Source organism: Aeromonas dhakensis (assembly GCF_000820305.1).
Lineage (GTDB): Bacteria > Pseudomonadota > Gammaproteobacteria > Enterobacterales > Aeromonadaceae > Aeromonas > Aeromonas dhakensis.
This window is the reverse complement of the sequence record NZ_CDBH01000045.1, coordinates 225,517-283,187: the sequence shown is the minus strand read 5'-3', so window position 1 is coordinate 283,187 and position 57,671 is coordinate 225,517. Positions and strand designations below refer to the sequence as shown.

The 57,671-nt window shown below is 61.4% G+C and carries 45 protein-coding genes and 1 other RNA gene (2 of these 46 only partly in view); 19 read left to right on the top strand and 27 right to left on the bottom strand.

Annotation, left to right across the window (positions count from 1 at the left end; genetic code table 11):
- Positions 1–318, bottom strand: partial view of a class I SAM-dependent methyltransferase gene (locus tag BN1143_RS12665; protein WP_042050879.1) — the 5' end (the start) only. The gene continues 432 nt to the left of window position 1, outside the view; only the first 318 of its 750 coding nucleotides appear in the window; its start codon is at positions 316–318; the stop codon falls past the left edge of the window.
- 471 nt (positions 319–789) lie between these two features.
- On the opposite strand from BN1143_RS12665, the gene BN1143_RS12660 reads away from it, so the two are divergent.
- Both BN1143_RS12660 and BN1143_RS12655 read left to right on the top strand, forming a co-directional pair.
- Positions 790–2,331, top strand: a complete 1,542-nt coding sequence (locus tag BN1143_RS12660) for an arylsulfatase (protein WP_082038543.1) — start codon at positions 790–792, stop codon at positions 2,329–2,331.
- A gap of 112 nt (positions 2,332–2,443) precedes the next feature.
- Positions 2,444–3,742 (top strand): anaerobic sulfatase maturase, encoded by a 1,299-nt coding sequence (locus BN1143_RS12655; protein ID WP_024941364.1) that lies wholly within the window; start codon positions 2,444–2,446, stop codon positions 3,740–3,742.
- A gap of 180 nt (positions 3,743–3,922) precedes the next feature.
- On the opposite strand, the gene gcvP is transcribed toward BN1143_RS12655, so the two are convergent.
- The 6 genes from gcvP to BN1143_RS12625 all read right to left on the bottom strand — a co-directional run bounded on the left by gcvP (position 3,923) and on the right by BN1143_RS12625 (position 12,433).
- A complete protein-coding gene (gene gcvP, locus BN1143_RS12650; protein WP_042050876.1) occupies positions 3,923–6,799 on the bottom strand; it encodes an aminomethyl-transferring glycine dehydrogenase in 2,877 nt (958 codons plus the stop codon).
- Positions 6,800–7,052: 253 nt separating this feature from the next.
- A complete protein-coding gene (gene gcvH / locus BN1143_RS12645; protein WP_010634317.1) occupies positions 7,053–7,442 on the bottom strand; it encodes a glycine cleavage system protein GcvH in 390 nt (129 codons plus the stop codon).
- Between the two features lie 107 nt (positions 7,443–7,549).
- Positions 7,550–8,647, bottom strand: a complete 1,098-nt coding sequence (gene gcvT, locus BN1143_RS12640; RefSeq protein WP_017786684.1) for a glycine cleavage system aminomethyltransferase GcvT — start codon at positions 8,645–8,647, stop codon at positions 7,550–7,552.
- Positions 8,648–9,126: 479 nt separating this feature from the next.
- Positions 9,127–10,374, bottom strand: a complete 1,248-nt coding sequence (locus BN1143_RS12635) for an FAD-dependent 2-octaprenylphenol hydroxylase (protein WP_042050875.1) — start codon at positions 10,372–10,374, stop codon at positions 9,127–9,129.
- A gap of 88 nt (positions 10,375–10,462) precedes the next feature.
- A complete protein-coding gene (gene ubiH, locus BN1143_RS12630; protein WP_042050874.1) occupies positions 10,463–11,680 on the bottom strand; it encodes a 2-octaprenyl-6-methoxyphenyl hydroxylase in 1,218 nt (405 codons plus the stop codon).
- 183 nt (positions 11,681–11,863) lie between these two features.
- Positions 11,864–12,433, bottom strand: coding sequence for a UPF0149 family protein (locus BN1143_RS12625; protein ID WP_005299696.1), 570 nt, complete (start codon positions 12,431–12,433; stop codon positions 11,864–11,866).
- Between the two features lie 173 nt (positions 12,434–12,606).
- On the opposite strand from BN1143_RS12625, the gene zapA reads away from it, so the two are divergent.
- Complete coding sequence (gene zapA, locus BN1143_RS12620) at positions 12,607–12,939, top strand: cell division protein ZapA (protein ID WP_005299694.1); 333 nt, start codon at positions 12,607–12,609, stop codon at positions 12,937–12,939.
- Between the two features lie 16 nt (positions 12,940–12,955).
- Positions 12,956–13,138: non-coding RNA, 6S RNA (gene ssrS, locus BN1143_RS22005), on the top strand.
- 149 nt (positions 13,139–13,287) lie between these two features.
- Here the strand turns inward: ssrS and emrD are convergent.
- From emrD to BN1143_RS12605, 3 genes are all read right to left on the bottom strand, one after another.
- Positions 13,288–14,487 carry a multidrug efflux MFS transporter EmrD gene (gene emrD / locus BN1143_RS12615; RefSeq protein ID WP_042050872.1) on the bottom strand — a complete coding sequence of 400 codons (1,200 nt, stop codon included), beginning with the start codon at positions 14,485–14,487 and terminating at the stop codon, positions 13,288–13,290.
- A gap of 249 nt (positions 14,488–14,736) precedes the next feature.
- On the bottom strand, positions 14,737–15,399 hold the full coding sequence (locus tag BN1143_RS12610; RefSeq protein WP_005299690.1) for a glutathione S-transferase family protein: 663 nt from the start codon (positions 15,397–15,399) through the stop codon (positions 14,737–14,739).
- 186 nt (positions 15,400–15,585) lie between these two features.
- On the bottom strand, positions 15,586–16,041 hold the full coding sequence (locus BN1143_RS12605) for a hypothetical protein (RefSeq protein ID WP_042050870.1): 456 nt from the start codon (positions 16,039–16,041) through the stop codon (positions 15,586–15,588).
- 202 nt (positions 16,042–16,243) lie between these two features.
- On the opposite strand from BN1143_RS12605, the gene suhB reads away from it, so the two are divergent.
- A complete protein-coding gene (gene suhB / locus BN1143_RS12600) occupies positions 16,244–17,047 on the top strand; it encodes an inositol-1-monophosphatase (RefSeq protein WP_005299686.1) in 804 nt (267 codons plus the stop codon).
- A gap of 355 nt (positions 17,048–17,402) precedes the next feature.
- Here the strand turns inward: suhB and BN1143_RS12595 are convergent, their stop codons facing one another.
- Positions 17,403–19,034 (bottom strand): methyl-accepting chemotaxis protein, encoded by a 1,632-nt coding sequence (locus BN1143_RS12595; protein WP_042050869.1) that lies wholly within the window; start codon positions 19,032–19,034, stop codon positions 17,403–17,405.
- Between the two features lie 377 nt (positions 19,035–19,411).
- Here BN1143_RS12595 and BN1143_RS12590 point away from each other — a divergent pair, with 377 nt between their 5' ends.
- The 5 genes from BN1143_RS12590 (at position 19,412) to BN1143_RS12570 (ending at position 23,758) form a co-directional block, all read left to right on the top strand.
- Positions 19,412–20,344, top strand: a complete 933-nt coding sequence (locus BN1143_RS12590) for a ZIP family metal transporter (protein ID WP_042050990.1) — start codon at positions 19,412–19,414, stop codon at positions 20,342–20,344.
- A gap of 94 nt (positions 20,345–20,438) precedes the next feature.
- Complete coding sequence (locus tag BN1143_RS12585) at positions 20,439–21,197, top strand: substrate-binding periplasmic protein (RefSeq protein WP_042050868.1); 759 nt, start codon at positions 20,439–20,441, stop codon at positions 21,195–21,197.
- 107 nt (positions 21,198–21,304) lie between these two features.
- Positions 21,305–21,997 carry a 5'-methylthioadenosine/S-adenosylhomocysteine nucleosidase gene (gene mtnN, locus BN1143_RS12580; RefSeq protein WP_042050866.1) on the top strand — a complete coding sequence of 231 codons (693 nt, stop codon included), beginning with the start codon at positions 21,305–21,307 and terminating at the stop codon, positions 21,995–21,997.
- Entirely contained in the window at positions 21,994–22,944 is a 951-nt protein-coding gene (locus BN1143_RS12575) for a cobalamin biosynthesis protein (protein WP_042050864.1), read from the top strand. Before mtnN ends, BN1143_RS12575 begins: the two co-directional genes overlap by 4 nt.
- Positions 22,937–23,758, top strand: a complete 822-nt coding sequence (locus tag BN1143_RS12570) for a cobalamin-binding protein (RefSeq protein ID WP_042050863.1) — start codon at positions 22,937–22,939, stop codon at positions 23,756–23,758. The genes BN1143_RS12575 and BN1143_RS12570 overlap by 8 nt, the downstream gene beginning before the upstream one ends.
- 87 nt (positions 23,759–23,845) lie before the next feature.
- Here BN1143_RS12570 and BN1143_RS12565 read toward each other — a convergent pair whose 3' ends face one another.
- The 7 genes from BN1143_RS12565 to flaA all read right to left on the bottom strand — a co-directional run bounded on the left by BN1143_RS12565 (position 23,846) and on the right by flaA (position 31,000).
- Entirely contained in the window at positions 23,846–25,933 is a 2,088-nt protein-coding gene (locus tag BN1143_RS12565) for a motility associated factor glycosyltransferase family protein (protein ID WP_042050861.1), read from the bottom strand.
- 7 nt (positions 25,934–25,940) lie between these two features.
- Positions 25,941–26,240 (bottom strand): hypothetical protein, encoded by a 300-nt coding sequence (locus tag BN1143_RS12560; protein WP_010634330.1) that lies wholly within the window; start codon positions 26,238–26,240, stop codon positions 25,941–25,943.
- On the bottom strand, positions 26,237–26,659 hold the full coding sequence (gene fliS / locus BN1143_RS12555; RefSeq protein ID WP_010634331.1) for a flagellar export chaperone FliS: 423 nt from the start codon (positions 26,657–26,659) through the stop codon (positions 26,237–26,239). The genes BN1143_RS12560 and fliS overlap by 4 nt, the downstream gene beginning before the upstream one ends.
- A 25-nt stretch (positions 26,660–26,684) precedes the next feature.
- Positions 26,685–28,094: a flagellar filament capping protein FliD gene (fliD, locus tag BN1143_RS12550; protein WP_042050859.1), complete on the bottom strand. Its 1,410-nt coding sequence runs from the start codon at positions 28,092–28,094 to the stop codon at positions 26,685–26,687.
- Positions 28,095–28,121: 27 nt separating this feature from the next.
- The gene (locus tag BN1143_RS12545; RefSeq protein WP_042050857.1) at positions 28,122–28,565 is read right to left on the bottom strand and encodes a flagellar protein FlaG; all 444 of its coding nucleotides are present in this window, start codon (positions 28,563–28,565) and stop codon (positions 28,122–28,124) included.
- Positions 28,566–28,603: 38 nt separating this feature from the next.
- On the bottom strand, positions 28,604–29,509 hold the full coding sequence (flaB, locus tag BN1143_RS12540) for a flagellin B (RefSeq protein ID WP_017786669.1): 906 nt from the start codon (positions 29,507–29,509) through the stop codon (positions 28,604–28,606).
- Positions 29,510–30,088: 579 nt separating this feature from the next.
- Complete coding sequence (gene flaA, locus BN1143_RS12535) at positions 30,089–31,000, bottom strand: flagellin A (protein ID WP_017784486.1); 912 nt, start codon at positions 30,998–31,000, stop codon at positions 30,089–30,091.
- Between the two features lie 415 nt (positions 31,001–31,415).
- Between flaA and BN1143_RS12530 the strand changes: the two genes are divergently transcribed.
- Both BN1143_RS12530 and BN1143_RS12525 read left to right on the top strand, forming a co-directional pair.
- Positions 31,416–32,048 carry a trimeric intracellular cation channel family protein gene (locus BN1143_RS12530; RefSeq protein WP_017779902.1) on the top strand — a complete coding sequence of 211 codons (633 nt, stop codon included), beginning with the start codon at positions 31,416–31,418 and terminating at the stop codon, positions 32,046–32,048.
- A gap of 136 nt (positions 32,049–32,184) precedes the next feature.
- The gene (locus BN1143_RS12525; protein WP_010634335.1) at positions 32,185–32,541 is read left to right on the top strand and encodes a hypothetical protein; all 357 of its coding nucleotides are present in this window, start codon (positions 32,185–32,187) and stop codon (positions 32,539–32,541) included.
- Between the two features lie 73 nt (positions 32,542–32,614).
- Here the strand turns inward: BN1143_RS12525 and thiI are convergent, their stop codons facing one another.
- Entirely contained in the window at positions 32,615–34,063 is a 1,449-nt protein-coding gene (gene thiI / locus BN1143_RS12520; RefSeq protein ID WP_005299656.1) for a tRNA uracil 4-sulfurtransferase ThiI, read from the bottom strand.
- Positions 34,064–34,241: 178 nt separating this feature from the next.
- Here thiI and BN1143_RS12515 point away from each other — a divergent pair, with 178 nt between their 5' ends.
- On the top strand, positions 34,242–35,201 hold the full coding sequence (locus tag BN1143_RS12515; RefSeq protein WP_042050854.1) for a hypothetical protein: 960 nt from the start codon (positions 34,242–34,244) through the stop codon (positions 35,199–35,201).
- Positions 35,202–35,305: 104 nt separating this feature from the next.
- On the opposite strand, the gene pbpC is transcribed toward BN1143_RS12515, so the two are convergent.
- The 3 genes from pbpC to BN1143_RS12500 form a co-directional block, all read right to left on the bottom strand.
- Complete coding sequence (gene pbpC, locus BN1143_RS12510; protein WP_082038540.1) at positions 35,306–37,621, bottom strand: penicillin-binding protein 1C; 2,316 nt, start codon at positions 37,619–37,621, stop codon at positions 35,306–35,308.
- Between the two features lie 10 nt (positions 37,622–37,631).
- The gene (locus tag BN1143_RS12505; protein WP_042050852.1) at positions 37,632–42,521 is read right to left on the bottom strand and encodes an alpha-2-macroglobulin family protein; all 4,890 of its coding nucleotides are present in this window, start codon (positions 42,519–42,521) and stop codon (positions 37,632–37,634) included.
- A 164-nt stretch (positions 42,522–42,685) separates the two neighbouring features.
- Positions 42,686–44,374, bottom strand: a complete 1,689-nt coding sequence (locus BN1143_RS12500) for an FAD-dependent oxidoreductase (RefSeq protein WP_042050851.1) — start codon at positions 44,372–44,374, stop codon at positions 42,686–42,688.
- A 134-nt stretch (positions 44,375–44,508) separates the two neighbouring features.
- Between BN1143_RS12500 and BN1143_RS12495 the strand changes: the two genes are divergently transcribed.
- From BN1143_RS12495 to BN1143_RS12485, 3 genes are all read left to right on the top strand, one after another.
- Entirely contained in the window at positions 44,509–47,448 is a 2,940-nt protein-coding gene (locus BN1143_RS12495; protein WP_042050850.1) for a sensor domain-containing phosphodiesterase, read from the top strand.
- 65 nt (positions 47,449–47,513) lie between these two features.
- Positions 47,514–48,332, top strand: coding sequence for a pyruvate formate lyase 1-activating protein (gene pflA / locus BN1143_RS12490; protein ID WP_017765948.1), 819 nt, complete (start codon positions 47,514–47,516; stop codon positions 48,330–48,332).
- A gap of 86 nt (positions 48,333–48,418) precedes the next feature.
- Complete coding sequence (locus BN1143_RS12485) at positions 48,419–49,060, top strand: energy-coupling factor ABC transporter permease (RefSeq protein WP_042050848.1); 642 nt, start codon at positions 48,419–48,421, stop codon at positions 49,058–49,060.
- Between the two features lie 52 nt (positions 49,061–49,112).
- On the opposite strand, the gene BN1143_RS12480 is transcribed toward BN1143_RS12485, so the two are convergent.
- The 4 genes from BN1143_RS12480 to BN1143_RS12465 all read right to left on the bottom strand — a co-directional run bounded on the left by BN1143_RS12480 (position 49,113) and on the right by BN1143_RS12465 (position 52,297).
- Positions 49,113–49,805 carry an ABC transporter permease gene (locus BN1143_RS12480; protein ID WP_005299639.1) on the bottom strand — a complete coding sequence of 231 codons (693 nt, stop codon included), beginning with the start codon at positions 49,803–49,805 and terminating at the stop codon, positions 49,113–49,115.
- Between the two features lie 3 nt (positions 49,806–49,808).
- On the bottom strand, positions 49,809–50,549 hold the full coding sequence (locus BN1143_RS12475; protein ID WP_017779372.1) for an ABC transporter permease: 741 nt from the start codon (positions 50,547–50,549) through the stop codon (positions 49,809–49,811).
- A 139-nt stretch (positions 50,550–50,688) separates the two neighbouring features.
- Positions 50,689–51,462 carry an ABC transporter substrate-binding protein gene (locus tag BN1143_RS12470; protein ID WP_017765964.1) on the bottom strand — a complete coding sequence of 258 codons (774 nt, stop codon included), beginning with the start codon at positions 51,460–51,462 and terminating at the stop codon, positions 50,689–50,691.
- Positions 51,463–51,526: 64 nt separating this feature from the next.
- On the bottom strand, positions 51,527–52,297 hold the full coding sequence (locus tag BN1143_RS12465; RefSeq protein WP_005299631.1) for an ABC transporter ATP-binding protein: 771 nt from the start codon (positions 52,295–52,297) through the stop codon (positions 51,527–51,529).
- Positions 52,298–52,829: 532 nt separating this feature from the next.
- On the opposite strand from BN1143_RS12465, the gene BN1143_RS12460 reads away from it, so the two are divergent.
- Positions 52,830–53,732, top strand: a complete 903-nt coding sequence (locus tag BN1143_RS12460; protein WP_010634358.1) for a LysO family transporter — start codon at positions 52,830–52,832, stop codon at positions 53,730–53,732.
- Between the two features lie 114 nt (positions 53,733–53,846).
- Here the strand turns inward: BN1143_RS12460 and iadA are convergent, their stop codons facing one another.
- Positions 53,847–54,977, bottom strand: coding sequence for a beta-aspartyl-peptidase (iadA, locus tag BN1143_RS12455; protein ID WP_042050846.1), 1,131 nt, complete (start codon positions 54,975–54,977; stop codon positions 53,847–53,849).
- 176 nt (positions 54,978–55,153) lie between these two features.
- Here iadA and BN1143_RS12450 point away from each other — a divergent pair, with 176 nt between their 5' ends.
- Entirely contained in the window at positions 55,154–55,768 is a 615-nt protein-coding gene (locus BN1143_RS12450) for an acyl carrier protein phosphodiesterase (RefSeq protein ID WP_042050845.1), read from the top strand.
- Between the two features lie 845 nt (positions 55,769–56,613).
- Positions 56,614–57,671: the 5' portion of a hypothetical protein gene (locus BN1143_RS12445; protein WP_042050987.1), read on the top strand. It continues 1,225 nt past the right edge of the window; 1,058 of the gene's 2,283 nt are visible here — the first part of the coding sequence; its start codon is at positions 56,614–56,616; its stop codon lies off the right edge, out of view.

The following is a 57,671-nucleotide window of genomic DNA, read 5'->3' as shown; positions in this document are numbered from 1 at the left end:
CGTGATGAGATCCACACAGCCATCCGGCAGACCGGTGATCTCAGCCCGGCCGTCAGACCAGCCGACATTGGCAACCCCGGCCAGCAACTGCTGCGCCGCCTCGCGCATCTCCTGATTCGGCTCCACTGCCCAGACCCGCTCCACCCGGGGGGCCAGCAGCGCCGTCAGAATGCCGGTGCCCGCTCCTATGTCGGCCACCTGGCTAGCGGGTCCCATGGCCAGTTCATCGGCCAGAAAGTCCAGCATGGCCGGCGGGTAGCCGGGGCGGTATTTCACATAAGCCTCAACGCGAGCTGAAAATCGTTCGGTATTGTCCATTCCTCTCTCCTGCCATGTCGCCACCTGATGGCGCTGCAGCTTGCCTTGCCAGCGCCCCATACCGATGTACCTCGTGGTCATCCGGTTGCCGCGGGCACAGACCCACGCGCCCCCCTCCTTCTGAGCAGGCGGCACATCATCTATCTGACCAGATTGACCTCTCATGGCGCCGGAATAAAGAGGCGCCTCACCCTTTTCCTGTCACGCCTGCCACGCACAACTCGATCACGCAGGTCTGCTCGGCGACATGAGATCGCCATCACACTCTGCACACGGCGCAACTGACATTCAGGTTATTAGTCGGCAGTTAAGTAATAAGCTGGGGCTTGCCGCGTCATTCTTCGCATGAGGCCCCCGGGCTCAACGGGCCGTCGTGTCATGAATGCTCAAGTCGTTCGGCCAACGAGGTTTTTTTCTGAGCCTACACGGAGCGAAAAGATGCAACTAGGGAAAATATCGGCGGCGGTGAGCATGCTCCTCTCTGCCGGCGTCATGGCAAAAACAGACAAACCGAACATAGTGGTCATCTTCGGTGACGACATCGGCTGGCAGAACGTCAGCGCCTATGGCATGGGCACCATGGGTTACACCACCCCCAACATCGACCGGATCGCCAAGGAGGGGATCAAGTTCACCGATCACTACGCCCAACCGAGTTCGACAGCGGGCCGCGCCGCCTTCCTGACCGGCCAGTACCCCATTCGTTCCGGCATGACGACGGTGGCCATGCCAGGTGGCGCCCTGGGCCTGAAGAAAGAGTCCCCATCTCTGGCCGAAGTGCTCAAAGCAGTCGGCTACAAAACCGGCCAGTTCGGCAAGAACCACCTGGGGGATCACAACTTTGCCCTGCCGACCGTCCACGGCTTCGACGAATTCTTCGGCAACCTCTATCACCTCAATACCCAGGAAGAACACGAGCAACGGGATTACCAGAATTTTGCCAAGCAGTATTCAGGCTCGCTCGAGGCGTACAGCAAGAAGTTCGGTACCCGCGGCGTCCTGCACTGCTATGCCACCGAGACCGAAGACAAGACGGTTGACCCGCGTTTCGGCGAAGTCGGCAAACAGAAGTGCACCGATACCGGCCCGCTGGGTCAGGAGCGGATGAAGGAGTTCGACCGCGCCGAGATGATCCCGGCCGCCCTCAAGTTCATCGACGGCTCGATCAAGGAAGACAAGCCCTTCTTCACCTGGGTCAACACCAGCCGCATGCACCTCTATACCCGTCTCAACGACAAGTGGCGCTACGCAGCCGAGCAGTACACCAGCGAATACGACTACCATGGCAGCGGCATGATGCAGCACGACAGCGACATCGGCTATCTGCTCGACGAGCTGGAAAAACGGGGGCTGAAAGAGAACACCATCGTCATCTATACCACCGACAACGGTCCGGAACACTCCTCCTGGCCTTATGGCGCCACCACGCCGTTCCGCGGCGAGAAGATGACCACCTATGAGGGGGGCGTCCGGGTGCCCATGATGGCGCGCTGGCCGGCCCAGATCCCGGCGGGTGGCGTGCTCAACGGCATCCAGGGTCACCAGGATCTCTTCACCACCCTGGCGGCGGCAGCGGGTGTCCCCGACGTCAACAAGAAGATGATGGACGAGAAGAAGCAGTACATAGATGGCGTCAACAACCTCGCCTACTGGGAAGGCAAGAGCAAGGAGTCGGCTCGCGACTCCATCTTCTACTACTTCGAGGACAAGCTCTCTGCGGTGCGAGTCGGCCCCTGGAAGTTCCACTTCGCGGTGGCCGAAAACTACTATGACAACCTCACCCCGCTCTCCAAGCCCAAGCTCTACAACCTGAGAGCCGATCCGTTCGAGAGTTACGACTCCGTCGATGCCAACGGCCACTTGTTGCAGAAGATGTCCTGGATGCTGGCACCGGTCAGCGAGATGGTCGGCGAGCACGTCAACACCCTGGTCAAGTATCCGCCGGTTCAGGGGAGTACCACCTTCGACATGGCCAAGGTCATTCAGGAAGCCATGCAGAAAACTCAGCAGTAAACCACGCGGCGGAGGGTTATCCCTCCGCCATCTTCTTCATGCGGCAGAGCTGGGCACCTCGTCAGACATCCACCCCGTATCGACCTCGCCCGCCGCCACCAGCAGAGTAACGATGAACAAGATCCGGACCCGTGACACGACGCACCTGGACGTCACCCCGCTCAAAACCGCCAGCCGTGACAGCAGCGGCGCCTATGCCCGCCGCTTCCACGTCATGGCCAAACCGGGGGGCTCCAAGTGCAACATTGATTGCCAATATTGCTTCTACCTGCACAAGGAAGATCTGCTCCATCAACCGAGACAACCCAGGATGGATGAAGAGACGCTGGATACCTTCATCCGCAGCTACATAGAGGGGCAAGATGGCGACGAGATCGTCTTCTCCTGGCAGGGCGGTGAACCGACTCTGCTCGGCATCGACTACTTTCGCCGGATAGTGGCGCTACAGCAACAGCATTGCCCGCCCGGGGTCAGCATCCGCAACGACCTGCAGACCAACGGCATCCTGCTCAATGACGAGTGGTGCCGGTTTCTCAAGGAGCACGGCTTTCTGGTCGGTCTCTCCATCGACGGGCCCCGCGCACTGCACGACAAATACCGGGTGACCCGCAGCGGCAAACCCACCTTCGATCTGGTGATGGCGGCGGCCGCGCTGCTGCGCCAGCATCAGGTTCCCTTCAATGCCCTGACCGTCATCAACCGGCACAATGCAAAATATCCCCTCGAGGTGTATCGCTTTCTGACCCGGGAGCTGGGGGCCAGCTACATCCAGTTCACCCCCTGCGTCGAGGCCAGCGACTTCAAGCGCACGGCCCCGCAATTCTGGAACGACAGCATGCTGCCCCTGGTCGGCAGTGAGCTGAGCAAACCTGGCCACCCCATGTCGATCGTCACGGACTGGTCGGTGGATCCCGATGACTGGGGCACCTTTCTGGCAACCGTGTTCGAGGAGTGGGTCAACAACGACCTGGGGCGCGTGCTGGTCAATCTGTTCGAAACCGCCGTGGCCCAGACCATGGGATACCCCTCCCAGCTCTGCGTTACCGCCGAGTTTTGCGGCAAGGCCCTGGCCATCGAGCACGATGGCAGCGTCTTCTCCTGCGATCACTTCGTCTATCCGGAGTACCGGCTGGGGGATATCAAACAACGCCCCTTGAGCCACATGGCCTTCTCCACCCGCCAGGAGGCCTTTGGCATGTCCAAGCGGGACAGCCTGCCCGAATATTGCCGCCAGTGCCCCTACCTGACGCTCTGCTGGGGCGAATGCCCCAAGAATCGCCTGATCAGGGCCCCGGATGGCGAGCTTGGCCTGAACTACCTCTGCCCCGGGATCAAGCACTTCTTCGACTACGCCGCCCCCATACTGGCAGGCATAGCCCAGGTGTTGACGACGCAGCAGCAGGGCAGATAAGCCGGCAGGTCCCGGTTCCGGGTCTGCCAAATGCCCATAAAAAAATCCGAAACCCGCCAACGGGTTTCGGATTTTGACACCTTGATAGCTCTGCTCAGCCCTATTGCCCGACCAGGCCCTGCCGATGCAGGGCCTTTTTTACCAGGTCATTGTTTACCAGGTCACGCTGAGCACCTGCGCTTACTTGGCGTAGTCCTCGGTCGGGATGCAGGAGCAGAACAAGTTGCGATCGCCGTAGACATCGTCGATGCGGTTGACCGACGGCCACAGCTTGGCGGCGCGCACGGCGTCCGACGGGAAGACCGCCTCGGCGCGGCTGTAGCCACGATTCCACTCAGCGTCCATCACGTCATCCTGGGTATGCGGGGCATGCACCAGCGGGTTGTCGGCGAGGCTCCAGTGGCCGTCCTGCACCTTGGCGATCTCGGCACGGATGGCGGTCATCGCCTCCACGAAGCGGTCCAGCTCGCGCTTGGATTCCGACTCGGTCGGCTCGACCATCAGGGTACCCGCAACCGGGAAGCTCATGGTCGGCGCGTGGAAACCGTAGTCCATCAACCGCTTGGCCACGTCCATCTCGCTGATGCCAGAGGCTTCTTTGAGCGGGCGGATATCCAGGATGCACTCGTGAGCCACCCGACCGTTGCGACCGGAGTAGAGCACGGGGAAGGATTCACCCAGCTTCTTGGCCAGGTAGTTGGCGTTGAGAATGGCCACCTGGGTGGATTTCTTCAGCCCCTCGTCCCCCAGCATGGCGATATACATCCAGCTGATGGGCAGGATGCTGGCCGAGCCGAACGGTGCCGCCGACACGGCGCCGTTGTTGCGGCTCTCCTTGTCGGTCTTGACCACGGCATGACCGGCCACGAACGGTGCCAGGTGTTTCTTCACGCCGATGGGGCCCATGCCCGGGCCGCCACCGCCGTGAGGAATGGCGAAGGTCTTGTGCAGATTCAAGTGAGAGACATCCGCCCCGATAAAGCCCGGCGCCGTCAACCCAACTTGCGCATTCATGTTGGCGCCGTCCAGATAGACCTGACCACCGTGCTGGTGAACGATGTCGCACACCTCCTTGATGGTCTCCTCGTACACCCCGTGGGTGGAGGGATAGGTCACCATCAGACAGGAGAGCTGATCCCCCGCCTCGGCGGCCTTGGCGCGCAGGTCGTCCAGATCCACGTTGCCCGACTTGTCACAGGCGGTCACGATGACCCGCAGGCCTGCCATCTGGGCGGAGGCCGGGTTGGTACCGTGCGCGGACGCTGGAATGAGGCAGATGTCGCGATGCCCCTCGCCGCGGGACTCGTGGTACTTCTTGATGGCGAGCAGACCGGCGTATTCGCCCTGGGCGCCGGAGTTGGGCTGCATGCAGACCGCATCGTAACCGGTCACCTTCACCAGCCAGTTTTCGAGGTCGGCCAGCAGCAGCTGATAACCCTTGGCCTGGGCCAGCGGGGCGAACGGGTGCAGCTTGCCAAACTCGGGCCAGGTCACCGGGATCATCTCGGCGGTAGCGTTGAGCTTCATGGTGCAGGAGCCCAGGGAAATCATGGCATAGTTGAGGGCCAGATCTTTGGCTTCGAGACGGTGGATGTAGCGCAGCATCTCGGTCTCGGAGTGGTACTTGTTGAACACCTCGTGGGTCAGCACGGCGTCGATGCGCAGCAGATCCTGCGGGATGGCGTGATGGGTCTGGGCCGCCTTGTCGAGGGCCTCGATGTCCAGACCGTGCCCTGTGCCCAGGAACAGTTCAAACAGCTCGGCCACATCGCCACGTGTGGTGGTCTCGGAGAGGGAGACACCCACCGCACCGTCCAGATCCGCGCGCAGGTTGATGCCGAGCCCCTCGGCCTTGGCGATCAGCGCAGCCTTGTCGGCGGTCTGTACGGTCAGGGTATCGAACCAGCTGGCATGCTTGAGGGCCACGCCCTTGGCCTTCAGACCGAGCGCCAGAATGGTGGTCAGACGGTGCACGCGGAAAGCGATGGTTTTCAGTCCCACCGGGCCGTGGTAGACGGCGTAGAAGCTCGCCATGTTGGCCAGCAGCACCTGGGCGGTACAGATGTTGGAGTTGGCCTTCTCGCGGCGGATATGCTGCTCGCGGGTCTGCATCGCCATGCGCAGGGCGGCCTTGCCGCGGGCATCCTTGGAGACGCCGATGATGCGGCCCGGCATGGAGCGTTTGTAGGCATCACGGGTGGCGAAGAAGGCGGCGTGGGGGCCACCGTAGCCCATGGGCACGCCGAAGCGCTGGGCCGAACCCAGCACCACGTCGGCACCCAGCTCACCCGGAGATTTGAGCAACAGCAGGGAGAGCAGGTCGGCACTGACGCAGGCCAGCCCTTTCTGGGCCTGCACCGCGGCGATAAGCGCCCGCAGATCTTTCACTTCCCCCGTGGTGGTGGGGTACTGGAACAGGGCACCGAACACCTCTTCGGCGCAGGCCTGCTCGGCCGGGCCGACTGCCACGTCAAAGCCGAAGTGGACCGCCCGCTCCTTGACCACGTCGATCACCTGCGGGTGCACGTCGTCGGCCACGAAGAAGAGGTGGGATTTGGACTTGGCCATCCGCTTGGCCAGCGCCATCGCCTCGGCGGCGGCGGTCGCCTCATCCAGCAGGGAGGCACTGGCCAGATCCATGCCGGTAAGATCCAGGGTCAGCTGCTGGAAGTTGAGCAGGGCTTCGAGACGGCCCTGTGCCAGCTCCGGCTGGTACGGGGTGTAGGCGGTGTACCAGCCCGGATTTTCCAGCACGTTGCGCAGGATGACGTGGGGCACGTGGGTGTCGTGATAACCCATGCCGATGTAGCTCTTGGCCACCTTGTTCTGGGCGGCATAGCCCTTGAGCTTGGCCAGCGCTTCCACTTCGGTCATGGAGGCACCGATGCCGAGCGGGCCCGGCCGGCGAATGGCGGCGGGGACCGTCTGCTCAATCAGATCGTCCAGGCTCTCGGCGCCCACCACGGCCAGCAGGGCGCGCAGATCTTCCTCACCCGGCCCGATGTGACGGCGGATGAAATCGGTTTTTTGCTCGAGTTCAAACAGTGACTGGGTCATTTCCCTATTCCTGATAAAAAGTCCTGATAACTAAGTGCCTGACAGCCGGCCTCGGCCGGCTTCACTCATGTTCGGGTGGCAGGGTGGCCCCTGCCGGCACCGGGTGTCGCTCATAGCGACAGGGGATCGTCTTGTGGCTGCCCGGTTTGCCGCGGGCAAACCGGGACGGACGACTTCACCCTCACCGGCCGGCCTCCTGGCCGACGGGCATGCATACAAACGGGCCCTGCGCGATTGGCAGGGCCCGGGGGCATTACTCTTCGTCCACCACGTTCTGGTAGCCTTCGGCATCCAGCAGGTTGGCGAGCTCGCCCGCGTCATCCAGCTTGATGCGGAACAGCCAGCCGGCACCGTAGGGGTCGGAGTTGACCAGCTCGGGGCTGCCTTCCAGCTCTTCGTTGACGGCCAGGATCTCGCCGCTCACCGGGCTGTAGATGTCAGAGGCAGCCTTGACCGACTCGGCCACGGCGCAGTCATCACCGGCACCGACCTGCTTGCCCACTTCCGGCAGATCGACGAACACCATGTCACCCAGCAGCTCCTGGGCGTGCTCGGTGATACCGACCACGGCCTCGCCGTTGGCTTCGACACGGATCCACTCGTGGGAGGTGGCATATTTCAGTTCGCTCGGGATATGGCTCATTTGTGCTTCCTTTATTCACTTGGATCACTTGTCCCCGGCGCGTTCGACAGGCGTTACCGGGGCAAGGGGGTCTGGCGAAGGGTAGCCCCTTCGCCGCAATGGGGTCGTTACACCAGCTTCTGGCCGTTGCGCACGAAAGCCGGCTTGGTCACTTTCACGGTGACCAGCTTCTTGCGGATCTCCACCGAGGCCTGCTCGCCGATATCACGGGGCACCCGCGCCAGGGCAATACTGTAGCCCAGAGTGGGCGAGAAAGAGCCGGAGGTGATCACACCTTCCCGCTCTTCTCCACCGGCGGTGGTGAAAGTGACCGGCATGCCGCTGCGCAGCACGCCCTTCTCTTCCATCACCAGGCCCACCAGTTTGGGCTGGCTGCCGGCGGCTTTCTGGGCTTCCAGCGCGGCGCGGCCGATGAACTGGCGATCGCTCGGTTCCCAGGCGATGGTCCAGGCCATGTTGGCGGCCAGCGGAGAGACGGTTTCGTCCATGTCCTGGCCGTAGAGGTTCATGCCAGCCTCGAGGCGCAGGGTGTCACGGGCACCCAAGCCACAGGGGGCCACGCCGTTGTCCAGCAGCGCCTGCCACAGATCGCACGCCTGCTCTTGCGGCACCACGATCTCGTAGCCGTCTTCACCTGTGTAGCCGGTGGTGGCGATGAAGAGCTCGCCCGCCTGCACGCCGAAGAAGGGCTTCATGCCTTCCACTGCGGCATTTTGTTCGGCGCTGAACACCTTGGCCGCCTTGGCCTTGGCGTTGGGCCCCTGCACAGCGATCATGGCGAGCTCTGGGCGCTCGGTCACGGTCACCCCGAAGTCCTGGGCGTGGTGGCGGATCCAGGCCAGATCCTTCTCGCGGGTGGCGGAGTTGACCACCAGGCGGTAGAAGGTCTCGCCAAGGTAATAGGTGATGAGGTCGTCGATGACGCCGCCTTCCGGAGTCAGCATGCCGCTGTAGAGGGCCTTGCCAAAGAGGGTGAGCTTGGCCACGTCGTTGGCCAGCAGGTGTTGCAGGAAGGCTTTGACCCGCTCGCCGGTCAAATCGACGATGGTCATGTGGGAGACGTCGAACATGCCGGCATCGGTGCGCACCTGATGGTGCTCTTCCAGCTGTGAGCCGTAGTTGATGGGCATTTCCCAACCGTGAAAGTCCACCATCTTGGCGCCGGCTTCCAGGTGCTTGGGATGCAGTACTGTAGTCTGGATCATCGCTGTGTTTCCTTAAGCGTTCGCGACAACACTCACGATCCGCCCCGCCCGGCCGCCCTCCGGCGGTTCACCGGGGTCGCAGCAAGAGCAGAGAGTGCCTGAGTCTGTGCTCGTTCCGGCCCGCAAGGCCGGAGTGATTCCTTGAACGCAGCGGATTATATGCCAAGCGGACGCGCATGCCGCTCAAAAAAAACTAATCCACCGCCAGTCAACAGACTCCAGACACTAAGGTAAAAACAGTGATAAAAACAGACCAAACTCGGTAATGACGATATTAAATTTCGATTTTTACCGTTTCGTCACAATTTGGAGAAAAACGTTTCGCCGTCCGCCCAGATTAAAGGCTGATGCCCAAACCGGGTCATCAGCCTCCTCACATTAGTTTTGTTGTGAAAACACCCGAGTATTATTAGATTTTTTCACCCTTGGCCAGCGCGGGCAGCTCCCCCTCCAGCCCCATGGCGGCCCGGATCACCCTCTTACTTCGGCCGGGTCGGCAAATTGTTCCCCTTGGCCAAGGCCGGCAACTCACCCTCTAACCCCATGGCGGCCCGGATCACGCTTTGCTTGAGCGGCGTCAGCAGATCGAAGGCGCACAGCCCGGCCCCACGCACCAGCTTCTTGAGCGGGTTGCTGCCGGCAAACAGCCGCTTGAGCCCCTCCATCGCCGCCAGCATGCTGGCTGCCTCGCTCTTGCGCCAGCGCTCGTAGCCGCGCAGATTGGCGAGCAGACCGATATCCTTGCCCGCCGCCTGATTGCGCAGGATCTGCTCGGCCAGGGCGGCGGCGTCCAGCAGCCCCAGGTTGACCCCCTGCCCCGCCAGCGGGTGTATGGTGTGGGCGGCATCCCCTACCAACACCAGCCGCTCGCGAGCAAAGTCGCGGGCATAGCGGGCGGTGAGCGGGATGGCGCTGCGCGCCCCTTCCACCTGGCACAGGCCGAGGCGGCCGTCGAACGCGGTGGTGAGCTGGCGGTTGAACTGCTCGTCATCGCACTGACAGAGTGCCTCGGCACGAGCGGCCGGCAGCGACCAGACGATGGAGCAGAGATCCGGTTGCCACAGGGGCAGGAAGGCGAGCGGCCCCTCGGGGGTGAAGATCTGACGCGCCACCGCCTCGTGGGGCTCGGCACAACGTACCGTCGCCACCAGGGCGTGATGGCCGTAATCCCAGCTGGTGAGCGGAATGTCGGCCTGCCGACGGACCCAGGAGTGGGCGCCATCGGCCGCCACCACCAGTTTGGCCGACAGCGCGCGGCCATCTTCCAGCAGCAGCAGGGAGCCTGCCTCACCGCTTTGCAGGCTGCTCGCCCGGGCCGGGCTCAGCAGCTGGATGTTGTTGGCCCCTTTACTGTCATCGAGAATCGCCTCCAGCAGCGCCAGCTGGATGACCCGGTTCTCGACGATGTGGCCGAGCTCGGGCTGACGCAGGCTGGCGGCATCGAAGGCGATCCGGCCAAAGCTGTCCTGCTCCCACACCTCCATCTGCACGTAGGGCTGCAGGCGGCGGGCCTCAATGCCGCGCCAGGCGCCCACCTGCTGCAGGATGCGCTGGCTGGCCAGACTCAGGGCGCTGACCCGGTTGTCCGGCGCCTCGTCAAGCACGGGGTCAGGCAACTGGCCCTCGACTACGGCCACCTTGAGCGCACTCCCCTTGAGCGCAGCGGCGAGCCCCAGGCCCACCATGCCGCCCCCCACAATCACCACATCCACGTTTTGCATCTGCATCGTTTTATATCCTTTCAGGGCTGATCGCCGGGATCAGCGAGGGGGCGCCCGCAGGCAGACCCCTTCAATACGCAAGCTGTGACCCGTATCAGGGGCGGCACAGGTCGGCAACAAAGCCCAGGGTGCGGGAGGCCAGCGGCGCCTTGAGGCAGTCCAGCCGCCCCATCAGGGAGAGCGCCAGGTTGCGGCCCGCCACCAGCGGGTCGTGATCATTGGAGAAGAGCTGGGCCAGCGAGGAGGTAAGCCAGACCGTCTGCGCCTGATCCCCCTTGCGCTGCTGCCAGTAACCGTTTAGCACCTTGAAGCTGCCGATATCCTCCCCCGCCGCCAGGGCCTGACCGACGGCGCGGGTGAGCAGGTCCAGATCGCGCATGCCGAGGTTGAAGCCCTGGCCGGCGATGGGGTGCAGCAGATGGGCGGCGTTGCCCACCAGCACGGTGCGCTGGGCCAGCGGGTAGTCAGCCACCGTCAGCACCAGCGGATAGACGTGGCGCTGGCCGGTTTGCAGGAAGCGACCGAGGCGCCAGCCGAAAGCCTGCTGCAGGCGGGCCAGAAAGGCGGCGTCATCGAGCGCCATCAAGGCCGGCGCCTCAGCCCGCGCCACGCTCCAGACCAGGGAGGAGAGCCCCCCCTGCATCGGCAGCAGCGCCAGCGGCCCCCCTTGGGTGAAACGCTCGAATGCCTGACCGGCCGGATCCTCGGCCGTCTTGACGGTGGCGATGATGGCGCTCTGGCCGTAGTCGTGACGGCTCACCGCCAGCTTGCACTGCTGGCGCACGAAGGAGTTGCCGCCATCGGCCGCCACCAGCAGACGGGTCTGATAACGCTCGCCGTCCGCCAGGGTCAGGTTCACCCCCTCCGTCAGCGGCTCCACCCGTTCGAGCTGAGCCGGGCACAGCATGCGGATCTGCGGGCAGGCGGCGATCGCCTGTTGCAACTCGATGCCCGCCGCCGACAGCTCGATCACCTGGCCGAGGGCAGACAGGCCATACTCGGCAGCCGTCAATCCGGCCTGGCCGAAGTGGCCCCGATCCGACACATGAATGCGGGTGATGGGGCTGCAATGGGGGGCAAAGCGGGGCCAGAGCCCGTGCCGGGCCAGCGCCTCGCAAGTGCCGGCGGAGAGCGCGATGGCGCGGGCATCGAAGCCGGGGTGTGCATTGAGCTCGGGGGCGCTCGCCTCCAGCAGCAGGATCTGCAGGGGCTTGGGCCCTGGCAGGGCCGCGAGGGAGAGCGCCAGCACGGCGCCGCTCATTCCACCACCGACGATGGCCACATCGACGTGGTTCAGATCAGATTGAGACATGAGATCAGGGGAAAAGCTGAAAACGTGGGGTCATGCTAACACAAAGCGTGGGGTCGGGATGCGAAGCCACGGGCAAAAAAGCGCAGTCCCTGTCGTTACTTGCCTCATCACGGCCAGCCGGCGCGGGCAACATCCAGATGTAAAAAGAGCGCCACCAGGCGCTCTTTTTCAAGCTTGCTCGACTCAGTGCAGGGTCGGCGGGGTGCTCGGAGCATCCGGCCGCTTGCCAAACTCTTCAAACGCCATCATGACCCCGAGGCGCACGTGTTCGTAGAGCACCAGGAAGGAGGCTTCGTTCTCTTCATCTTCCTGATCGAACTCGGCGGAGACCTGGGTGATGCTGGCGATGTCCTGGATCATCTCCTGCAGCTCTTCGGAGGCCTTGGAGAGCTCTTGCTGCACCACGCCGAAACCGGCCAGAAAGGCCTGGGACCAGTCCACCAGCGAATCGATGCGCTCGTCGAGGGGCGCTTCGTCGCTTGGCAGCAGCAGCTCGACCCCTTTCTGGGCCATCAGGCTCTCGATCACCTCATGATAGAGATCGGTCATCACCTGGCGCACCGGGGCCGGCAGACCGAAACCGTCGTTGACCAGATCGTTGAAATGGGGCAGCCAGCTCTTGTCGTCCAGAGCCACACCACCGCACACCAGACCGCAGATCACGCCATGGGCCTCTACAGCCGTTGCCATCAGCTCGTGCTGTTCCATCAGGTCGGCCACGGCCGCGTATTTCAGGGGGTTCGTTTTGCTCATCGAAGATCCGCTCAAAGTTCAGGCAAATATGCAGAATTAATGGTCAGGATCCTAGCATTCTCCCCCTTCCAGAGCCAGCAAGGCCTTGAAACTTCTGCATCTGCGCTATATAGTCCCGCCCAGTTGTCCACGTGGATAAAGGCGGAATGACACTCCGCCGTATTGAGGAAGGCATGAGCACAGAGGCCGTAGAAATCGTCATTTTGGGACGTCCCTACAAGGTATCCTGTCCCCTGGGACAGCAGGATGCCCTGCGCCAGGCCGCCGACCAGCTGACTGATAAACTCATCGAGCTGCGTCAACGCTCCAAGGTCTCCAGCAATGAACAGCTGGCGGTGATGGCAGCACTCAATTTCTGCCATGAGCTCTGTCTTGAAAAAGACAAGAATCACCAATACTCTGAGACCATGGACAAGCGGATCAAGATGCTGCAACGCACCATCGAAGCGGCCTTGATCGAGCACGGACAATATGGCGAATCCAGCGACGAAGGCGTACAACCCTAACTCGCAACGTTTTTGAAATTCCCTGGGGTGTTTGTCAGCCGGTTCAAGTCCCCGAGCCGATATTCATACCAAACAGGGGATCTGCCTTCTGGCTATTGCGCATGCTCGGCACGACCGAGAAGCCTGCGGTCAGATCCGATCCCCGCCTTGAACCGACGGTTCAAGGGCCCAAACCGGCAACGGCATCTCCGGGGTACCAACAGCAAGAAGCCCGTCACCAGCGTGACGGGCTTTTTCTTTGCCTGCGCGGCAGTCCCTTCCCCGTTTCAGTCATCCGGCATATCAGCCCCCCATCGGCGGCCCATAAAAAACCCGCCAACTCGGGCGGGTTTTTTCACATCATCCGGCTCACACGGCCATCTGCTCGTGGGGCGAACCGTGGTGGCGCAACCAGAGGAAGCTCAGCGCCACGATCAGCACCATCAGTGTCATGATGGCGCCCAGGGTCACCTGCCCCTCCATCGGGAAGCAGGCCGCCAGCAGGGTCACGATGCCGGCCCCCAGGTTCTGCATGCCGCCGAGGATGGCACCGGCGGTGCCCGCCTGGCCCGGGAAGGGCTCGATGGCGCAGGAGGTGGCGGTCGGATAGAGGATACCGCTACCGATGAAGTAGACGGCAGCCCCACCCACCAGGGAAGCGGCACTCACTATCCCGAACAGACCGGGCAGCAGGATGATGAGTGACCCCAGCGCCAGGAAGGCGATGCCAAGGCGCATCAGCTTGCCCTGGCTCAGGCGAAAACTCAGCTTGGCAGAGAGCCAGGCACCGAACAGATAGCCGGGCAGCGGCAGCACGAACAGCACGCTGACGGTACGGGCACTCAGCTTGAGCACGTCGCCCAGCAGCACGCCGGCGGCCGCTTCAAAGACCGCCAGACCGGCGAAGGTCGCCATCAGGCAGAGCAGGTTGCCCTGAAAACGCGGGTTGCCGAGTACGTGGCGATAGGCGGCACCGACTCGCAGCGGCTGCTGACGGGCCTCCTCCGGCAAGGTTTCGACGAACCAGGCCAGTATGGCCAGGGTCGCCACGGCGCCAAAGCCGAACAGGAACCAGTAGCCCGCACGCCAGTTGAACAACTCGGTCAGCCAGCCACCCAGCACGGGGGCCAGCAGCGGGGAGAAGATCACCCCCATGCTGACCAGGCTGTTGGCGCGGTTGAGCTCGGCGCCAGTGTAGCGGTCGCGCATCAGGGTGCGGCTCATGGCGCCGCCGGCCCCGGTCCCCAGCCCCTGGATGAAGCTGCCCGCCAGCAGCGCCATGAAACTCGGGATCAGCTGGATGGTCAGGGTACCCACCAGAAACACCATCATGCCGATGATGATGATGGGGCGACGGCCGATACGATCCGACAAAGGACCGTAGAGAAACTGGGAGAGGCCGTACGGGATCAGGTAGCAGGCCATCACCGCCTGCAGCTGGCCGGAGGCCACGTTGAAGTCCCCCGCCATCATGGGAATGGAGGGCACGTAGAGGGTCTGGGTCATCTGGCCCACAGCGACCATCAGAATGGTCAGAAAAAACAGCGGATAAAAACTGTGCCGATACATATCTCAGTCCCGAAAAATCATCGAAAAGCTGCCCGCCTCTGGCAGAAAACCGCAGAGGGGATCCAACAAACAGGGTCAATCAAAGGTGAAAACTCAAGGCGGAGAACCCGCACCGGCCGGGAGCAGGACACTCCCATGGCTTGCCGTCATCTTAGTGATTCAGATCACGAAAAACGAACGAATCTTTATAATCAGCTTTCCTTAGTTTTTCTAATGCGACGGGGTTTTAGGCCCCGTCAACGATAAAAATCAACGCGTTACCATCTGCTGGGCCTGCTTGACCAGATCTTCCGGCTTCTCGTTGCGCGGCGGTATGGTGATCCCCTTCTGGCAGGCCGGCTTGTCAGCCATCCGGTCCATCCAGGCTTGCAGATGGGGCAACCCCTCGATGGAGATACCGCTCCAGTCATAGATACGCACCCAGGGCCAGGTGGCGATGTCGGCGATGCTGTACTCGTCGGCCAGATATTCGTGCTGGGCCAGATGGCTGTCGAGCACCTCGAACAGCCGGCGTCCCTCCTTCTGATAGCGTTCGATGGCGGCCGGGATCTTCTCCGGGAAGTAGCGATAGAAGACGTTGGCCTGCCCCATCATGGGCCCGACCCCCCCCATCTGGAACATCAACCACTGAATGGCCTGGGAGCGGCGCTTGGGATCCGCCGGCAGCAGCTTGCCTGCCTTCTCGGCCAGATAGAGAAGAATGGCACCCGACTCGAACACCGCGAAGTCCCCGTTGTCCCGATCGACGATGGCCGGAATGCGGCCGTTGGGGTTGATGGCCAGAAACTCGGGTTTCTTCTGATCCAGCGCCGACAGGTCGAGCGCAATGACACGGTAGGGCAAGCCCAGCTCTTCAAGGGCAATCGCCACCTTGAAGCCGTTCGGGGTGGCGGCGGTATAAAAATCGATCATCATGGACTCCTTGTGATTCACACATTGGCACAGGACGGATAGGGCCTCGCCCATGTCGGCCAGAGAAACGCAGCGGGATGGACAACATGGACATCCCCCGGCCTGAACATGACGAAGCGGCACAATACCGGTCAGTTATGACAAATATTGTGCCGCTTGAACAGCCCGGCGCAGGGAAGGAAGGGGCTAGTTGCACAGCCCCATGGGTTGACGCTGGCGCAGCAGAATGAGGCGGGAAAGCAGCGGGAAGTAGGACTCCAGCTTGTTCAGCAGCACCCGGCTGCAGGCGGGATCGGCAAGTTCAGACTCTTCCAGCACGATGCCGTTGGAGACGAAATAGAAGCGCGGGTCCCGCACATCCGGCCCCTGAATGGTGAGGGTACCGTCTCCCTTGCGCATCAGCAGCGGCAACACCGGCAACCCGAAGGTATCGCTGTTGCGCTGCCAGGCAAACTCGGGCCAGGCCGCATCCCCGTCCAGCAGCAGGATGGCCGCCTCTTCCTTGCTGGGTTGCCAGTGGGATGGCTGGGTAATGGTTAGCTCGTTGAAGTAGTCGCCGTATCCGGTCGAGTTCCGCAAGGCGGCCAGCAAACCCTGGGTGGAGGTTGCCGACGGTTTTTGACTCACTAATGACAAATTCATGATCCACGTCCCTATGCTCAAGGCAGCCTGTTATTCGGCTGCTGCCCATAAGACTAGACCAAAAAGAGCCTATATTGGAGCCGTCAGATCTGGCAGTCGCCAAGGCCGGAGCGATAACGTATAACAGTTGCCATTGTCGAAAAGACTGGTATGATACCGCGTCCTTTTATTCCCCCGTTCTTTAACATCCAGTGGTGAACCTATGCATCCGATGCTGAATATCGCCGTGCGCGCTGCGCGCAACGCCGGTCAAGTAGTAGTAAAAGCCTTTTCTCAACCCGAGAACATCGAGGTTATCCAGAAGGGCAGCAATGACTTCGTGACCAACGTTGACCGTGAAGCCGAAGCGGCCATCATTCACACCATCAAAAAATCTTACCCGGAACACAGCATCGTGGCTGAAGAGTCTGGTGAGATTGCCGGTACCAATCCGGACTACCAATGGATCATTGACCCACTGGATGGCACGACCAACCTGGTCAAAGGCATTCCGCACTTTGCCGTCTCCATCGCCCTGCGCGTCAAGGGCAAGACCGAACAAGCCGTGATCTACGATCCGATCCGTGACGAGCTGTTCACTGCCACCCGTGGCAGCGGCGCCCAGCTGAATGGCTACCGCATCCGTGTCGGCAAGGCCAAAGAGCTGGCCGGCACCATCCTGGCCACCGGTTTCCCGTTCAAGCAGAAGCACCACATCGAGCCGTACCTGAAGATGTTCCAGAGCATGTTCATCGAGTGTGCCGACATCCGTCGTGCCGGCTCCGCCGCGCTGGATCTGGCCTATGTGGCTGCCGGTCGCGTCGACGGTTTCTGGGAAATCGGCCTCAAGCCCTGGGATACCGCTGCCGGTGAGCTGCTGGCCAAAGAGGCTGGCGCTATCGTCACCGACTTCGTCGGTGGTCACAACTACGAGAACTCCGGCAACATCGTGGTGGCCAACCCTCGCGTCCTGAAAGAGATGCTGGGCAAGATCCGCGAAGAGCTGCCGGAATCCCTGGCCAAGTAAGCCAGCACTACCCGCACTCATCAAAACCCGGCTCAGGCCGGGTTTTTTATGACCTTTTCATGACCATCAGCCCATCGACGCTGACAAGCAAATCCCTGCCAATGCGCATTGCCATCGCTCCTCTGCCCCTCATGGCCAGCGCTGTCCCGACTGGCGAGCTCGCTGAACGTCACTGTCGCCTTGTGCGGCGTCAATCCCCGATCCCAGCAGCAGGCCAAGAGTCGTGAACCATCCCTGTGCTCATGCCTTGAAATGACGGACCAACAAAAACAGTCAACCCGGCCGAAGCCGGGTTGACTGTTTGCCTGCAGCAACAGGCCATGACACGGCACCCTGTCTGGTGCCGATACAGCTATTACGCCAGGCGGAAGCGGCCTATGGTCTGACGCAGACCGGCAGCCAGCTGGCTCAGCTCCAGGCAGGCACGGGCGGTATGATCGGCCCCAACAGCGACCTCGTTGGAGGATTCGTTGATCCGCTCCACGTTGCGACCCAGCTCATCGGAGACCGCGTCCTGCTCGCCGCAGGCACTGGCGATCTGAATGGCCATGTCGGCGATCTGGGCGACCGCCTCCTCGATTTGCTGGATGCCGTCGCTGGTCTGCTCGCTTTGCTCCACGCACTGGCGGATCATCTCGCAGCTCTGGCCGGTCACCTCTTTGGCCTGGTTGGAACGGGCCTGCAGGGTTTCGATGATGGCGACGATCTCGCCGGTGGACGCCTGGGTGCGACCCGCCAGGGTACGCACCTCGTCGGCCACCACCGCAAAGCCACGACCCTGCTCGCCGGCTCGAGCCGCCTCGATGGCGGCGTTGAGCGCCAGCAGGTTGGTCTGATCGGCGATGCCGCGGATCACGTCCACTACCACGTTGATCTGGGCGGATTCACGCTCCAGTTCGGTGACCAGGGTACCGGCCTGCTCGATCTCCTCGGCAACCCGGGTGATGGCCATCAGCGAGCTCTGCACATCCTGATTACCGCGGCGTGCTAGGGCATTGGCGGAGCTGGCCGATTCAGACGCCGTCTCGGTGTTGCCTGCCACATCGGCCACGGTGGCCTTCATCTGGGCCATGGCGGTGGCAACCAGCGATATCTCCTGCTGCTGGCTCTGGATCCCCTGTGCCGACTGCTCGGAGACGGCGCTCACCTCTTCGATGGCGGCGCCCAGCTGGGTCACGGCCGCCACAACCTCTTCAATCAGACCGCGCAGGTTGTCCTGCATCTTGAGAGACGCCTTGGCCAGCATGCCCAGCTCGTCACGACCGATGTGCTGGCGATCCAGCTGATGGGTCAGATCGCCGGCGGCGATGGCGTTGGCCTGGGCCACCACGGCCTGCAGCGGCAGGCAGATCTGGCGGGTCAGGAACCAGGTCATGGCCACCATGAACAGCAGCAGGCTGCCGATGCTCACCATGGCAAAACTGGTCACCATGTTGACGCTGTCAAGCAGGCTGCCGCGGTTCTCTTTGACGAAACCGAGGTTCACTTCCACCAGGCCGTTGACCGCCTGCTCCAGCTCGCCATAAATGGGGTTGGACTGGAACAGCTGCACCTTGGCCTGCTCCAGCTGGCCCTGTGCCAGCAGTTGATCCACCAGATTGACCGAGTTCAGGTAGCGTTGCCACGCCTGCTTGGCGCCGTTGAACACCTGACGCTCATGGGCGGCACCGACCGTGGCCTCATAGCCCCGGAAGGCCTGCTCGACTTTCTGGACACTGGCCTGGATCCGGCCGCGACGCGCCTGCAGATCGGTGGCGTCATCCACCATCAGCAGGGCAAACTGGGCGCGGCGCACGTAGGACACGTCGTAGAGCAGGTTCTCGACCGAGAGCACGCTCGGCAGGGTGGAATCGGTAAAATTCAACACGCGATCGCGCACGCCGCGCAGTTCGCTGGAGAGAAAAATACCGAATATCACGTTGACGGCGGCAATGACCGCAAAGACCACGGCAATCTTTTTGCCGATAGACAGATTTTTGTAAAACATGGTGGCTGGTGATCCTCGACTGCTGACAAGCAGGTGCACAGTGGCGATCACATCCGTATGAACTGGTAACCCGGGCTTTCCTGACGGGAGATGGGACGTTGCGAAAGACCAAGGGAAGGGTGGGTTTCGCGAGGGCGGCACTTTACCACAAACCTGCCTACTCCTTCACCAGCTTTCGCCGCAACAAAGCAAGTTGTTTTTCCATACAACCGGATCTTCGTCACAAACTATTCAAGACGACCAAATCATTTCAAATAGTTAGCCGATGAATGCAATCGATGCCCCGGCATGGACAAGTGAGGCCCGGCTCGCTGTAATGCAAGAGTCCCCGGATGGCGCCGCGCCATTCCTGCCGTCAAGCAAGAGAGGTGATCTTCATGGATAACGCGTCAGCCCTGCCCCTTTCCTCTTGGTCAGCCCAGCTGCGCGAGCAGCTGCGGGCACGCCCGGTGATCGCCATCGGCCTGTTCGTTGCTCTGGCGGCCGTCGTGCTGTTGCTGCTGCAAAGCCTGGTGATGCTGGCCGCCGGCGACATCAGCCCTGGCGTCCGCTATGGCCTTATCGGCGGCCTGGCCGGCTTTGCCGCCACCTCACTTGGCGCCCTGCCCGCCCTTTTTCTGCGCTCGGTTCCGCAACGGGTAGAAGACAGCATGCTGGGCTTTGCCGCCGGCATGATGCTGGCAGCCAGCGCCTTCTCCCTGCTGCTGCCGGGGCTCGAGGCGGCAGAGGGGATCACTGGCAACGGCTTTCTCGCCGCCGCCGTGGTGGTGACAGGCATGACCCTCGGGGTACTCCTGATGTTGGGGCTCGATCAATTCACCCCCCATGAACACGACAAGACCGGCCCCTGCGGCCCCGGTCACGAGAGCTGCTCCCGGGTCTGGCTGTTCGTGTTTGCCATCGCCCTGCACAACCTGCCGGAGGGAATGGCCATCGGGGTGAGCTTCTCGCAGGGAGACATGTCGGTGGGCCTGCCGCTCACCACCGCCATCGCGTTGCAGGACATTCCGGAAGGGCTGGCGGTGGCACTCGCCATGTGCGCGGCCGGTTTTCGCCCCGGCATGGCCGTGCTGGTCGCCATCGGCAGCGGCCTGCTCGAACCGCTCGGGGCCCTGCTCGGCGTCGGCCTCTCCAGCGGGATGGCCATCGCCTATCCCATCGGCCTCGGGCTGGCCGCCGGCGCGATGCTGTTCGTGGTCTCCCACGAGGTGATCCCGGAAACGCACCGCAACGGCCACCAGACTCACGCCACCCTGGGCCTGATGGCCGGGTTTGCGCTGATGATGACCCTGGATACGGCACTTGGTTGATAAGGTTCTGATATATGGCGTAATGTTTCAGCACTAGCGCCGCGACATCCGCAGGCAACGTCGCATTTTCCCACACATCGAGGGCCAGCATGACATGACATTCCGGGTGATGGTGCTGGGTTGTCTGCTGGCAGTCACTCAGCGGGCCGTCAACGCCACCGAAATCTATCGCACGGCGGCGCAGCCCGAGTCCGCTCCCAAATACACCCAGATGGCGGATGGCCGCATCGGGGGGCTCTGCGTCGAACTGTTTCGATTGATGGAGCAACAGGAGCCTGCCCTGCGCATCGAGGGGGATCAGCACTTTATCCCCCTCAAGCGGCTGGAAAAACGGGTGCGCTTCGGCCAGCTCGACTTCCTCTGCGGCGTGGGCGACAACCCGGTCCGCCGCAACCACTTCCTCTATCTGCAGCCCCCCATCTTCACCGTACGCTACCACCTGGCGGTGCGCAGCGACGACCCGGTCGATATCCACCACTGGGACGACGTCAGGGCCCTGGGTAATGCGGGGATCATCCTCGTCAATCACGGCAGTGGCGCCATCGAACGGCTGCAGGCCATACAGGGGCTCATCATCGACAGCGGCGGGAGCAGCAGCGCCGCCAACTACGACAAGCTGCTGATGAAGCGCGGACGCTTCGTCTACTACCGCTCACCCGGTATCGAAGCCGATCTGCTGCGCCATCACCTGAGCGACCAGATCCGCATCCTCCCCGTCGCCATGGAGACCATCCCCTTCTACATTCTGTTTTACCAGCGCACCTCCCCTGCCCGGCTGGCCCTGTTTACCAACACCCTGCAACGGTTGGCGGACCGCGGCGAGCTGGCCAGATTGGCCGAGCGCTACCCTTGAGTGGACATTCCCACCCGCCAGCATCGGAATGCTCGGCGCCATCGCCAACTTTTGTTATGATCCACAACAACTTATTCGGCCAACTGGCCATCAAGACGAGGTGAGTGATGAAAGTAGGTATTATCGGCGCCATGGAACAGGAAGTGGCCCTGCTGCGCAGCCAGATGAGCAACCCGACCACCCTGCAACTGGGCGGCTGCGAGTTCTATCAGGGCACCCTGGCAGGCAAGGAGGTGATCCTTACCCGCTCCGGCATCGGTAAAGTTGCCGCCAGCGTTGCCACCAGCCTGCTGCTGGAAAAATTCGCCCCCGACTGCGTCATCAACACCGGCTCTGCCGGCGGCTTTGCCCAGGACCTGCATATCGGTGACGTGGTGATCGCCAGCGAGATGCGCTTCCACGATGTAGACGTGACCGCCTTTGGCTACGAGATGGGCCAGATGGCGCAGCAGCCTGCCGCCTTCCCCTGCGACGAGCGGCTCATCGCCGTCGCCCAGACTTGCATCGCCGAGCAGGGCAAGCATCAGACCAAAGTCGGCCTCATCTGCACCGGCGATCAGTTCATGTGCAAGCCGGACGCCATCGCCAAGGCCCGCGCCGATTTCCCGCAGATGCTGGCGGTCGAGATGGAAGGGGCAGCCATCGGCCAGGTGTGCCACATGTTCAAGGTGCCCTATCTGGTGGTGCGTGCCATGTCCGACATCGCCGGCAAGGAACAGGTTGAATCCTTCGATGCCTTCATCGAGGTGGCCGGCAAGCACTCTGCCGAAGTGATCATCAAGATGCTCGGCAAGCTGTGATCCCACTCACCACACTGGAACAGATGGCCGCCACTCCGGCGGCCATCTTGCTCGGGGCCGCCCTGCTGGAGGCCATCGTGCCCTGGCCGGCCCACTATCGGCTCTCCGCCGTTGTGCCACTGCTGACCCGGCTGGGTCACAAGGTGTGTCGCCCCGATGGCGCCCCCGGTCAGCAATTGCAGGCCGGTCTGCTGGCCATGCTGATTGTCTGGCTGCCTTGCGCCGCCGGACTCTGGGCGGTGCGCAATCTCTCGCTCTCGGAGCCGCTGTTCGATCTGCTGTTTCTGCTGCTGATGCTGGAATCGCGTCCGCTGCGGGAGCTGGCCCGCGCCACTCGCGCGCTGACAGACCAGGATACCCTGGTGGTGGCCCGGTTGCAGGCGGCCCCCTGGCTCAGACGAGATACAGGTAAACTCTCCCTGATGGGGCTTGCCAAGGCGGTCAGCGAAAGCTGCGCCCTGCGCCTGATAGGACAGTGGGCCGGCCCTCTGCTGGGGTTCGCCCTGGCGGGTGTACAGGGGGCCCTGATGTGGCGCCTCGCCCAGCTGATGAACCAGGGCTGGAGCCCGAAACTGCCAGCCTTTGCCCACTTTGGCCGGGCCGCCGCCGTGCTCTACCAGGCCCTGTGTACCCCTGCCATCTTGTTGCTGGCGCTGCCCTTGTGCCTGACCCAGCTGCGCAAGCTGGCCAGCCGGTTGCGTACAGCCATGCTCTGGCCCTACCCCGCCATGGGAATACTGCTGGCGCTGCTCTCCGGCTCGCTGGGCTGCAAGCTCGGTGGCCCCCGTTACTATCAGGGCAGCTTGTTCCGTTTTCCCGTGTTTGACGCCGCCGCCGAGCCGGATGCCGGTACGGCCCTGCACCTGCTCAACCGCCTGCAACAAGCCGGTTGGGGCTGGCTGGCGCTGGCATTGCTGCTCACTGTGCTGGAGCACCTGCATGGCTAGATGTCTCACCCTGCTCTGCCTGTTGTGCATGTCGCCAGCCCTGCTGGCCGGGACGCCGACACGCATCGTCAGCCTCACCCCCCACCTGACCGAATTGCTGTTTGCCATCGGCGCCGGCGATCGCATCGTGGCTACCGACGATGCCTCCGATTATCCGCCCGAGGTCAAACGCCTGCCCCAGGTGGCCAACTACCGCAGCATCAATCTGGAAGCCCTGCTGGCCCAGAAGCCCGACCTGATCGTCGCCTGGCGCTCCGCCCAGTCTCGCATGCTGGTCCCCATCGAGCAGCTGGGGATCCCGGTGTTCTATTCAGAACCGACCGACTTTGCCTCGCTTGCCACCGAAATGCGGGCTTTGGGTAAAACATTGGGGGTGGAAAAAACCGCCAATGCCGAGGCCGATGCCTATCTCGACCGCCTGGCCGCCCTTGGCCAGCGCTATGGCAAGCCCAAGCATATCAAGGTGTTCTATCAGCTCTGGTATCCACCGCTGACCAGCGTCAGCGGCAATGCCTGGCCCGCCCAGGCCATCGAGTTGTGCGGTGGGGAAAACGTGATGGCAGCGGCCCGCACGCCCTATCCACAGGTCAGCCTGGAGCAGGTCATCAAGACCAATCCGGCGCTGCTCCTGGCAGGGAGTCAAGACGCTGACGCCCTGCGCCACTGGCAACAGTGGCCCATGGTGGATGCCGTCCGCCATCAGCGCCTGCGCCTCATCAATTCGGACGAACTGCACCGTTTCACCCCAAGAGCACTCAATGCGGTGGAGCAGATATGCCGGGCCATCGCAGGTGTACAGTCACCAAGCTTTTAAAGCCCGCAGCGGGTCACTTGTACAATAAAAAAACACCGGCGTTGGCCGGTGTTTTTTATTCAGCAAACATGTGATGAGGTATAGCCGTTACTTCTGCTTGAAGATATCCAGTCCGGCGAAGTAGATGGAATCGTGTCGCTGGAAGGCATCGGCATAAATCGGCTTCGCATCGTCGAAGAACCGCTCGAGTATCGCCTCGGCCTCTTTCACCTTGGCTTCGAACTTGTCAGGCGCTGCGTCAATCAGGGTCATCATCAAGCCGATGATGTTGGCGTAGAAATAGTTCATCGAGCCGATCAAGACACGGTAGAGATGGCAATCACGGCTCATCAGCAAATAGAGCAGATAGTCGTGGTGACGCTGCATCATGGCCAGTATGTCATTGTGTTCGTATTTGACCTTCCGCCAGTCGGTACGCAACTTCTCCAGCAGATCGTCAAACAACGTCACATTGAGCGCGGCAGTAAAATCCACGCTGGCCATGTCGAACGGCTGGAAGCTGCGCGCCATCAGCTCATCAAGCAAGGCGATCTTGTCCAGCTCCGGGTTGCAGACTTGCAGGGCATCGACCCGTTGAGGGATGGCGCCTTCAATGTAGGACCCATCACTGCAATTCAGACAGCGCATATCCGGATGGCTTGTCAGCACGCGCGTCATGTTATGGATCGCCAGGCCAAATAGATGATTGATCCGCACTTCCCCGCCAAAATTGCCCGGTGCCGGGAAAGTATCTTTCAGATTCTCGTTGTACTTGGCTTCTTTCTTCTCGTTGTAATAGAGACTCAGAGTTGAGTGATGCTTGTCTGCGTATTTGTAACCATTGTCGATTCCGAACAGGTATACCTGTTTGAACCCGAGCAACGCCGCATAATTGAGGCCGGTGTTGCCAACGAAGGGGTTGGAGAATTCAATGGAGTCATACTCGAAAGCCTGACCAAACCGGCTGACCAGCATGGCAAACATGGGCTCGTTGGGCTTGAAGGTCAGCCCCGTCTTGCGGAAGAAGGTCTTGCACTCGGGGTGGATCACGTCGACGCTGAGGAAGACCGCATCTTTGAGAAAGTCGTCCGCATTGAGGATGCGCAGGAAATCCGCCGAGCTCTTGGTGCGCTCCACCGCCACATAGATGTCCGGCTTGATGCCCGCCTTGTGCAGCGCACTGACGGCCGTGCCACAGGCAATGATGATGGCTTGCCGTTGATGCTGCCGGATGAAGTCGATGCTCTGATCCAGCGACGGACCATTGCCGACCACGAATACCGGTACCTGCTCGACCAGCGAGGTATCCCGCTCTCGCTTCAGGAAAGGCGTGCCATCCTGCAGATGGGTGTGACTGTGGGCCAGCGCATAAATATTGTCATCGAAAAAGCCCCAGCCCGTCTTGAGCAGATACAACTCGCCCTCTGCCTTGTCGATCAGAGCATGCAGTTTGGGTGAGTGGTAATGACAAAACGAGAAATAGCTCGCCGACCAGAATGCCCCTTTGCGATGCAGCGCCTCCATCATGTCGGCGACCAGCAGCTGTTCATCGACACCGATGAACAGGTGCAGACTCAGCGACTCCTGATCCATGTATTCGAGCAACTTGTGCCAATCGAAGCAATAGAGCGAGGCATAGAACATATCGAGGTCGGGCTCGAAGGCAAACAGATTCCGAACCCGGCACCGCTCATACAGGTAGCCCAGCTGATAACCCAGTCCGATCCCGTACATGAAGGACAAGGGAATGTCGGCATCCAGCGCCTTGCGAAGCGGCAGACCTTCCAGCGACACATTTTCCTTGAGCTCGGAGATGGCATTGTTGTAGGCGATATGGATCTGGCCTTCCAGATACCACTGAGGCACGAAGTCGATACATTGCAATACGCTATGTTCGATCACCTCGGCAATCTGGGCCTGTGCTTCGGCAAAGGGATCATCGCCATAGAGGGAGACGTCATCGTCCAGCCAAAGAACATTTGGAACGCCGTTCTCGTTGCAGAAAAATCGGAAGGGTCTGACTGGCTGATACTCTTTGAAAAATGCATGTATTCCGGGCATATATTTTTCAAAGGCAGCCATATTGAGTTCATGGCGAACGGGCAGCACCTCCAGCATGGCGGCTTCCTGCTCTTTCTGCCTGGCTAGACGGGAGAGCTCATGCTCGGCATCTTTGATGTTCTTGTTAAAATCCATTCGGTACTCAACCCGCATTCATCTTGTAAAGGCCCGCCACACGACCGGCCTTGGAAAATTGGCGCAATTCATCCTCTGCCAGGTGTCTCGCATTCGTTATCAGCGCATGGATCATGTGAAACTGAGACAGGGCTTGCTGCTGCTCTGCATTAAGATGACTGTCAGCGGGGATATGCTCGAAAACCTCGTTCAGGGCAGCGAGATAGTGCTCCATTTGCACTTCCGCTGCCGCCAGCTCATTTTGCTCCAACAGCAACCGCAAGCGGCTGCCGTGGTTCATCAAGCCGGACAGCTTGGCATCATTCATTCCGCACGACCTGCTTTTTGCTGGGCAATGGCCTTGTCGCGCTCTTCGACCGGAATCGCATCCCAGCCACTCTTGACTGTCAGCATCAGGTTCATCACCTCGTCGATGGCGGCCATGTCCATATCACGACTGGCATCCATCATGCGCACCTTCATGTAGTCGTAGAGCGCAAACAGATCTTCCGGCACCTTGCCATAGGAGAGGTCCAGCGAGTCCTGCAAGCCGTTGATAATGGCCATGGTTTTGGAGATGGACTGGGACTTGGCTTCGAAATCACGACGTTCGATGGCACCACGGGCTTGGGCAAGACGCTCGAGGCAACCTTGCATCAACAGCTGGATCACCCGGTAGGGATCCGCCACCGCCAGCTCGGACTGCAGATTCTGGGTGGTGTAAGCCTTGATATTTTTCCGATACATAAGAGGCACGGCTCCTGACTACGTATTAATTCGTTTTGGTATTGAGCAGATTCAGATAAGAGGCCGACTTGTTCATCTTGGCCAGCATGCTGTCCAGGCTGCCATAACGGGCCCGCAAGGTCTCCTGATACTTGGTCAGCTGGGCGGTAACATCCGACTCCTTGCGGCTTACTTCGCGCAGATCGGAATTGAGCGAATCTTCCCGCTTGGCCAGCAGGCCGCCGGTCTTGGAGTAGGTTTCCAGCTGGCTGGCCAGCTTGCCTGCGACCCCATCCTTGCCGCCAAACACCGCAACCACCTGATCAAAGTTCTTGTCGATGGCCTCGCTGAACTTGGTATCGTCGATGGACAATACCCCCTTGTTGTCCATCTTGATACCCATCTGGAAAATCGTTGAATAGGTAGACGATTTTTTGGAGGGTTCGGTGATGAGGCCGTTCATCATGTTGACCACGGCACGCGTCGTCGCATCACCTGCCAATGCACCGCCATCATTCTGGCTTTTCCCTGCCACGATCGAGTTGCGCTTGCCAAGATCATTGCTCTTCTTCACCAGCGAGTTGTAACCGTCGACAAAGCTCTTGACCATGTCCTTGATGCCGGCCTTGTCGGTGGTCACATCGACCTTGTTCGAGCTGTAGGTCTTGACCGGATTGCCGTTGGTATCGGTGGTGGTCGTGCTATCCGACTCTCTGAGCACGGTCAGTTTGAGCCCGACTATGGTGCCATCGAAGGTATTGGTCGCACTGGTCAGCGAGTTGCCATCTACCTTTATCTTGGCATCCTGAGCGCTCTGGCTCTTGGTCAACTTGGACACCAGGTTGTCGGTCAACTCAGTGGTGCTGCCGGTGATCTGCAGATCCTTGCCGTCGCCGCTAACCCCTGAGTCGATCATCAGCTTGGATTTGCCATCTGAGGTATTCATGATGTTGACGCTCAGACCGAAGTTGTCGGCGTCATTGTTGATCCGTTTGCGAATGGACTGCAGCGAGTCACCCGCTTTGACATCCACATCGAAGGTCTTGTCGCCAGCCTTGAACGTCAGTTTCCCGTCCTGAGTGATGAGGGGGGTCGTCGACGAGTCGAAGGTGCCGTCAAATTTACTGGACTTCGCCAATTGTTCGACGCTGATGTCATATTGACCGTTGGAGGCCCCCGCCTTGCTCTCCACCTTGAGCACGGGTTTGTCCTTGTCCTGGGTAATGTTGATGGAGCGCTTGTTGAACGCATCATCCTTCGCCATGGCTTGCAGAGTGGTCACGAACGAGGCGATGGCAGACTTCAGCTGCCCCACACCGGAGAGAGTGATTTGAGTGTTGGTCTTCTTGGTGGTGATGGGCTGCATCAGTTGTGCCTTTTTGGCATCGACACTGGCAGCAATCACTGACTCCAAATCGAGTCCGGAGCCGGCACCGGCAGACGTAATGGTGGGCATACTCTCTCTCCTCTTAATTTTTTCGTATCAGATCTCGTTATCGAGCAGCAACCCGACCCGCGAGCCGCCGCCGGATACATCGCCCTCACGCAGATCCTTGATCCGCTTGCTGATGGCCAGCAGCTCCTCGCTCGGTATCTGCCGGATCATTGACTTGGTCTCGGCATCCACCACCTTGATGACCACCTGATCCAGATCCTTCTCAACACTGAAATTGACAGTCCAGCCTTGCAACTTGCTGAACTCTTGCAAGTTTTGCACCTCATTTTCAATATCGGCATTGGACACGTCCTGTTTGGCGTTTTTTTCACCAGTCAGAGCATCCTGCTGTTTTTTCACATCCTGTTGTGCCGTCACCCGCTGCTCTTCCGTCGTGCCAGATAGCACTTGAGCGGCCGATTGGCCGCTCTTGCTACTTGACTGAAGAGAAGAAGGAGTGACCGATGACGGGATCCCAATTTCATTGGCCATATCGTCGCTCCTTTTCCTATCTCATCACTGCTGTTCTGTTAGCCCAGCAGGGACAGAGCAGATTGCGGTCTTTGGTTGGCTTGCGCCAGGATGCTGGACGCTGCCTGTTGCAGAATGTTCTGCTTGGTCAGGTTGGCTGTCTCGGTCGCAAAGTCTGCGTCACGGATACGAGAACGTGCGGCGCTCAGGTTTTCAGAGACGTTGGACTGGTTGCGGATAGTGGAGTCAAACCGGTTCTGTACCGCACCCAGCTCCGCCCGCTTGCTGTCAACCGCCTTGATCATGAAATCAAGGTTGGCCATGGCCAGTTGTGCCGAGCTGGCAGCGCTAATGCTGCTGACGCTGGTAGAAGTCACGGCGCTCGTGCCCTTGGTCACGGTATAAGGTTCGCCAGTGGCGCTGGTCGCAACGGTCGCGCTGCCCTTGGTTGACGCCGCAATCCCGCTGATGGTGAACGCAGAGGTCATCTTGAAGGTGATGGTCTGACCGGCGTCAGCCCCTACCTGGAATGAACCTTTGTAGTTCCCATCCAGCAGTTTTTGGCCACCAAAGGTGGTGTCGTTGGAGATCCGGTTGATCTCGGTGGTCAGCTGGTCAAATTCTTGCTGCAGTGCAGTACGGTCATCGGTGTTGTTGGAGCCGTTGGCGGATTGCTGTGCCAGCGTGCGCATGCGTTGCAGCATGCTGGTCACTTCATCCATGGCCCCTTCAGCCGTTTGCGCGACGGAGATACCGTCGTTGGCGTTGCGGTTACCTTGATCCAGGCCGTTGATCTGGGAGGTCAAACGGTTGGAGATCTGCAAACCGGCAGCATCGTCCTTGGCGGTGTTGATACGCAGACCGGAAGCCAGTCTGGTATAGGACGTATCCAGGGACTTGTTGGTGTTCATCAGGTTACGCTGGGCGTTCAGTGATGAAGTATTCGTGTTGATGTACATGGCCATAAAATATTCTCCCGAAGAACATGCGACTGCGGGTTGCACCGCCAAAGCGGCGTCCCACCGTTAGAAGAACAGGTTGAACGAGCCTGATTCTTCTGGCGGGTGTCTGTTTGAACGGACAGGTCACCCGCAGTAGTGCAAACGTTGGATTCCGAACACCCCTCGATTGCTTCACTTTATTTAACGGCAGCGCAGCGACAAGCTTTAGGAAAATAATTGCCGAAGGCGGCAAGTTTTATCCGGCAAGCGGCAAAATGACGGTGAGCAGTCTCCCGTTATCGGGAGCAGGGCCTAAAGCCGGCGTGACAGAGATGAACTCTGAGGGTTGGCACAGTTTGTGCTTTGATATGGGGGAGTGGCGTCAATTTGACGGCACAATAAAAAGAGGCCGGAAGATCCGGCCTAAAACGAGCATACGCTCAGGAGAATATGACCAAGCGTGACAGAACTGAACAGCTGTACAACACTTGGCTTTACTAGTAGAGAATAGATTCTCTCCCGATAGAACAGAGTGCGAACCGAACACCCCTTTGTTCCATCTCTTGACCAGGGCGGCCTGAACAACCGCCCTGTTTTCTTTTATCAGCCCTGCAGCAGGGAGAGTGCTGACTGCGGACGCTGGTTTGCCTGAGACAGTATGGTCGAGGCTGCCTGTTGCAGAATGTTCTGCTTGGTCAGGTTGGCGGTCTCGGTCGCGAAGTCTGCGTCGCGGATCCGTGAACGGGCGGCACTGACGTTTTCAGAGACGTTCGCCTGGTTGCGAATGGTCGAATCGAACCGGTTCTGCACCGCACCCAGTTCGGCACGCTTGCTATCCACCACTTTAATCATGTAATCCAGGTTGGCCATGGCCGACTGGGCAGAGCTTGCCGCCGTAATGGTCGACATGCTGGTAGACGTGACCGGGGTACCTGCCGTCCTAGTGATGGTATAAGGCTCGCCAGTGGTCGTGGTCGCTACTGTCGCACTGCCGCTGGTTGCAGACGCCATGCCAGAGATGCTGAAGGCAGTGGTCATCCGGAACGTGATGGTCTGACCGGCATCGGCACCGACCTGGAAGGAGCCCACATAACCGCCCTTGAGCAGATTCTGGCCACCGAAGGTAGTGTCTTTGGCTACCCGGTCGATTTCTGTCATCAGCTGAGTGTACTCTTGCTGCAACGCGGTACGGTCATCCGTGTTGTTGGAGCCGTTGGCAGACTGCTGGGCCAGGGTACGCATCCGTTGCAGCATGGAGGTGATTTCATCCATGGCGCCTTCGGCGGTCTGGGCGACGGAGATACCGTCGTTGGCGTTGCGGTTGCCCTGATCCAGACCATTGATCTGGGAGGTCAAACGGTTGGAAATCTGCAGGCCGGCGGCATCGTCTTTGGCGCTGTTGATGCGCAGACCAGATGCCAGACGGGTGTAGGATGTATCCAGAGATTTGTTGGTGTTCATCAGGTTACGCTGGGCGTTAAGCGATGAAACGTTCGTATTGATATAAAGACCCATGACTATTCTCCTAAGCTATTAAATTTACTATTTAATTTGCTCGAACTTTATTGTCTTTCCTGTTCGATGCTTCTTATTTAACGGCCTCTTTTTCGATGTCTTTAGCATTATTTTCAACGCTTCATCGCATTAACGCCGCTTACCCTATATATCGGCATGTTCCGGCTGAACTTGAGGAAAAAAGTGCCCTGTTTTGCTCATTGAATTCATCAGGCTTGCGACAACGGGCCGGGCGCAGGTCTATGTCCACCTCCCCTGCGACATGACGCCGCTCAGATGCATCGCGCTGGCTGGCGCCAGCGCAGCCGAGAAAAACTTGGTCTGGCTCCCACTTCTTGCAGGCAGCCATTGGTCAGACACCGCAATCCCCCCTAAAATCGCGGCCCCATCAACAATTGGACGTGAGTTGTTCTCCATGCAGACACTGGTTGAGCAGATTGTTTACATCAGCGACATGTTTGGTACTGCGGTATTCGCGTTTTCGGGCGTACTGGTGGCGGGCCGTCTCAGGATGGACGGTTTTGGCGTCATGGTGTTGGCGGCGGTCACCGCCATCGGCGGCGGCACCATCCGCGACATGATCCTGGGGGCTACCCCAGTCTTCTGGGTACGGGACCCTCTCTACATCTGGGTGGTGATCGCCACGGCGCTGATCGGCATGTGGATGGTCAAGCTGCCCCGTCGCATGCCCTGGTACGTGTTGCCGGTCGCCGACGCCTTCGGGTTGGCGCTCTTTACCGTGATCGGAGCACAAAAAGCCCTCAACTTTGGTACATCGGGACTGATCGCCGTATTGATGGGCACCATGACAGGGGTTGCCGGCGGCATGATCAGGGACGTGCTGGCCCGGGAGGTGCCCATGGTGCTGCAAAAGGAGATCTATGCCACCGCCTGCATCCTGGGGGGGATCCTCTATACCCTGGCGCTTGAGATAGACGTGGATCGGGTGACCGCCATGCTCATCTGCATGACGGCGGTGTTTGGTTTACGGGTGGCCGCCATCTACTGGCATCTGTCACTGCCTACCTTCTCGCTGCAGCGCAATTGACCTCACAACCGGCGTCAGGTCGCACTCCCGGCCCGGTTGCGTTGAACCAAGCAGGCTTTTCTGTTGTCATAGGATGCAGTGTTGTAAGCCGGAATCCCTCATGCAAAAACTTGGACTCATCGCATCACTGTTACTGATGAATGTGGCAACGGCGCAGGCTGAAGCCCAGGTACTGTTTGGTCGGCTCGCGTCCACCCCGGTGCAGCAGTTCAACCAGCAGATCCGTCAGGCAAGCACCGCCCAGCAGAGCTGGGTCAATGACTATCGTGAAGTGGCCCTGCGTTTCGTCGGCCACAGCGACATACCCAGTCGCATCCAGGCGCAGCAGCTGGACAACGATCTGGTGCTCTCGGTCGCCCTCGATGGCACCAAGAGCGACATGATCTACATCCTGACCCTGTTTCGCAGCAACAACCTGTGGCAGATGCGCCAGGCGGAAATGGGATGGCGCTGCCAGGGGCAGTCCACCTTTACCCCGGTCCCCTGCCCTTGAGCCTCAACCTGCAAGTGAAATAAAAAAATCCGGCACATTGGCCGGATTTTTTTATGCATGCGTGAACGTCACCTTATGGACGGTACACCTTGACGTTGGCAAAGCCCTTCTCTTTCAGGTAGAGCGCCTGCAGCTTGCTCATCACGCCGCGATCGCAGTAGAGCAGGTAGGTCTTCTCCTTGGGCAGGTCACCAAAGGCGGTGGCCAGTTTGAAGAAGGGAATATGCATGACCTCACGCCCTTCCACCAGCAACGGCTTCTCGTCGTGCTCATCCATGGAGCGGATATCGAGGATCACCTCGTTGTCACCGCTCTCTGCGGTGGTCTCCACTTCCTGCACTTCGGCTGCGGTCTCTTCACCGATGCGACGAATGTCGAGGTAACGGGCCTCGGCCACCACCTTGTCCAGAATGGCGAAGTCGAAGTTGCCCTCTTCCTCTTCAATGCGGGCCAGATCGGCCTTCACGGTCGGCTTCTTGGAGATGACGCCGCAATACTCCGGCATGGTCTCGGCGAACTCCAGGGTACCGATGCGGCGCGCTTCGCTGATGATGTCCGGTTTGTCCCAGGTGATGAGCGGGCGCAGGATCACCTTGTCGGTCACCCGGTCGATGACGTTCAGGTTGGTGAGGGTCTGGCTGGAGACCTGACCCACGCACTCACCGGTCACCAGCGCCGGGATCTGGAACTCGTCGGCCACCTTGGCGGCGGCGCGCATCATCATCCGCTTGAGCACCACGCCCATCTGGCCGTTGTCGATCTTCTCGAGGATCTCGGCAACCACAGGCTCGAAGTCCACTGCGGTGAAACGCACCCGGTGGGAAGAGCCGAAGCGGTTCCACAGGTGATAGGCTACCTGCTTGACGCCGATCTCGTGAGCGGCACCACCCAGATTGAAGAAGCAGTAGTGCACCCGGCAGCCGCGCTTGATGAACTGGAAGGAGGCCACACCCGAGTCAAAACCACCGGAGATGAGGCTCAGCACATCTTCCTGGGTGGCGATGGGCATGCCGCTCAGGCCCTGGTGGATGGCGCTGACAATGAAGAGCTCTTCGCCGTCGATCTCGAGGTTGATCTTCACATCCGGGTTCTTGAGGCGCACGCCGTTGCTCACGCAGTGCTGGTTCAGGCCACCACCCACGTAGCGCTCCACTTCGAGGGAGGAGAACTCGTGCTTGCCGTGGCGCTTGGCACGCACGCAGAAGGTCTTGCCCTCGAGCTGGTCACCCCACACGGCTTTCACCTGCTCGAAGATGTCGTGCAGGTCGGTAAACTTGCTGGCTTGCACCTCGAGGAAGGCCTGAATGCCGGGAATGCAGGCCAGGGCTTCGATGGCCTGTTCACGGAACTGGTCATTGCGGGAGCTCACAATCAGCTTGTCCCAATCCATCCGTACCCGGGCATCGTCGTCGAAGCGGCGCAGGACATTGCGGATATTGCCCTGCAGGATCTTGATAAAGCGCTGGCGAACCGACTTGCTCTTGATGGTGATTTCCGGGAACAGCTTGATAATGAACTTCATGGTAATGACTCGGGTGACCTTGATTTAAGGGCGCGAATTATATCAGAACTTTGTGGCCAGCGCCTACTAGATGAGCGTTTGCTCACATTCCCCCACGCAATGTTTGCCGCAGCGAGGCAATCTTGCGTATATTCCCGAACCTGCGCCCTGGCAACATTCCTGACCACAGACCCATTCGATGAAGACCTACATCTACTACCCCGGCATGGAAGTGCGCGACGAGCTGTGGCTCAAGTTTGCCCTGCTCTATCTGGAGCGGCTCGCCTTCGTCTTCACCGTCAGTGAGAAGAGCGGCCTCACCGCCCTGCTGCAAACCCTCGAGCAGGAGACGGATCTGCTGGCCGAGCGGCCGGATGCCGCCTTCTTTGCCGCCATCACCCCCCAGATAGAGAGTCAGATTGCCGGCCTTATCGCCCCCGACTTCGTGCGTCACAAGGTGTTTGGCAACAAGGAGCTGATCGGGCGCTGGCGCACGCCGGCCAACCACGACTGTTTCTGCCCGGCCCAGGCGGGGCTGGAGCGGCTGCACGGCTTTTGCCTGACTCACGGTTTTGCCAGCCGGGAGGAGGGCGGGTTCAGGATGGCGCGCCGCTTTGCCAATCTGCTCTCCATGCGGCTCGCCCGCGAGTGGGCACTCGCCAATGAGGGGGCCCTCATCACCGATCACGACTATCTGGACCGGCTGCTCCACCTGCTCGAATCCCGCTATCACAACCGCGGTGGCCAGGATTGCTTCCATCTGGAGATCCCGCTGCAAGTGCCCACTCACTTGGCCGACATCCCGTTTGCAGAGCTGATCTCCCTGCGCAGTCGCAGCGGCTTTCGCCAGCAGCTGGCCGAGTTTAATCAGGCGCTCGATGCCCTGCTCGCCATGCTGGGCAGCGGCTACGCCGAGCCCGCCGTGCTGACCCGCTTCGAGCAGGCGCAGCAGGGGCTCAACCAGTTGCTGGGGCCGCAGACCCAGAGTCTGCCGCTCACCACGCTCGTCAGTACTGGCTTACCGGCCATGGCGATGATCCATCGCCTCAAGGCGAGCCATCCAGACAGCAAGCTGGTGTTTCACTCCATCAAGAAGAGCCACTTCCACCAGCGCAAGAGTCAACACTTCTTCACCCGGCTGGGTCAGGTCAAGCCCTGACTCCGCGACGCCCTGCTGGGAAATCGACAATCCGCTGACGACATCGGAGTCATCCCCCGATGTCGTCAATATTCTGACACGCCAATTAGGCACCGCCTCTCCCCTCAGGAGGGATTCTCCAGCCGAAACTCGATGCGATCGCTGTTGCCCGCCTCGTCTACTACCACCAGCTGGTATCGACCCGCCTCGCTCAGCACCTGATCCCCGTCCCAGCGCAGCCGCTGGCCGTTGAGAAACCATGCCGGCTTGCCGACGCCCCCCAGCACCTTGGGCTGCAACCGATAGCGCTGGCTGCGAACAAGGTTGCCCTCCCCCAGCGCCAGGATGCGAATGGGGGCCTGCAGCTCGGTGCTCTGCCCCTCCCCCTTGCAGCCACTCGCCAGCAGCGCCTGGCGCCGCTCGCCAGGCCCCCGCCACGGCTCCAGCGACAATGGCCAGAGCGCCCGAAAACCGGATTGCGCTGCATCGTGGCAGCGGCTCTGCGTGGGTTTTCCTTGATCGGTCAACGCAACCTGGCGCAGCGGCGAGGGCCAATCCATGGGATCCGGCAAGGTTGGGGGATCCCGCCCTTCCAGCAGCCAGGCACTCTGACGCTGCAGACACGTTTGCGGCAGGGTCGCGTTCGCCCTGCGCCCCAGCGGCCAGCAAACTTCGGCCTCGCTCACCGTATTGGGTTGTGCCGGCAGGGGACTGTTGTCAGCCAGCCGCGAGTAGACCGAGAGCAGCAGCGGCACCGCCGCGCTCTGGCCGTAGAAACCGGGCATGGGGGTGCCGTCGGGGCGTCCCAGCCAGACGCCTATGGTCCAGCGACCGGAGACCCCCATCGCCCAGCTGTCGCGATAGCCATAGCTGGTACCGGTCTTCCAGGCCAGTCGATTGACCCGGCCGGTCGCCTCGCTGGCAAAGGGCTGATCCGCCCGCCCCTGCGCGCTCAATATCTGCCAGATGATCCAGGCCGCTCCCGGGCTCAGCAAGGGGCGCGACACCGCCTGCTGCCCCGCCAGCCAGACCGGCATTGCCACCTGCCCCTGCCGGGTCAGTGCGCTGTAGAGGGCCACCAGTTGCTCGAGCCGAATGCCCGCCGCACCCAGCGCGATGGCCGGATTGGGCTTGTCGGAGAGGGCCAGCCTCACCCCGGCATTGTCGAGACGGCTGACCAGTTTGTCCGGCCCCAGCGCCTCCAACACCTGCACCGCCGGCACGTTGAGGGATTGCTGCAGCGCCTGGGCGAGGGTCACCGGCCCCTGAAAGGCGCCGGAAAAATTGGCGGGACGATAGTCAGACCCGAGCCTTGGCGCATCAGAGAGCAGGGAGGCCGAGTGCACCAGCCCCTCGTCCATGGCCAGACCGTAGATAAAGGGCTTGAGGGTGGAGCCGGGGGAGCGGATCGCCTGCACCATGTCGAGGTAACCGTGGCGGCGCAAATTGCCATACTCGGCGCTGCCCACATAGGCGCGTACCGTCATGTTTTTGTTGTCCACCAGCAGCAGGGCGGCGGAGGTCTGCTCGGGGAAGCGGCGGATATAGCTCGCCACCCGCCCCTCCAGCCAGCGCTGCAGATCGCCATCGATGGTGGTGTGCACCAGCGCCCCGGCCTGATTGTCGGCGGCGAGGCGGGCAAACAGCGGCGCCTCCATCGGCGTGAAGTGACCGCGGGCCAGCACCGGCTCGATACGCCCCTCCAGCCACACCTGTTCGGGCCAGACGCCCTGCGCCACCAGCCGCTGCATTACCTTGTCGCGGGCGACGCGGGCCCGCTCGGGATGCCGGTCCGGCCGGTTGCGGCTGGGGGCCTGCGGCAGCACCGCCAACAGCGCCGCTTCGGCATGGGTCAGCTTGGCGGCGCTCTTGCCGAGATAGGCAAAACTTGCCGCCTGCACCCCCTCCAGGTTGCCGCCAAACGGCGCCCGGTTGAGGTAGACGGTGAGCAGGGTGCGCTTGTCGTAGTGCCACTCCAGTTGCAGCGCTCGGGCCATCTGGCGCAACTTGCCAGGCACGCTCCTGTGATAGGGCTCGATGAGGCGGGCAACCTGCATGGTGAGGGTCGAGCCGCCCGACACGGCGCGTCCGTTGCGCAGCCACTGCCAGACCCCGCGTATCATGGCCACCGGATTGACCCCGGGATGACGCCAGAAGTAGCGATCCTCGTAGCCAAGCAATGCCTCGATATAGCGGGGGGAGACCTGCTCCAGGGTCACGGGGTAGCGCCACACCCCGCTGGTATCGGCAAAGGCGCGCAGCGGTCGCCCCTTCATGTCGAGCACCACCCGCGCATAGGCCGGGTCGAGTGGCGGCGGCGGAAAGATACGATCCAGCGCCAGCAATGACAGGAGCAGTGCTACAACGCCCAGCCCCGAGAAGCGCAGCCAGCGCGGCAGACGGCCAAGCCAGCGCCGACAGTCGCGACCACTGCGACCCATCAAGCGCCAGCTACTCAGAGATAGTTACCTCGTGGATGTCCTCACCCACGGCCCGCAGCTCGGGCCGGTACATATCCTCCACCTGGGTCGGCGGCACCTGATAGCGGCCCGGCGTCACCGCCCGCATCAGGTAGACCAGCTGCTGGTTGCTCCCCTCGCTCAGATCCAGCGCTGCCGTGTAGCGGTCATCGCGAAACTCCTGATGCTTGAGATAGTCGTTCCACTCGCTCTGCCACGCCGGTTTCCCCTCAATGGAGAGCTCTTCGAGCTTGATGCTGTTGCCAAGAGCCGGGTTCTCCAGCTCGAAGCCGGCAGGCACCATCTCCACCAGCAGGGCATCGGGCACCGCCGATTCGCTGCTGACGTTGAGCCGCACAACCACCAGATCCCCCACCTTCACCTTGGCGGGATCAAAACGCTGACCATCGCTGTTGAACCAGCTGCGGGTCACGCTTATCCCCTGACTGACGCGCGCAGGCGCCTGCTCGGGGTAGCCGATCAGGGTGCGCTGCACATAGAGGGACCCCTTGCCCTCGTTGGTGACGGTACTCGCCGCCAGCGCCTCGGGGGCCCCCAGCTGCAACGGGGCCGAACCGCTCAGGGATCCACTGCCAAGAGAGGAAGTCACCCTGGCCTGCCAGTCGACGGCCGGATCGACGCGGGCGAGTCGCAGCAGGGCGAGCCGCTCCAGGGTGCTTAACCACTGACGGTGAGCCAGGGTATCGGCCACCTTGGCGCTGAGGGCGGGCCAGCGATCCATCGCCAGCTTGTGCTGGCGCAGCAAGGAGAGCTCAAGAGCTCCATCGCGTAACTGCGAACCGTAATCCCCCAGATAGTCGTCACCACGCTCGGTCGCCAATGCCCGACTGAGGGCCTTGGCGGCGTTTTGCTCATCCCCCATGGCCGAGAGCGCCAGCGAGAGGTGCAAGAGCGGCAAACCGGAGCGAGCGTGATCGGCCTGCTGCTCCCAGACAAGGCGCAGGGTAGCGAGTGGCGCCTTGCCCACCCGGGCCAGCACATAGGCGCTGTAGGCCTGATAGGCCAGCCGGCTGTGCTCGGGAGCACTGCTCCAGCGCTCGCCGTACTGACTGTCGGTGAGATAGCTTTGCAACCGGTTCAGCGCCTGATTGAGCATTGCCTCCGGCACTGCGTCGCCCGCTTCCTTGCGCGCCAGCAGGTAGTCGGCGGCATAGGCGGTGAGCCACTGCTCCTCGTCGGAGCGGCCATCCCAGAGGCCAAAGCCGCCGCTGGGCAGTTGCAACCGCTGCAGCCGCTGCAGCAGAGCGCGTTGCACATCCGCCTCGCTCGCTGCTTGCTTGCCCTCTGAGGGTTTGCTCCAGGTGGCCCGCTCATCCGCCGTGGTCAGCAAGTAAGGCCAGGCCCGCGACAAGGTCTGCTCCAGACAGGCGTAGGGGTAGTCGGCCAGCGCCTGCCACTGGGCAGCCGGATCCCAGGGCGGAGTGCCGGAGAGGCTGAGCAGCCCCTGCAGGTTAGCGCGATCCAGCCCAGCCAGCTCAGCTGGCGCAAAACTCATCTGCTGACCGGGAGCCAGCATCTGGTAGCGCTGGCGAGTCTCGGCCGGCCAGGGGGAGCGTAGCGGCAGATACCAGTCGCGACTGATGGCAAAATCCTTGCCGCTGGCCGCTAACTGCAGGCTTGCCACGCCGCTTGCCCCGGTCACGGTGAGCGGCAGGGTCAGCCACTGCTCCTCGCCGTTTTTGAGGGACAGCATGCTAGGCAGCTCGCCGTTTGTCTTGAGCCCGCCATTGAGGGTCCAGGCCAGGGAGAGGGTCTGATCCTCGCCGCTCATGTTGCGCAGCTGTACCAGCGCCCGGGTCTCATCCCCTCTGGCGCCAAAGCGCGGCCAGCCGATCTCGGCCACCAAGGGCGCTACTACCCTGACGGCGCGCTCGGCCTCGCCGACTTGCTGTTCGTTCCAGGCCAGCGCCATCAGCGCCAGCTCGCCATTGAAGTTGGGCAGATCGAGCGGGATCACCGCCTTACCCTGCTCGTCAAAACTCACCTCGCCGCTCCACAGTGCGGCGATCTCGACCCTGCTCTCCAGCGCGCCGCCCTTTTTCAGCGGCGCCCTATCACCCCCGTAGTTGAGGCGGGCCAGCTTGCCATCCTGCGGCGGGATCACCTGGCCGTAGTTGTCGAACAAATCCTGGGCGAAGCGCTTGCGGCCAAAGAAGATCTCGAACGGGTCGAGGGGTTGATAATCGCTGATATTAAGCACACCCCGATCCACCGCCGCCAGCACCACCCGCCCCTGACTGTTGGGGGTGGAGGTGGCTGTCACCTCCAGTCGGGTAAGCGGCACCGCTTTATCCGGCGCGCTCAGGGTAAGCGGCAGACGGCGCGCTTCCCGATCTAGGGTGAGCGGCACCAGACCGACCGAGCGCAGGCTCTGCCCCTGCTGCTTGCCAGCCGGTTTGGAGGCGCTGTCTGGCGCGGCGATCTGGGCCGAGATATGCAGGTCATGGCGCAGCCACTCGGGGCTGACCGGGATCTCGAACTCGCCGCGGGCATCCTTGGCATCGCTGCCGGTGCCTTTTAGCTCGATACGCTGCCACCAGCGCAGGCCGTCGCCATCTTCCACCAACAAGAGCCCCTTGCCGGGTCGCGGCGCCACCAGGGTCACTTTGGCCTTGTCACCCGCCTGATAGGCGCGCTTGTCGAGGGTGATGGCAATCTTATCGGGCCGTGCCTGCTCGCCACCACCGCCCCAGGCGTAACTGCCTATTTCCACCCGCAGGCTCGATTGATGGCCCTGGCTGTTCTCCACCTCCAAGCGATACCAGCCCGCCGCCAGTTGCAGCGTGAGCGGGGTCGGCCCCTTGCCATCCAGCTGCAGGGTCTGCTCCTGCTCCAGATAGGGCTGACTGTTGAACTCGTACTTCCACCCCTCGCCATCAGCGTAGTGCCAGTAGTAATCGCGGTACTCGTTGATAAGGCGCACCTTCACCGCTCCCGCCACCGGTTGACCTTGCGCATCGAGGTTGAGGATCTGGAAGGGGAGCGGCTTGCCCCCTTCCACCCGATCCGCCACAAAGTCGGCCTTGAGCGCCGGCCACTGGCTGCCCGCTGGCCAGCCATACTGGGTGCGGCTGCGATTGACGGCGCGGCCACCGGGTTCGGAAAGCGACACCCGATAGGCCACCTCCAGCGGCCCGAGGGCGCGCACACCATCGAGCTCATCAGCCAGCGAAAAAGTCCCCTGCCCCTGCGCATCGAGGGTGATGTTGAGGGGCTCGAGATCCTTGGCCTGCTCGGCGAGCAGCACGTCACCCAGAGTGAACTCCTGCCACTGGGTAAAGGGCATGGTGGCGCGGCTGATTTTTACCTCCGCCTTGGCCTTGGTGGCACTGGCTGGCGCGCCGTAGAGATAGTCCCCCTGCAGCGGCAGCGTCAGGGCAGCGTCCAGATCCGTGACGTCCCCATCCGGCCCCTTGCCAAGCTGCAGTTTCAGCCGCTCCGGCAAGAACTCCTCCACCAGAAAGGGCCACTCGAAGCGACTGCCGGCGGCGGTCTTGAGGTTGATGCTCCAGCGCCCGAGCGGGGCATCCTCCGGCAGCCGCAGGCCGTAGTGGGCGGCGCCCAGAGGATCGGGCAACAGCCGTTTTTGTTCGAGCAGCTGGCCGTCCGGTTGTTTCACTTCCAGCTCAACCGCCATCCCCGGCAGCAACTGGCCATCCTGCCCCTTGAGCAGGATCTCGCTGTCGAGCCGCTCGCCGGGGCGATAGAGATCTCGCCCGCTGAACAGATAGAGCTGCTGGGCCTGCCAGGGCTGGGTGCCGAGATCGAAGGTGGAGAGATCGAGCGCCGCCCCATCGAGGCGCAGCACCGCCAGATGGTTGCCCTGCTCGGCCAGCAGCAGGCGAGCCCCTTGCACCTGATCGAAGCGGCGATGACCTTGGGGGTCGGTGGTTTGCACCTGCAGCCGGTTGCCCTTCTGGTCGAGCAGGGAGAGCTGCACATCCTTGAGGGGGTCGGCGCTGGCCAGGGAGCTGACGAACACCTCCAACTCATCGCGGTAACGACGGGCACTGAGCCCCATGTCGCTCACCGCGAAATAGGTGGTCTCCTTGCGCCAGTCGTAGTTGCCAAGGGGTGACATCACCGCAAAGTAGACGCCGGCCTCGGCCAGCTGCGGCTCCTTCACATTGATAAGGCGGGTCTCGCGCCGGTTGGCATCGAGCTCCAGCGCGTAACGGCCGCTGAACACCCGCTTGGCCCGCTTGGTGATCTGCTCAAGCTCCCAGTTGCCCATGCCGGCACCGGGGCGATACTCGGCCAGAAAACGGGGTAGATATTCCGCATCGACCCGGAAGAAGTCGATATTGACCTCGTCCACGTTGACCGCGCTGATGGGCAGGCGCAGCTCGTCGCGCAGCGGCAATACCATCCCGCTGGCGGTAAAGGAGGCTCCCGCCTCCAGCGGCCGGGTCTTGAGGGTCCAGCGCTGAGGGGATGGGCCCAGTCCTGCCTTGAGGCTCACCTCATAACTTTTATCGGGCTGCACGTTTGGGAAGTAGAGGGTGCGGCCATCATCGGCCAGGATCCACTCCCCCTGCACCTGCTTGCCTCCCTCACTCACGGCAAGCCAGCTCTGCCAGTTCGCCTTGGGCACCAAGGGGCCGGAAAAGACCAGCGCCAGCGCCGGGGCATCCCGATATTGACGGGCATTGGCCTGCACAACTGAACTCGGCGCCCCTACCTCCTGCTGGGCAACTGGCTGTGTGGTCGGCTCATTGGCAACAGGCTTGTCGGGGCCACAGCCGCTCAGCAGCAACGCAGTGAGCCCCGCCAGCAGCAGGGCCGGCCAGCGGCGCTCGGGAGCGGCCGTCTGTTGCGGTGAGGAACGAGAGAAGCGAGGGTGAGAGTCGACGCGGCGCATAAATGTCATCCCTGATTGGCTCGCTGCCAGTGCAGCGCAATAGCCAACAGGATAAGGGATCAGGCTCGCTTGACACAAAACTCATTGCATTAAAACGCCTCCGGCCCCCGCCAGATGCAACAGCGCCGACCCAGGGGTCGGCGCTCGCTTGCGGCTGTGGCGGGTTACTCCATCACCGCCATCTGCCAGGTCTTGAAACCGCCGGAGAGGTTCTTGACCTTGAAGCCGTGTTGGCTCAGCAGGCGACAGGCCACATGACCGCGCAAGCCCACCTGGCAGCTGATGAGCAGCTCTTTGTCCCTGGGCAGTTCATGAAGGCGGCTGCGCAGCTCATCCAGCGGAATGTGCACCGCCCCCGGAATGCGACCCAGCTTGTCGAGCTCGGGGCCATTGCGCACATCCAGCACCAGCTGATAGGGGTGACGGGCCTCTACCTCGGCTGCGTGGCAGAGCAGGGTATCCCCTTTCAAGTGGTTGCTGGCCACAAAGCCGGCCATGTTGATCACGTCCTTGGCCGAGCCGAAGGGCGGCGCGTAAGTGAGCTCCAGATCCTGCAGATCAAACACGGTGAGACCGGCGCGCTGGGCCACCGCCAGCACGTCGATGCGCTTGTCGACCCCGTCCTTGCCGATGGCCTGGGCACCGTAAATCTTGCCATCGGGGGCAAACAGCAGCTTGAGGCTGACCGGGTGGGCGCCGGGGTAGTAACCGGCGTGGCTGCCCGGGTGAACATAGGCCTTCTCGAACGGCAGCCCCAGCTGCAGCAGCCGCTTCTCGTTCAGCCCGGTGCTGGCCACTGCCAGATCGAACAGCTTGCAGATGGCGGTACCCTGGGTCTTCTTGTAGGTTTCGGCGCGGCCCAGCATGTTGTCGGCGGCGATGCGCCCCTGCCGGTTGGCAGGCCCCGCCAGGGGGATCAGCACTGACTCGCCGGTGACGAAGTCGGTCTCCTCCACCGCATCCCCCACCGCATAGATGAAGGGATCCGAGGTGCGCATGGCGGCATCCACCTTGATGCCGCCGCGGGGCCCCAGCTCCAGCCCCACCTTGGCGGCGAGCAGGGTCTCGGGCTTGACGCCGATGGCCAGGATCAGCAAGCCGGTATCGAGCCGGGTGCCATCGCTCAGGGTCAGTCGCAGCCCGCCCCGTTGTTCAGTGGCCACGGCAGCAGTTTTTTCCGCTAGCACATCCAGACTCTCGATGGTGGAGAGGCCGGTGCGCAGGCGCAGGTCGATCCCCTCCTCCCGGATGCGGGCATGGAGCATGTTGGCCATCTCCTTATCCACCGGTGCCATCACCTGATCGGAGAGCTCCAGCAAAGTAACGTCCAGCTTGCGCTGGTGCAGCGCCTCCATCATCTCCAGTCCGATGAAACCGCCCCCCACGACGGTGACATGGTGCGGCTGATCGTGCGCCAGCGCTGCCAGAATGCGATCCATGTCGGGAATATTGCGCAGGGTGTGCACACCCGGGCTGTCGATGCCGGGGAAGGGAGGCCGGATGGGGGCCGCGCCCGGGCTCAGCAGCAGCACGTCGTAGGCTTCGCGCCGCTCTTCACCGGTCAGCAGGTTGCGCACCAGCAGGCTCTTGCCGGCCTTGTCTATCTCGATGACATCGTGAAAAACCCGCACATCCACGTTGAAGCGGCGCTTGAAGCTCTGGGGGGTCTGCAACAACAGGGCATCCCGGTTGGGGATGTCACCACCGATGTGATAAGGCAGCCCGCAGTTGGCGAAGCTGACGAACTCGCCCCGCTCGAACATCACAATTTCCGCCTCTTCGCTCAGACGGCGGGCTCTGGCAGCAGCAGACGCGCCCCCCGCTACCCCGCCTACAATCAGGATCCGTTTCATCAGCAAGACTCCAGTCAACGACAAATTGACATTAAATTAGTATTTTCTAATTTAGATTTCAATGAAATTTTGTTTGCACCGATTTTGCAGTATTCTTGCCACCCGACAGTCGTTCAACAGGATGTTATCAGTTCATGTCGTCAACCGCGCTCAGTCATCTCTCTTCTGCCAACCAGACACCGCTGTTCTTTCGTCTGGACGTGCGCAGCCAACGGCTGGTCGCGTTGACCGATGTGATGCAAACCCCACTCTACTGGCTCGATGAGCCAAGGGGCCCCTGGCCGGCCCAGCTGCCGGATGCACTGCGCCTGCCCATCGAACAAGCCCTCAGCAACGGCCATGGCGGCAAGCTGGTGCTGCGCTTTGCCGGCCAGCAGTGGCACATTGCCCTCTCCCACGAACAGGACGCCTTCTGGCTCATCTGCCTGCAGACCCTGCGCCAGGAGCCGGTGGCCGACTTGGCGCTGCAACTGCCGCGCCTGAGCCAGATGGCGAGCCAGCAGCAGTTTGCCGCCATGCTGGAGGCCCTCAAGGAGAGCCTGGGGGCCGATCGCCTAATCCTCTGGCACTATCAGGCCAACGGCCCCCTCGGCAGCGAGCAGCTGACCCCGGTCTTTAACCTAGGGGCCGACGAGGTAGCCGCCATTCGCGGCGACAGTCGCTACATCCGCGCCCTGCGCACCCGCAAGTCCCTGAGCTTTTCGGAAGCCGCGCACCAGCCCATGCTGAGTCAGCACTACTATCTGGCCAATGCCGGCGTGAGCTCGCGTCTGGACGGTGCCTTGCTTGAGCAGGAAAAACTCATCGGCGTGCTGAGCCTCGAATACCTCAACGCCACCCCGCTCAGCGAAGAGATGTTGCAACTGGTGCGGCACAGTGCCCAGTTGCTCGGCCACTGGCAACCGGTGCCGGAACCGGTCCAGCCCGCCGTGCTGACGCTGCCTGCCGAGCTCACCCTGCTGACCGGCATCGCTTACTGCCGCGCCCTGGTGAGCTGGGCCATGGGCATTAGCTGCGCACGCATCGGCTGGATTGGCGAGTACCAGCCCCGCGGCCAGGATCTCTGGATGATCCCGCGCTGCGTGCTGGAGGGGGAGACCTTCTCGGTGCTCAAGCCCATCCAGATGGACCCGGGTCCTGGCCAAGAGCTGTTCCAGCACGGCCAGGCTGTCTATGTGGAAGACCTGCCCCTGCGCTATCCCCAGGCCAGCCAGTTGCTGGCACTCAATGCCCCCGTCTATGTCGGCATTCCGCTGCACGGCTCGCAGGGCGCCCCCATCGGCCAACTCACCCTGCTGCTCGATGCGCCACTGGCCGACCCCATGCCGCTGCTCGACGCCCTCAGTAGCCAGCACGAGCGGGCCGCCGTCGAGCTGCAACGATTGGCCGCAGACGATGCGCTGCGGCTGGCCGAGGTGGCCTTCAACACCCACGACGGTCTGCTGGTGATGGATCACAAGGGGATCATCCTCAAGGTCAACCGCTCCTTTGGCCGCATCACCGGCTTTGCCGACGATGAGATGATCGGCCAGCATATCGTCCGGCTCAGGCCCACCTACTATGGCGATCACCTGGCGCAGGATGTGCGCGAGGCGGTGGCGGCCCAGGAGTTCTGGATGGGCGAAGAGCGCTGCCTGCACAAGGATGGCCACCTCTTCCCGGTCCGGTTGATGGTGAGCGGGGTGCAGGATGAGCACGGCGAGATCAGCCACTATGTCTGCAGCTTCTACGACATCACCCAGGAAAAGGAGGCGGCGCGCCACATCGAGCAGCTCGCCTACTACGACGATCTGTGCGGCCTCTACAACCGCCGCAGCCTCAACGACATCATGCAGCGCACCCTGCAGGAGGCCAGCGGCCAGTGGGGCGCCCTGCTGCTGGTGGATCTGGACAACTTCAAGTCGATCAACGACTCCCTCGGCCATGCCTGCGGCGATCTGCTGCTGCAGGCGGTGGTGGAGCGCCTCAAGACCCTGCCCCAGGACAACCTGGTGCTGGCCCGCATCTCGGGGGACGAGTTCGCCCTGCTGTTCAGCGCCCTGGGCCAGGGTTATGTCACCGCCAAGATCCTGGCAGAACACTTCGCCCGCGAGCTGATGGGGCTGTTTCGCATCCCGTTCGACATCGAGGATCACAAGCTGCACTGCAGCGCCTCGGTGGGGATCAGCCTCTTCTCCAGCGAGGACAAGGATCACCTGGTGCTGATGCAGCAGGCCGACACCGCCACCCACATGGCCAAGCGATCCGGCCAGGGCAACTATGTGTTCTTCAGCGAGGCCATGGCGGAGAAAGAGAAGAGCAAGCTGGCGCTCAACAACCAGCTGCGCGATGCCCTGCGCCACCACGAGCTGCAACTGCACTATCAGCCGCAATACCGGGTCGACAACGGCGCGCTCTCCGGCATCGAGGCGCTGCTGCGCTGGCAGCGCAGCGACGGCAGCATGGTGCCGCCGGCAGAGTTCATCCCCATCGCCGAAGAGACCAGCCTCATCCAGGACATCGGCTACTGGGTGATGAAGACCGCCTGCGCCCAATACAGCTTCTGGCTCAACCGCGGGCTGGCCATTCCCCATTTGTCGGTCAACGTCAGCGCCCGCCAGTTCCACACCGCAGGCTTCGTGCAGCAGGTGGAATACATATTGCGCGATACCGGGGTGCCCCCCTCCCGCCTGCTGCTGGAGGTGACCGAATCTGTGGTGCTGGAGAACCGGCTGGAGAGCATCGCCAGGATGCGCCAGCTCAAGGAGCTCGGCATCCTGCTCTCCATCGATGATTTCGGCACCGGCTACTCGTCGCTCGCCTATCTGCGTGATCTGCCGGCGGACGAGGTGAAGCTCGACAGAAGCTTCATCCAGACCCTGGTGCACAGCGAACAGGACAAGGCCATCGTCAAGGCGATCCTGGAACTGGCCAAGGTTTTTCGTTTTACCGTCACCGCCGAAGGGGTGGAGGACGAAGAACAGCTCGCCATCCTCAAAGCCCTCGGCTGCCAGCATTATCAAGGCTTCCTGACCAGCAGACCGCTCACCGCCAAAGCCCTCGAGAGCTTGCTGGGTGCCCCGGCTCCGGGCTAAACATGTAGGATTTATAGGGCTTTATGTAATAAAATAACGGCCTGCTCGAACCATTGGAGTCGTCTATGTCTGTCATTAATCGGATCCCTGCTGTCGAAGTCAGCGGCACCGCCGCTGAAACCAGTGTGACCACCGATACATCCGGGGTCATTGGCCGGATCCATTCCGTTGAAACCTGCGGCACCGTCGATGGCCCCGGAATACGCTTCATCGTGTTCATGCAGGGTTGCCTGATGCGCTGCAAGTACTGCCACAACCGCGACACCTGGGATACCCAGGGCGGCCGCGAGGTGACAGTGCCGGAGTTGATGAGCGACATCACCAGCTATCGCCACTTCATGAATGCCTCGGGTGGCGGCGTCACCGCCTCCGGTGGCGAAGCCATGCTGCAGCAAAATTTCATCGCCGAACTGTTCGCCGCCTGCAAGGAGAAGGGCATCCACACCTGCCTCGATACCAACGGCTTCGTCCGTCACTACGACGAACAGCTCGACAAGGTGCTCGACAATACCGATCTGGTGCTGCTCGACATCAAGCAGATCAACGACGACAAGCACATTCCGCTGACCCACGTCAGCAACAAGTACACCCTGGAGTTTGCCCGTTATCTGGCCGCCAAGGGCAAGACCATGTGGATCCGCTACGTGGTAGTGCCGACCTGGTCGGACGATGACGAGAGCGCCGAAGGGCTCGGCCAGTTCATCGCCGAGCTGGGAGAGTGCGTCGAGAAGGTGGAACTGCTGCCCTATCACGAACTCGGCAAGCACAAGTGGGACGTACTGGGCGACACCTATGATCTCACCGGGATCAAGCCGCCCAGCAAGGAGACCATGGACCGTGTCCAGGGCATCCTCGCCAAGTACCACAACAACGTCAAATACTGATAGATCAGGGGCTGGCCGGGAAAACGCCGGCCCCTTTCACATCGGGCCTCGCCCACCTGCATGCCGTCACCGGACAAGGATCTGCCATGAGTGAAGGACAAGCCGCCGCCCTGCTGCTCTGGGTACTGCTGCTCACATTCAGCCTGCGTGGCACCATGCTGCGCACCCTCCACGACCATCCGCTCTACCAGCACCTCTGCCTTGGCGGCGCCATCGTGCTGGTGCCGCTCTGGACCCTGCGGGCCGGCCTGCACGACGGGCTGGAGGTGCACTTTCTCGGCCTTACCAGCCTGACCCTGCTGCTGGGCTGGCGCCTCGCCCTGCTCGCCCCCTGCCTCACCCTGCTGGTCCTCTCTTACTTCGGGGTCATCCCGCTGGCCGACATCGGCTTGCAGGCCCTCATTGGCGTGGCCCTGCCGGTCGCCACCACCTGGCTGCTGTTTCTGGCCAGCTGGGCCTGGCTGCCGCGCCACCTGTTCGTCTACCTGTTCGTGGTGGCCTTTCTTGGCGGCGCCCTCTCCATCTCGGTCAAGGTGGTGGCCAGCGCCCTGCTGATGGGCCTTAGCGACACCTACCCCTGGTACACCATCAGCGCCGACTACCTCTCCATCTGGCCGCTGCTGCTCTTCCCCGAAGCCCTGCTCAACGGCATGACCATGACCCTGCTCGCCATCTACCGCCCTCACTGGGTCAACACCTTCTTCGACCGGGAATACCTGGGCCGCTGAGGGACACGCAGCGACAAAAAAGCCCGCAAATTGCGGGCTTTTTTTATGGGCGTTACACGGTGCGGGGGCGCAGGTGGGCGTGCCAGCGGGCTTCCCACTTCTTGAACAGCCAGACGATGACGAAGGTCAGCAGCATGTAGAGCAGGCCGGCAGTCAGGAACGCCTCGAACGGGCTGTAGTAGCGGGAGTTGATGATCCGCGCGGCACCGGTCAGATCGACGATGGTGATGATGCCCGCCACCGCCGAGCCCTGCAGCATGAAGATCACCTCGTTGCTGTAGGCCGGCAGTGCCCGGCGAAACGAGTTGGGCAGAATGATGCGAGTGAGGGTCTGCCAGCGGGTCATGCCGAAGGCGTTGGCCGCTTCAATCTGCCCCTTGGGCATGTTGAGCACGGCCCCGCGCACGATCTCGGCGGTGTAGGCTCCGGTGTTCAGGGTGAACGCCAGCAGGGCGCAGAACCAGGCTTCGGCAAACAGATCCCAGGCGACGCTGTTTTTCAGCCACTCCCACTGGGCGGCGCCGTAGTAGATGATGAACAGCTGCACCAAGAGCGGAGTGCCGCGAAAGAAGTAGATGTAGGCCCAGATCGGCCCCTTGATCAGCCAGTTGCGGCTGTTGCGCAGGATACCGAGCGGCACCGCCAGCATCAGCCCGAGGATCAGGGAGGCGGCCACCAGCAGTACTGTGGTGTAGAGGCCCTGCCAGTAGGTGGGCCATTCGCTGAGAATGATTGAGAAATCCATGGCTTACCTCGTCTTTATCGCATAGTGACGCTCGGCCCATTTCAGTGCCGAGGTGGAGACCGCAGTGAAGATCAGGAAGATCAGGGCCACCGCCATGTAGAAAGTGAAGGGCAGCTGGGTCGAGCCCGCCGCCAGGGATGCTTTGCGCACCATGTCATCGAGCCCGATGATGGAGACTAGCGCCGTGGTTTTCAGCAAGACCAGCCAGTTGTTGCCAAACCCCGGCAGGGCGTGGCGCATCATCTGGGGAAACAGGATGCGACGAAACACCTGGGTTGCCCGCATGCCGAAGGCACGGGCCGCTTCCAGCTCGCCCTTGTCCACTGCAAGGATGGCGCCACGGAAGGTCTCGGTCATGTAGGCACCGAAGATGAAACCGATGGTGGCCACCCCGGCCGCAAACGGGCTGATGTCGATGTAATCGGGCAGCAGGGAGACCCACTCCTGGTTGGGATTGCTCGCCAGCAGGTAGTTGTTGTAGCTCTCGTTGACCCAGGTGCAGAGGTTGTTGATGAGCACCTGACCGCCGAAGAACAGCAGCATCATCAGCACCAGATCGGGGATGCCGCGAATGACGGTGGTGTAGGCGGTGGCAAAACCGCGGGCCCATTTATAAGGGGAGAGCTTGGCCAGCGCCCCCAGCATGCCGAGCACCAGCGCCAGCAGCAGGGAGGCCAGCGCCACCTCCAGGGTGACCCAGGCCCCCTCCAGCAGGGAGGTTTCGTATCCTTTCAAATCAAACATATGCAGTTCCATCGCAACTAAGCGGGCCCATCACTCCCTGGCGAGAGACGACGGGCCCGATGACTACAGACGAGGGTCAACCTGTCGCTATTGTGCGTGTCACGCCCTGGCTCCTGCCTCTGGCAGCGAGCCTTGGAAGTTACTCGCCGTAGACGTCGAAGTCGAAGTACTTGTCGTTGATCGCCTTGTACTTGCCGTTGGCACGCAGCGCCAGGATGGCGGCGTTGAATTTCTCTTTCAGATCCTTGTCGGCCTTGCGCACCGCGATACCGGCGCCTTCACCAAACCACTTGGGATCGGTCAGTTTCGGGCCCACGAACTCGAACGCATCGCCACCCTCTTTCTTGAGCAAACCGTCGCTGATGGCGGCGGAGTCGGCCAGCACGTAGTCGACGCGGCCGGATTTCAGGTCGAGATAGGCCTCATCGGCGGTACCGTAACGCTTGATGGTGGCGTTCGGGAAGTTGTCGGTAATAAAGGTGTCCATGGAGGTGGCACGCTGCACGGCCACTGTCTTGCCATCCATGAAGGCCTTCTCCAGTTTCACCTCGGTGCCTTTCTTGGCGGCGAAGCGGGCCGGAATGTGCTGGTACTTCTGGGTGAAGTCCACCTTCTTCTTGCGCTCTTCGGTGATGTCCATGGTGGCGATGATGGCGTCATATTTGCGCGACAGCAGCGCTGGAATGATGCCGTCCCAGTCCTGCTTGACCAGGGTGCACTTCACCTTCATCTCCTCGCACAGGGCGTTGGCGATGTCGATGTCAAAGCCTTTCACCTCGCCGCTCGGCTCGGTCCAGGAGAAGGGGGGGTAGGCACCTTCGACACCGATCCGCACCTCTTTCCACTCCTTGGCCATCAGGCTGCCGGAGGACAGGGCAGTAACCATGGCAGTCGCCAGCATCAGCTTGTTCATGTATCTCTCCTTGATAAAGTCATCGACTGTTGCAATTGCAGATTGTTGGGCTCAGCTCCGTCCATCAATAGATGGAGGAGATGAATTGCTTGAACCGTTCGGACTTGGGATGGGCGAAGATCTCCTTGGGATTGCCCTCCTCCTCCACGCGGCCCTGGTGCAAAAACATTACCTTGTTCGACACATCGCGGGCAAACGACATCTCATGGGTCACCACCAGCATGGTGCGCCCCTCTTCGGCCAGTTCGCGCATCAGGCCGAGTACTTCGCCCACCAGCTCGGGGTCGAGCGCCGAGGTGGGTTCATCAAACAGCATCACCTCGGGTTCCACCGCCAGCGCCCGGGCGATGGCCGCCCGCTGCTGCTGGCCGCCGGAGAGGTGACCCGGGTAGTAGTCGCGCCGCTCCCACAATCCAACCCGGTTGAGCAGGTGTTCCGCCTTGGCAATGGCCTCGGCGCGGGGCACCTTGAGCACCTGGATCGGCACCTCGATGATGTTCTGCATGATGGTCATGTGGGACCAGAGGTTGAAGCTTTGAAACACCATGGCCAGCCGGCTGCGAATGCGCTCCACCTGCCGCATGTCTTCCGGCAGGCGTTCACCGGTGCGGTTGGTTTTCATGCGAATAAGCTCGCCATGGAGGGAAACCGTGCCGGAAGAGGGTGTTTCCAGCAGATTGATACAGCGAAGAAAGGTCGACTTCCCCGAGCCGGAGGAGCCGATAAGGGAGATGACATCCCCCTTGTGGGCGGTCATATCGATGCCCTTGAGCACTTCGTGGGTGCCGAAATACTTGTGCAGATCACGAACTTCCAGTGCGGCAACGTCGCTCATCCATTACAACCTTGTCTGTCCCTAGACGCCGCTGGGGCGTGACTCACGCCATCGCTCATTTAACAAAAAGTTAACCGATGGCAACCTTCAGCGAAAATATCACTCGGATAGTCAAAAAACAATACAGAACCGAGGTCTTTGGTGTTTTGTCTGTATTTTTATTGGCCAAACAGGTATTTTTCAGCACTTTGTCTGCATAAAATGCTAATCACCCTGGTTCGACGACACCGCCTTTTTATACCCGCAGCGCACTACTGGCAAGAAAATTCCGCCCATCATGCCATAAGGCAGCCGAAGTGGCTTTATTCACCTTCCCCGCCCTCGCATCCCGTTGAAAATCGCCGACTCGCGCCGTTTTTGGATTGCACCAGGGTGGGTAGATGCCCCGAAACGGGGCCTCATTTCATACCAGAAACATAACAAATCGATAAAAAAGTTCCGGATGAGGCAGGCAAACACACAAATATGTGACACAGGGCCAATAAGTGATGATAAGGTGTCATTTTTGTCAGTTTTTGTGATCGAGGCCCCGATGTTGCTCAATGTGTTGCTGATCCTGCTGCCGCTTGTGATCGGCTATCTGGTACCCCTCTCCTCCGCCCGTTTGATCAAGCTGGTCAATCAATCGCTGGGCAAGATGGTCTATCTCATCTTGTTCCTGATGGGGCTGGGGCTCGCCTACGTGGAGAACCTGGGCAGCAACCTGGCGGTGATCTTCAAGGTGGCCGGCGTCATGCTCGCCGCCATTACCCTGTGCAACCTGCTGGCCCTCTGGTGGCTGGACCGGCGCTCCCCCCCTACGCATGAAGCCAGCGACGGCCAGATGCCGAGCAAGCTGCACCTGTTGTGGGAATCGCTGCAGCTCTGCTTCGTGGTGCTCGGTGGCGTCTTGCTGGGGTTGCTGGTGGACCTGCGCGCCCTGCCCATCGACAAGTGGAGCGAGTGGGCGCTGATGCTGCTGCTGTTTCTCATCGGGGTGCAGATGCGCAACTCCGGCATGCGGCTGCGCCAGATCCTGCTCAACCCCTGGGGCATGAAGATCGCCGCCACCGTCATCGTCAGCAGCTGGCTCGGCAGCCTGCTGGCCGCCCAGTTGCTCGGCATGCCGCTGGCCCACGGCCTGGCCCTCAGCTCCAGCTTCGGCTGGTATTCGCTATCCGGCATCCTGGTGGCCGACAAGCTGGGCCCTGTACTGGGCTCTGCCGCCTTCATCAACGATCTGGGGCGCGAGCTCATCGCCATCCTGATCATTCCGGTGCTGATGCGCCGCCACCCCTCCGCCGCCATCGGTTATGGCGGCGCCACCGCCCTCGACTTCACTCTGCCGGTGATCCAGAAATCTGGCGGCATCCAGGTGGTGCCGGTGGCCATCGTCTCCGGCTTTATCCTGAGCCTGCTCGGCCCCATCCTGATCCTGGGCTTCCTGGCCATCTGATCTCGACTCGCTGACTGGCCCACGGTCAACAACAACAAGCCCGGCACTGCTGCCGAGCTTGTTGTTTAAAAGAGGGGTGGCCTAATAGCACAGATTCCCCATCAATTCCGATATTCAGCTGCGCCAGCGGCCGCCGCTCATCACCCGCTCGATGGTGAGCGTGTCGGGGTCGATCAGCAGCAGATCCGCATCCTGCCCCACCGCCAGCGTGCCCTTGGCCGCCAACCCCAACGCCCTGGCCGGATTGGCCGTCACCACCGCCAGCGCCACCTCCAGCGCGATCCCCTTGCCGCAACTCTCCACCAGCGCCTGCCACAAGCTGCCTATCTGGCCGCAGCGCAGCTCGATGAGACGCCCCTCGCTGTCGAAGCGCGGCAGGCTGGCGTTGGCGTCCGAACTGAAGCTGATACGTTCGGCAGGTACCCCGGCCGCCAGCAGCGCCACCAGGGCGTCGGCCGCCAGCAACTCACCATCGTCCAGCAGATCCGGGAAGCTCGAGGTGGTGAGATCGACCCAGCCGCCGGCCCGGCCCCACTCGATGACCTCGGCAAACAGCCAGGGATTGCGGTTGCAGTGGGTGGGATAGAGCTGGCGCAGCGGGATGTCGGTGCCATCGCGCAGGGCCCGCAGCGGTGCCAGCGCCCCGCGCCCGTCCCCCAGATGAAAGAAGCTGACCCCGCTCTTGCCGGCAAGCAGCCCGGCCACCCGCGCCTCGCTCACCAGGCGGGCCAGCTCGTCGTGGGTCGGCGCGCTGGATCTGTGATCGCTGATGGCCACCTCCCCCACCCCCAGCACCTCGGGGATGAGCATGATGTCGGACTCCACCGTGCCGGTGAGGGTCTTGACCGGCAGATGGTAGGAGCCGGTATACATGAAGGCGCTCACCCCGGCGGCGCGAAACTCGCGCACCTTGCCGAGCACCTGGGCCGGGCTGCGGGTCAAGCTGTCGGTACCAAGCGCCGCCACCAGGGTAGTGACCCCGGCGCTCAGCGCCTCCCTTGCCGAGAGCTCCGGCGTGCGAAAACCAAAGCCCCCCTCGCCGCCACCGCCGGTGATGTGGGCCAGCGGATCCACCAGTCCGGGCACCAGATAGCGGCCGCGACCGTCCACCCGCGTCAGCGGCCAGTCGGCGGGAACAGACAATCCCTGCCCGAGCCAGGCGATGCGGCCATCGGCCATCAGCAGATCCTGGCGGCCAAGCGGGGTCGGACCATAGAGTTCGGCCCCTTCGATCAGGGTCAACATGCGGCATGCTCCTCGTGAGGTTGATGTGCGCCGTCAAGCGGCAGCCATGCTGCACTCTACCCAGCCGACGGTCAGGGAGGGAAGCACTTCCTCACGGCCAGGCGGCCGTTTTCATAGGCAAGGGCCGCCGGATCCGCTAGGCTCAGCGGCAATCCCTTTGGCTGGTTCCCCCTCTCATGAACTATCTGGCTCACCTGCATCTGGCAGCCCATACCCACAGCTCCCTCACCGGCAACCTGCTTGGGGATTTCGTCAAGGGTGCCCTGCCCACCGGCCTCGCTGCGCAATTTGACGAGGGGATCTGGCTGCACCGCAAGATAGACGCCTTCACCGATGGCCACCCCGAACACAGGGCGGCGGTGGCCTGCTTCGAGGCACCCTGGCGCCGCTTTGGCGGCATCCTGGTGGACATGCTCTACGACCACTGGCTCAGCCTGCACTGGCCGCAGTTTCATGACGAGGCCCTGCCCCGCTTCCTGCAGCAGAGTTACCGGCACCTTCTGGCAGATGCAACCCAGCTGCCGGAGGGTCTGCCCCTACCCCTCAAGCGGATGGCAGAGCAGGACTGGATCGCCTCCTATCAGCGCAAAGAGGGACTGGCGCAGGCCCTCAACGGCATAGGTCGCCGGCTGCGCCGCCCGCAGCCTCTGGGAGATGCACTCACAACTCTGGACGCGGCCCGCTGGCAGCAGTGCGAAGAGGGCTTTCTGCGCTTCTATCCTCAGCTGATGCAGTTCAGCGTGCAGCAGCTGGTCCACTATCGTGGCGGGGATGAACGGCCGCAGCCATGAGTACCCCGCGAAATGACGGCAAACACACTCTCTTTCGCTCCCCGTACTTCACGAGAGCATAACTCCGGTTGAGCTGGGGTAAGGAATATTTGCTTGGCAGTGACCCTTGATGGAAAAGATTTCATTCATTGAATATATATTTTCATATATCGCTCTGGCTGCAAAAAAAATCAACGCCAATGAAGGCCCCACATAAATGGGGCCACACCAGCTCTGACTGACATTATTTTCATATAAAAACGCCTGTCGAATACCGCTGCTATTATCCACGGCCTCCAGAATAATAAGAAAGTCATTGACTAGCCAGCATTAATTATTACTCTCACGGTAATGGAGATGCTTCATTTAAAGCCCGCTGACATATTCATTGCGAGAATAACATTCTCGATATCTGTCAATTGTAAGATTTTACAATAGCGATTAAAACCTGGAGAATTATGATAATGGAGATCAGGCATTCAACATTATGGATGGCCGTCAGTGCCATGCTTCCATTGATGGCGCATGCAGCCACCCCGCTGGATATAGATGCTCGCTGGAAACAGGAAGCCGTCATTACCCACCCGGATCATGCGCGCTACCCAAATACGGCAGCGGCAATTCAACAACAGCGCAAAAATATTTTTGACTGGCGCACCCAACATCTGCAAGTTGGCATGTCTTCGATAAGCGGAGAAGATGAGCTGATGACCAGCCCATTCTATATCTGCGAAATAGAATCGCTCTACAATATTCCGGGTGGCGCAGCCATTACCTCGGATATCATGGGCCCGGGTAATCAGCTTCCGCCCGCCACAAGCTGCACCAGGCGGGTAGCCAGAACCATCGCAGATAAAATACCCGACATGGACCCAAATAGCGGTTGGGAGCTCCTCAAATTCAATCTTGGCTACAAGATGCAGCATTATGCCAATGCGAAGTCCGCTTGGTCAGCCGATGGAGATGATGCATTTTCAACCAATCAATATCCCTACCTCATCCTCTACAACCGGATGACGGCAAAACTGCGGGTGATGGGATATTTCCCCGGTTACACCATAGGCACCGGCGTTGCGGTGACGCTCTCCACCACTGGCAAATCCAAGCACTTTGACAGCAACCAGAGCGCGGATGCCCGATTCTACTCCAGCAGCAAGACCGGCTTTGGCGCCATCAATAACGCGCAGGATGGTGGCTGGGGGGTGACCGACTTCCAGGTGAATCTGGATCCCTGTTCCGCCAGTTCAGATGAAATTGACTTGAACATCAAAATCAGTCCAAAAGCGATCGCCAATGTTGAACTGTATGGGCATGCCACCGGTATCTCGCAGAATATCACCGACGAGGATATCGGCGATCCGGCGGCCTATCTGATGGATGTCTCGGGTAGCTTGAGCGACAACCTGGAACAGGCCGGCAATTATACCGTCAGCAATCTCTCCGACCTGCAGAATGTCTTCGGCGGCATCAACGACTCCGCCACCTCCAATGCCGTGGCCAGCGATGCCCTGGGTGCCGCAGGCGACTTTCTGGGCGGCATGATGGAGCTGGCCCCAGGGGGAAGCAGTGTAACGGCAGGCTTCAAGGCACTGGCCGGCACCCTGTCTGGCGTGGGATCCATCTTCGGAACACAGGCGGCGGCCGTGCCCGGCTACAGCCCAATCATTCCACAAATCTCCTTCTCGGAGGTGTATTTGCGGGGTGAAACGACCTCCTCAGATCCTGGCATCACGGTCAAACTGAAAATGCCGGGCAGTTTGTCCACCGCCTGGCAAGATTTTGGCGAAAATGGTGCCAGTGATATCTCGTTCCCGCTCTATGATGAGCCCATGGGCTTGTTCACCCTGTTGACCACCCCGAAGGTCCGTGTCGACAAGACCTATAGTGATCGCTCCAGCTCCCAGGGATACAAGCTGGTCACCAC

Coding starts and splice junctions, on each gene's coding strand:
- BN1143_RS12660 (WP_082038543.1), top strand. CDS start 790: ATGCTCCTCTCTGCCGGCGTCATGGCAAAAACAGACAAACCGAACATA.
- BN1143_RS12655 (WP_024941364.1), top strand. CDS start 2,444: ATGAACAAGATCCGGACCCGTGACACGACGCACCTGGACGTCACCCCG.
- gcvP (WP_042050876.1), bottom strand. CDS start 6,799: ATGACCCAGTCACTGTTTGAACTCGAGCAAAAAACCGATTTCATCCGC.
- gcvH (WP_010634317.1), bottom strand. CDS start 7,442: ATGAGCCATATCCCGAGCGAACTGAAATATGCCACCTCCCACGAGTGG.
- gcvT (WP_017786684.1), bottom strand. CDS start 8,647: ATGATCCAGACTACAGTACTGCATCCCAAGCACCTGGAAGCCGGCGCC.
- BN1143_RS12635 (WP_042050875.1), bottom strand. CDS start 10,374: ATGCAGATGCAAAACGTGGATGTGGTGATTGTGGGGGGCGGCATGGTG.
- ubiH (WP_042050874.1), bottom strand. CDS start 11,680: ATGTCTCAATCTGATCTGAACCACGTCGATGTGGCCATCGTCGGTGGT.
- BN1143_RS12625 (WP_005299696.1), bottom strand. CDS start 12,433: ATGAGCAAAACGAACCCCCTGAAATACGCGGCCGTGGCCGACCTGATG.
- zapA (WP_005299694.1), top strand. CDS start 12,607: ATGAGCACAGAGGCCGTAGAAATCGTCATTTTGGGACGTCCCTACAAG.
- emrD (WP_042050872.1), bottom strand. CDS start 14,487: ATGTATCGGCACAGTTTTTATCCGCTGTTTTTTCTGACCATTCTGATG.
- BN1143_RS12610 (WP_005299690.1), bottom strand. CDS start 15,399: ATGATCGATTTTTATACCGCCGCCACCCCGAACGGCTTCAAGGTGGCG.
- BN1143_RS12605 (WP_042050870.1), bottom strand. CDS start 16,041: ATGAATTTGTCATTAGTGAGTCAAAAACCGTCGGCAACCTCCACCCAG.
- suhB (WP_005299686.1), top strand. CDS start 16,244: ATGCATCCGATGCTGAATATCGCCGTGCGCGCTGCGCGCAACGCCGGT.
- BN1143_RS12595 (WP_042050869.1), bottom strand. CDS start 19,034: ATGTTTTACAAAAATCTGTCTATCGGCAAAAAGATTGCCGTGGTCTTT.
- BN1143_RS12590 (WP_042050990.1), top strand. CDS start 19,412: ATGGATAACGCGTCAGCCCTGCCCCTTTCCTCTTGGTCAGCCCAGCTG.
- BN1143_RS12585 (WP_042050868.1), top strand. CDS start 20,439: ATGACATTCCGGGTGATGGTGCTGGGTTGTCTGCTGGCAGTCACTCAG.
- mtnN (WP_042050866.1), top strand. CDS start 21,305: ATGAAAGTAGGTATTATCGGCGCCATGGAACAGGAAGTGGCCCTGCTG.
- BN1143_RS12570 (WP_042050863.1), top strand. CDS start 22,937: ATGGCTAGATGTCTCACCCTGCTCTGCCTGTTGTGCATGTCGCCAGCC.
- BN1143_RS12565 (WP_042050861.1), bottom strand. CDS start 25,933: ATGGATTTTAACAAGAACATCAAAGATGCCGAGCATGAGCTCTCCCGT.
- BN1143_RS12560 (WP_010634330.1), bottom strand. CDS start 26,240: ATGAATGATGCCAAGCTGTCCGGCTTGATGAACCACGGCAGCCGCTTG.
- fliS (WP_010634331.1), bottom strand. CDS start 26,659: ATGTATCGGAAAAATATCAAGGCTTACACCACCCAGAATCTGCAGTCC.
- fliD (WP_042050859.1), bottom strand. CDS start 28,094: ATGCCCACCATTACGTCTGCCGGTGCCGGCTCCGGACTCGATTTGGAG.
- BN1143_RS12545 (WP_042050857.1), bottom strand. CDS start 28,565: ATGGCCAATGAAATTGGGATCCCGTCATCGGTCACTCCTTCTTCTCTT.
- flaB (WP_017786669.1), bottom strand. CDS start 29,509: ATGGCCATGTACATCAACACGAATACTTCATCACTGAACGCCCAGCGT.
- flaA (WP_017784486.1), bottom strand. CDS start 31,000: ATGGGTCTTTATATCAATACGAACGTTTCATCGCTTAACGCCCAGCGT.
- BN1143_RS12530 (WP_017779902.1), top strand. CDS start 31,416: ATGCAGACACTGGTTGAGCAGATTGTTTACATCAGCGACATGTTTGGT.
- BN1143_RS12525 (WP_010634335.1), top strand. CDS start 32,185: ATGAATGTGGCAACGGCGCAGGCTGAAGCCCAGGTACTGTTTGGTCGG.
- thiI (WP_005299656.1), bottom strand. CDS start 34,063: ATGAAGTTCATTATCAAGCTGTTCCCGGAAATCACCATCAAGAGCAAG.
- BN1143_RS12515 (WP_042050854.1), top strand. CDS start 34,242: ATGAAGACCTACATCTACTACCCCGGCATGGAAGTGCGCGACGAGCTG.
- pbpC (WP_082038540.1), bottom strand. CDS start 37,621: ATGGGTCGCAGTGGTCGCGACTGTCGGCGCTGGCTTGGCCGTCTGCCG.
- BN1143_RS12505 (WP_042050852.1), bottom strand. CDS start 42,521: ATGCGCCGCGTCGACTCTCACCCTCGCTTCTCTCGTTCCTCACCGCAA.
- BN1143_RS12500 (WP_042050851.1), bottom strand. CDS start 44,374: ATGAAACGGATCCTGATTGTAGGCGGGGTAGCGGGGGGCGCGTCTGCT.
- BN1143_RS12495 (WP_042050850.1), top strand. CDS start 44,509: ATGTCGTCAACCGCGCTCAGTCATCTCTCTTCTGCCAACCAGACACCG.
- pflA (WP_017765948.1), top strand. CDS start 47,514: ATGTCTGTCATTAATCGGATCCCTGCTGTCGAAGTCAGCGGCACCGCC.
- BN1143_RS12485 (WP_042050848.1), top strand. CDS start 48,419: ATGAGTGAAGGACAAGCCGCCGCCCTGCTGCTCTGGGTACTGCTGCTC.
- BN1143_RS12480 (WP_005299639.1), bottom strand. CDS start 49,805: ATGGATTTCTCAATCATTCTCAGCGAATGGCCCACCTACTGGCAGGGC.
- BN1143_RS12475 (WP_017779372.1), bottom strand. CDS start 50,549: ATGTTTGATTTGAAAGGATACGAAACCTCCCTGCTGGAGGGGGCCTGG.
- BN1143_RS12470 (WP_017765964.1), bottom strand. CDS start 51,462: ATGAACAAGCTGATGCTGGCGACTGCCATGGTTACTGCCCTGTCCTCC.
- BN1143_RS12465 (WP_005299631.1), bottom strand. CDS start 52,297: ATGAGCGACGTTGCCGCACTGGAAGTTCGTGATCTGCACAAGTATTTC.
- BN1143_RS12460 (WP_010634358.1), top strand. CDS start 52,830: ATGTTGCTCAATGTGTTGCTGATCCTGCTGCCGCTTGTGATCGGCTAT.
- iadA (WP_042050846.1), bottom strand. CDS start 54,977: ATGTTGACCCTGATCGAAGGGGCCGAACTCTATGGTCCGACCCCGCTT.
- BN1143_RS12450 (WP_042050845.1), top strand. CDS start 55,154: ATGAACTATCTGGCTCACCTGCATCTGGCAGCCCATACCCACAGCTCC.